Genomic DNA, 56,355 nt, shown 5'->3' with positions numbered 1-56,355 from the left:
TGCGCGAGGCCGTCGGCCTCCTGAAGCAGGCCGGCTACGAGCTGCGCAACGGCCAGATGACGGACGTGAAGAGCGGCGAGCCCCTCACCGTCGAGTTCCTCGAATTCCAGAGCGTGTTCGAGCGGGTGGTGCTGCCCTACGCGGCGCAGCTTAAGCTCATCGGCATCAACAGCAACCTGCGCGTCATCGACCAGGCGCAGTACCAGAACCGCCTGCGGGCCTTCGACTTCGACATCACCACGAGTTCGTGGCCGGAATCCCTCTCGCCGGGCAACGAGCAACGCGAGTACTGGGGCTCGGCCTCGGCCGACAAGGCCGGCTCCCGCAACCTCATCGGCATCAAGGATCCGGCCATCGACGCCCTGATCGAGAAGGTGATCTTCGCCAAGGATCGCCCCGGCGTCCTGGCGGCGACCCACGCCCTCGACCGGGTGCTGCTGGCTCACGACTTCGTCGTGCCGCAATGGGGCTCGAACGTCTCGCGCACCCTGCGCTGGAACCGCTTCGGGCACCCGGAGGTGCTGCCGAAATACGGCAGCTCGGGCTTCCCCGCGACCTGGTGGTACGACGAGGCCCTGGCCGCGAAGACCGGGGCTCCGCGTTGAGTGCCGGCCCGACCCGGCGCGCCGTCGTCGCGGGTGCCGGCGCTGTCGGTGCAACCCTGGTCCTGCCCGCCCCCGCCCGGGCGGCGGCCCGCACCAGCCACGGCCTGTCGAGCTTCGGAGACCTGAAGTACCCACCCGACTTTCCGAACTTCGACTACGTCAATCCGGATGCGCCACGGGGGGGTCGCTTCGCGGCCCAGCTCGCCTCCACCCTGGGCAACCAGGCTTCCGACACCTTCAACACCCTGAACATCTACGTCCTGCGCGGCGACGGCGCCGCCGGCATGAACCTGACCTTCGACTCGCTGATGGTCCGCGCCCTCGACGAGCCGGACGCGCTCTACGGCCTCCTCGCCCGCTCGGTCGAGATTTCCGAGGATGGGCTGTCCTACCGCTTCAGCCTGCGGCCGCAGGCCCGCTTCCACGACGGCTCGCGCCTCACCGCCCACGATGTGGCGGCGTCGATGCGCCTGCTGAAGGAGAAGGGCCACCCCGAGATCTCGCAGGTGATCCGTGACCTCGCCGAGGCGACCGCCGAGGACGACGCCACGGTGACCCTGCGCTTCGCGCCCGGCCGCAGCCGCGACCTGCCCCTCTTCGCGGCGAGCCTGCCGGTGTTCTCGGCCGCCTACTACGCCAAGCGCGAGTTCGAGGCCTCCTCCCTGGAGCCGCCCCTCGGCTCCGGGCCCTACCAGGTCGGGCGCCTGGAAGCGGGCCGCTTCATCGAGCTGGAGCGCGTCAGGGATTACTGGGGCGCCGACCTGCCGGTGAATGTCGGCCAGAACAACTTCGACGCCATCCGGTACGAATATTTCCGTGATCGCCAAGTGGCGTTCGAGGCGTTCAAGGGCGGCGCCTTCACCTTCCGCGAGGAGTTCACCGCCCGGGTCTGGGCCACGGGCTACGACTTCCCCGCCGTGCAGGAGGGCCGCGTCCGCAAGGAGGTCGTGCCCGATGCCCGTCCCTCCGGCATGCAGGGCTGGTGGATGAACACCCGGCGCGAGGCCTTCCGGGATCCCCGGGTGCGCGAGGCGATCGGCCTCTGCTTCGACTTCAACTGGTCGAACGCCAACCTGATGTACGGCGCCTACATCCGCACAGCCTCCTACTTCGAGAATTCGGACCTGAAGGCCACGGGCCGTCCCGCGCCGGAGGAGCTGGCGCTCCTCGACCCCATGCGGGCCGACCTGCCGGCGGAAGTCTTCGGCGAGGCCTGGAGCCCGCCGAGTTCCGACGGCTCGGGCCAGGACCGCGCCCTCCTCAGCCGAGCCGTGGCCCTGCTCCGCGAGGCCGGCTGCACCCGCGACGGCGGCGTCATCCGGCTCCCCTCCGGTAAGCCGCTGGAGATCGAGTTCCTCGACAACGACCCGGTGTTCCAGCCGGTGACGCAGCCCTTCATCCGCAACCTCGGGCTGATCGGCATCCGCGCCAGCATCCGGCTGGTCGATCCCTCGCAGTACCAGGCCCGGGTCAAGGACTTCGACTTCGACCTCACCGCGCGCCGCTTCGCCAACGGACTCACGCCCGGCCCGGAACTCCGCGAGGCGTACGGCTCGCGCGCCGCCGGCACGCCCGGCTCGAACAACTTGGGCGGCATCGCCAGCCCCGCCATCGACGCCCTGATCGACAAGGTGACGGAGGCGACGTCCCGCGCCGACATGCTCCACGCTGCGCGCGCGCTCGACCGGGTGCTGCGGGCCGGCCGCTACTGGGTACCGATGTGGTACAAGGCCGATCACCGGCTGGCCCTCTGGGACGTCTATGGCCGCCCGGCCAAGGGTCCGACCTACGATCTCGGTGTGCCGAACGTCTGGTGGTACGACGCCGCCAAGGCCCGGCGCATCGGCCGAACCTGAGGGACACCCGTGCTCGGCTATATCCTGCGCCGCATCGCGCTCATGGTCCCGACGATCTTCGGGATCATGCTGATCACCTTCGTCATCGTGCAGTTCGCCCCCGGCGGCCCCGTGGAACGGGTGCTGGCGCAGCTTCAGGGCCAGAACGAGGGCAGCCTGTCGCGGGTGACGGGCGGAGCCGGCGACCTCGGCGGCGCCGCCCGCAGCGGAGGCGGCGGGGAGGCCAATGCCCGCTACCGCGGAGCGCAAGGGCTCGACCCCGCCTTCATCAAGAAGCTCGAGCAGCAGTTCGGCTTCGACAAGCCGGCTCCCGAGCGCTTCGCCAAGATGATCTGGGACTACGTCCGGTTCGATTTCGGCAACAGCTACTTCCGCGACGTCTCGGTGCTGCAGCTGATCCGCGAGCGCCTGCCGGTGTCGATCTCGCTCGGCCTTTGGATGACGCTGATCTCCTACGCGATCTCGATCCCGCTGGGCATCCGCAAGGCGGTGCATGACGGCTCTCGTTTCGATCTCTGGACCTCGACCGTGGTCATCATCGGCTACGCGATCCCGAGCTTCCTGTTCGGCATCGCGCTGATCATCCTGTTCGCCGGCGGCTCCTTCGTGCAGATCTTCCCGATCCGGGGCCTGACCAGCGAGAATTTCGAATCCCTGAGCCTTTGGGGCAAGGCGGTCGACTACGCCTGGCACATGACCCTGCCGCTGGCGGCCCTGGTCCTCGGCGCCTTCGCGACCTCGACCCTGCTCACCAAGAACTCCTTCCTCGACGAGATCCGCAAGCAATACGTGCTCACGGCCCGGATGAAGGGCCTCTCCGAGCGCCGGGTGCTCTACGGCCACGTCTTCCGCAACGCCATGCTCATCGTCATCGCGGGCTTTCCGGCGGCCTTCATCTCGGCCTTCTTTACCGGGTCGCTGCTGATCGAGACGATCTTCTCCCTGGACGGGCTCGGGCTCCTGTCCTTCACCTCCATCGTCGGGCGCGACTACCCCGTGGTGTTCGCGACCCTGTACATCTTCTCCCTGCTCGGGCTGGCGGTGAACCTGCTCTCCGACCTGATCTACACCTGGATCGACCCGCGCATCGACTTCTCGGCGCGGGCGACGTGACCGCGCTGCCCCTCGTCATCCGGCACGAGTACGCGGGCGACGGCGAGGCCATCGAGCGGCTCCATGCCCGCGCCTTCGGCCCCGGGCGCTTCGCCCGCACCGCCTACCGCCTGCGCGAGGGTACGGTGCCGGTGGCCGAGCTCTGCTTCACCGCCCTGGTGGCCACCTATCTCGTCGGGTCGGTGCGGGTGGGGCCGGCCGAGGCCGGCGGGCCGCTGCTGGTGCTGGGGCCGCTCACCGTCGATCCGAGCTTCGAGGGCCGCGGCATCGGCGCGGCCCTGATGACGGCCTGCCTCGACGCGGCGGCCGCCGCCGACCACGGCCTCGTCATCCTGATCGGCGACGCGCCGTACTATCGCCGCTTCGGCTTCTCGCCGATTCCCCAGGGCCGCCTCGTGCCGCCCTCCCCGGTCGACCCGGCCCGCTTCCTCTGGCGCGAGCTGAAGAGCGGCGCGGCCGCCACGGTCTCGGGGAACGTCAGGGCACTTCGCGCGGGTCGCTTCTCGCCGCTGCCGGAGTGATCCGCCCCAGCTCCGTTTCCATCGGGCGATCCTTCTCCCCTGTGCAGGAGAAGATGGCCCCCGAAGCGGCTCGGATGAGGGGAGCGCCGTATCCGGATAGGTCGCGCCCTTTTCCCGCCTGCTCCGCAGGCACCCTCCCCCGCAATGGGGGAAGGGTCGCGGGCGCTCACGCCGCCCGGCCGCGCCGCCCCTCGACCAGCCACATCGCCAGCACCGCGCCCGCGAGGGCCGCCAACGCCCACAAGCCCAGCGCCAGCGGGTAGACCTCCACGCCCCGGATATTCGCGCTGTCGCTCGGCCGGAAGCCGATCCAGTCGGCCCCGCTCAGGCGCCCGCCGCGCACGGATTGCAGGCGCGGCACCACGGTTCCGCCGCCGGCCTCGGCGACCCGGCGGATGGAGCCGCCGGTGCCCTCGGCCAGGGCCTTCACGCGCTCGGTGTCGCTGAACACGTCGGCGAGTTCGCGCGGGTTCGGCGGCCCGACGCTGACGAAGGCGACGAGATTGCCCGAGCGCAGGGTGTGCAGGCCGAGTTCGGTGGCCTCGAAGGTCGTGGCGAAGAGGCCCGGCTCGCCCTGCGCCAGGGTCAAGGTGCGCTGGCTGCCGGTGGGACCCGTGACGGTGACGGGCTCCACCGTGTCGGCCATGGTCTGGCGCTCGACCCGCACCTCGCGGCCATGCCCGGTGGTCTGCGCCCGCAGGGCCTCCTCCTCCAGGGCCGGCTCCTTCATGAGCCAGTGCCCGAGCCGGCGCAGCAGGTCGAGATAGGGGCCGCCCTCCTGATATCCGCGCGCCCAGAGCCAGGCATGGTCGGAGGTGAGCAGCGCGACCCGGCCCTTCTCCTCGCGGGACAGGGCCAGGAGCGGCAGGGCGTTCGGCCCCTGCAGGATCGGTTGGATGCCGGGCCGCACTTGCGTCGAGACGATGCGGAGCCAGTCGCCCCAGGCCGGGGGCGAGGCCTCGGAGCCCGGGAGTGCGCGGGTCACCGGATGGCGGTTGCCGATATTGGTGAGCGACGCCTTGTAGGGCTGCTCGACCACCCGCCCATTGGGCTCGCCCGGCAGGATCGCGGCCAGCCGGGTGCGGGACAGGCTCGAGGGCGATGCGAATTCGGGGCCGGCCGCGATCAGCAGGGCGCCGCCCTCGCGGACGTAGCGGACGATGTTGTCGAAATAGGCCGAGGGCAGCACGCTCTGGTTGGCGTAGCGGTCGAAGATGATCAGGTCGAAATCCTTGATCTTCTGGACGAACAGCTCGCGCGTCGGAAAGGCGATCAGGGAGAGTTCGGAGATCGGCGTGCCGTCCTGCTTCTCCGGCGGGCGCAGGATGGTGAAGTGGACGAGGTCGACGTTGGCATCGGACTTCAGGAGGTTGCGCCAGGTCCGCTCGCCCTGGTGCGGCTCGCCCGAGACCAGGAGAACCCGCAGCTTCTCGCGGATCCCCTCGATGGGCAGGACCGCGCGGTTGTTGATGGTGGTGAGTTCGCCCGGCAGGGGCTCGACCTCGATCTCGACCACGTTCGGGCCGCCGTGCTCGATCCGCATCGTCAGGGAGAAGGGCTGCCCTGTCGGGAAGGTCCGGCGCCCGACCTCCTCGCCGTCGCGGCGCACGGTGACGGTGGCGGTGCCCGTGCCGCCCCGCTCCATCACTTCGGCCCGGATGGTGAGGTCGCGCCCGACGATGCCGAAGCGCGGGGCCTCGATGAGCTTGATCTGCCGGTCGCGCTCGTCCGGATGGCCGGTGACCAGGACGTGGAGCGGGCCCTTAAGCCCCAGCGCCGCCACCGAGGCCGGGATGTCGTGGACGACGCCGTCGGTCAGCATGACGACGCCCGCCAGCCGCTCGGCCGGCACGTCGGCCAGCGCCTGCGACAGGGCGGTGAACAGCCGGGTGCCCTCGTCGCCCTCCTTGGCGTCGGGCACGTCGATGAACCGCGGCTCGATGTTGGTCAGGGCTCCGAAGCGGCGCTGCAACTCGGCGCGCACCGCATCGGTCACGGCCGGACGGTCGCCCAGCGCCTGCGAGCCCGAGCGGTCGACCACGATGGCGGCGATGTCCTTCACCGGCTCGCGGTCCTCGCGCACCAGGGACGGATTCGCGATCGCGAGGAGGACCAGGGCCAGGGCGAGCGCCCGCAGGATCGCGGTGCGGCCCCGGGCAAGGATGGCCAGCACGGCGAAGACCGCGACGAGGATCCCGAAGCCGATCAGCACCGGCCAGGGCACGAGGGGGGTGAAGCTGAGGCTCAGCATGGGCGCAGGGCCTCCGGTGCGGGGTACGTCACTGGCCGAGCCGCTCCAACAGCGCCGGAACGTGGACCTGGTCGGCCTTGTAGTTGCCGGTGAGCGTGTAGATCACGAAGTTGATGCCGCCGCGGAAAGCCATCTCGCGCTGGCGCTGGTCGCCGCCGACGATGGGGTAGAGCGGCTCGCCGCGCTTGCCCACGGCCCAGGCCGCGGCGAGGTCGTTGCTGGTGATGACGATGGGCGAGACGCCGTCGCCGGCCCGGGCCGGACGACGCTCGTTGCCTTCGCCGGCCGGCGGCAGGGTCTCGACCCAGGTCTGGCCGGTGGCGTAGCGGCCGGGGAAGTTGTCGACGAGGTAGAAGGCCTTGGTCAGCACGTGGTCCGGCGGCACCGGCTCGAGCTCGGGCACCTCCAGGGTCGCCAGCATCTTGCGAAGATAGGCCCCCTCGGGCGTCGGCGGGCCGCCCGGCCGCGCGGTGAGCGCGTCGCGGGTGTCGAAGATCACGGTGCCGCCGTTGCGCATGAAGGCGTCGATGCGCCGGATCGCGGTCTCGCTCGGCTGCGGCCGCCCCGCGACGATGGGCCAGTAGATCAGCGGATAGAAAGCGAGCTCGTCCTTCGCGGGGTCGATCCCGATCGGGTCGCCGGGCTCCAGGGCGGTGCGGCTCGCCAGCATCTGGGTCAGGCCCGAAAGGCCGGCCCGGCTCGCGGTGTCCGCCGCCTCGTCGCCGGTCACCACGTAGGCGAGCCGGGTCGCAAGGGCCGAGTCGAAGGCGCCCGCACGGGCCGGGGCGGCCGATTGGGCCTGCACCGGCCGGGGCATGCAGACCAGGGGACCGAGGACGAAGCCGGCCAGGAGAATCGCGGCCGGGCGCGAGACGAAGCCCCGCGCACGCCGGAGGAAGCCGCCGAGCCAGAGGCCCGCGAGGGTGTCGAGGATGAGGAGCATCAGGGCCAGGGTGAAGAGGGTGGCGCGCAGGTCGAGGGTCTCGGCACCGGCGAGCGAACCGAGGCGGGCACCCGACAGGGCTGCGAAGTCGAAGGGCTTCAGCCGGTCGGTCACCCCGAGGGCGTTGACGGCGATGCCGCCATCGGCCGGTCCGTAGAAGCCCGGCGGATGCTCCAGGGTCGCGCGGTCGCCGGAATCGGCGGAGACCGCGGTGGCCCCGGCCGGCGGGGCTCCGAGGGCGCCGAACCCGTCCAGGGTGAGACGCGGCGCCAGCACGGCGGTGGGCCGCGCGGCATCGCCCACCGGCAGGGCCTTGGCGCCGGCGAGGTTCACCACCCGGCGCAGCATGTCGATGAACAGGCCCGACAGGGGCAGGTTCGACCAGGTCGTGTCCGCCGTGACGTGGAAGAGCACGACGAGGCCCTGGCCGCGCTTCTGCGCCGTGACGATGGGGGTGCCGTCCTGGAGCGACGCCCAGGTCCGGCCCGGCAGGTCGCCGTCGGGCTCGGCCAGGATCTGCCGGCGCACGCCGATATCGGCCGGCGGCGTCAGGCCGGCGAAGGGGCTCTCGGGTGCGAAGGGGGCCAGGGTCCTGGGGCTGTCCCAGGAAAGCGTGCCGCCCAGGGTGCGGCCGCCGCGGCGCAGGCGCACCGGCACGAGGGGATCGTTGCCGGCGGCAAGGCGCGGCCCCGCGAAGCGCAGCAGGAGGCCGCCCTCGTCGACGAACCGTTCGACGCGGGCGAGGGTCGGCCCGTCGAGGGCGCCGACGTCGGCCAGTACGAGCACGGAGACCTGGTTGTCGAGGAGTTGGGTGATCGAGTCCGCGATGCCCTTGGCTCCGCGCGGCTCCTGCACGTCGGCATAGGGGCTGAGCGCGTGCGAAAGATAGTAGGTGGGCGCCAGCAGGGGCTGCGCCTGATCGCTGGTTCCGCCGAAGATGAGACCGACGCGGCGGCGCTTGCCGCGCTCGTCGACCAGGGTCACGGCACCGGCCGAGCGCTCGGCCGCGACTTCGATCCGGCTGATGCTGTTGCGGAGTTCCACCGGCAGGTCGAAGCCGACCTCGGTCTCGGTGGCGTCGGGCGCGAAGGTGAAGGCGTGCTCCGCCAGCGGCAGGCCCTTCTGGTCGACGGCGCGCACGAGACCGGTGTCGCGACCGTTCGGTGCCGCCCGCAGGACATGCGCGGTGAGCTGGCCGCTGGCCTCCGCGGCCGAGAGCGCGAGCGCCGGAGGCCGGTCGGCCTTCAGGATGGTGAGCGAGGCCCCGGTCCGGCCGACGAGGTCGGCGAGACTCTTGCCGAAGGTGTCCTCGCCCGGGCCCGCGACGCCGTCGCTGATCCAGAGGATCGCCGTGCTCGGGCTGCGCTCGAGAAAGGCGGCGAGCGTCGGCAGGTGCGCGGCGCGGTCGGCGAGATGGGGACGCGGCGCGATCGCCCGCAGGCGCTCCAGGGCCGCGGCCGGAACCTTCGACTCCAGGGCGGCGGTCGGCTCGGCCAGGGCGGTCACCGCCACGGGCCGGCCGTCGCGGGCCGCGCCCTCGATCGCGTCGGTGGCGACCCGCAGGCGGTCGCGCCAGTCGTGGGCGGCGGTGAAGCCGTTGTCGAGCACGACGAGGAGCGGCGTGCGCCCGGTGACGGCGCCGGTCCCGGAGGGATTCCAGACCGGGCCGGACACCGCCAGGATCAGGCAGGCGGCGACGAGAATCCGCAGGATCAGCAGCCAGGGGGGCGTCCGCGCCGGCGTCTCGCGCTTACCCAGGAGGTCGGCCATGATCCGCAGGGGCGGAAAATCGATGCGGCGCGGTCGCGGCGGGGTCACCCGCAGCAGGAACCACAGGGCGGGCAGGGCGACGAGCACGGCGAGAGCCAGAGGCGCGGCGAAGGTGAGGGGCAATCCGAGCATGCGGTGATCCTCAGCCGGTCCCGCGCGCCGCGGCGACGAGGGTCAGCAGGCGCAGCGCCGCCTCGCTCGCCGGCCGATCGGTGCGATGGATCGTCAGGGTCCAGCCCTGGGTCCGGGCGATTTCCGCGAGGCGGTCGCGATGGGCCGCGATTCGCACCCGGTAGGCCTCACCCCAGGCGCCGGCATCGCCGACATTGAGGCTGAGCTTCGACTCGAGATCGTGCAGGACCGCCTGTCCGGAGTACGGAAACGTCTCCTCGACGGGATCGACGATCATCACGAGGTGCCCTCGGGTGCCCCGGCCGGCGAGCCGATCCACCGAGGCCTTCACGGTCTCGGGCGGCGACAGGAAATCGCTGATCAGCACGGCCTCGTCGAACCGGCCCGGGTTCGCGGGCGGCGGGGCGTCGTCGTCCTGCCCCTTGGCATCGGCGACGAGGGCCTGGGCCATGGTCTCGATGATGCGGCGCGAAGCGGTCGCGCGGGTGAGGCCGAGCAGACCGGTGCGCTCGCCGCCCTCCACCAGGGCGTCGGCGAGCGCGAATCCCAGGACGAGGGCGCGCTCCACCTTCGGGGCTTGCGCCAGGTGCGAGGAAAAGCCCATGGAGGCCGAGCGGTCGATCCAGAACCAGATGTTGTGGGTGGCCTCCCACTCGCGTTCGCGCACGTAGAGCCGGTCGTCGCGGGCCGAGCGGCGCCAGTCGATGCGCGCGGCGGCCTCGCCGGCGACGAACGGCCGGAACTGCCAGAAGCTCTCGCCCGGCCCGGCCCGGCGGCGGCCGTGGATGCCGTGGGCCAGCGTCGAGGAAACCCGCCGGGATTCGAGGATCAGCCGCGGCATCCGCTCGGCCAGGGCCAGCGCGCTCTCGGTCTCGCGGCGTCCGGGATTTCGCGCGCGCCGGTCGAGGACCTGGGTGGCGCCGCCGCCGGGCCGGGAAATCGCCATGCCCTAGAGCTTGCCGGCGAGTTGGGCGATGAGGCCCGGGATGGTCTCTCCGTCCGCGCGTGCGGCGAAGCTCAGCGCCATGCGGTGCTTCAGCACGGGCTCGGCCAGGGCCTTCACGTCGGCGACGGAGGGCGCGACGCGGCCCTCGATCAGGGCCCGGGCGCGCACCGCCAGGGTGAGCGCCTGACTGGCGCGGGGGCCCGGCCCCCAGAGGAGCTTGCCCTTGAGCGCGGGGTCGCCGCCCTCGGGACGCGCGGACCGCACGAGGTCGAGAATGGCATCGACCACCGCGTCCCCGACGGGCAGGCGGCGCACGAGGCGCTGGGCCGTGAGCAGCGCCTCGGTGGACATCACCGCTTGCGGCTTGTGCTCGTCGACGCCGGTGGTCTCGATCAAAATGCGGCGCTCGGCGGCGCGGTCGGGATAGCCGACATCGATCTCCAGCAGGAAGCGGTCGAGCTGGGCCTCGGGCAGCGGATAGGTGCCCTCCTGCTCGATCGGGTTCTGGGTGGCCAGCACGTGGAAGGGGCGCGGCAGGTCGTGGCGCTCGCCGGCCACCGAGACGAAGTGTTCCTGCATCGCCTGGAGCAGGGCCGACTGCGTGCGCGGGCTGGCGCGGTTGATCTCGTCGGCCATGAGGAGCTGGGTGAAGACCGGCCCCTTCACGAAGCGGAAGGAGCGGTGCCGGTCGGCATCCTCGTCGAGGATCTCGGTGCCCAGGATGTCCGACGGCATCAGGTCCGGGGTGAACTGCACCCGGCGGGCATCGAGGCCGAGGACGGTGCCGAGGGTCTCGACGAGCTTGGTCTTGGCGAGGCCGGGCAGACCGACGAGGAGGCCGTGGCCGCCGGCCAGGATCGTCACCAGGGCGAGGTCGACGACCTTCTCCTGGCCGAAGATGACCTTGTGGATCGCCTCGCGCGCCTGCCCCACCGACCCGAGACAGGCTTCCGCCGTGGCGACGATGCCGTCATCGAGGGTGGTGGCCGGCTGGGAGCCCTGAATCATGCGTGTCGGTCCTGGCTTCTCCGCGTCGGCCGTCGAGGCTCGCGCGCGGCGGGATTGCGCCGTCGGGGGGCGGGCCTGGCGTCGGCCGTATGCCCGGGAGTGTGGCGCCCTTTGCGGCACGCTGGCAAGGTCGGCGCGACGACGCAGGGTTCGGGCCGCGTTCGGCGATCCGGCGTGCCTCTCTTCTCCCGTGGGTGAAGGGAACCCGTCGCGACGACGAAGACCGAAGCGATCGATCGGCAGCGCACGAGATTTCCGGGGATCCTATCGCGTGATCCGGGCGGTGCCAACAAAACCCTCTAATACTTGTGATAGACTTGTCTATAGAGGCGGAATGCCATCAAATCTTCGGAGGCGTACCGTGATGCGCCCCCCGGCCGTCACAGGCCGCCGCGCGCGAGGTGTTCCGATGTCCATCACGCAACTCGATCGCATCCGTGCCCGGCTCGCCGAGCGGCCGAGACCCGGCGACCCCGCCGCCCGGCGCGAGCGCCTCGACAGTTTGGGCGCGGGTTACGCGCTGGCACCCGACGTGACGGTGGAGCGCGCGGAGGTGCCGGGCGTGCGCGCGGAATGGACATGCACGGCCAATGCGGATGCCACGCGGGTGCTCCTGTTCCTGCATGGGGGCGGCTACATGGCCGGCTCCCTCGCCAGCCACCGCCACGTGGTGGCCGAGGCCGGACGGGAGGCGGGCACGCGGACCCTCGCCCTGGCCTATCGGCTCGCCCCCGAGCATCCGTTCCCGGCCGCCCTCGAAGATGCGCTGGCGGGCTACCGGTTCCTCCTCGAGAGCGGGGTCGCGGCGGAGCGCATCGTCCTGGCCGGAGAGAGCGCGGGCGGCGGCCTCGCCCTCGCGACGGTGATGTCGCTGCGTGCGGCCGGCCTGCCGCTTCCGCGCTGCCTCTGGCTCTCCACGCCCTGGGTCGATCTGGCGCTCACCGGCGCCACCCTCGCCAGCAAGGCCGCGGTCGATCCGCTCCTCAGCCGGGCCTATCTGGCGGAACTCGCCGCCGCGTACCTCGCGGGCTCCGACCCGCGCGCGCCGCTCGTCTCGCCGATCTACGGGGATCTGACGGGTTTTCCGCCGATGCTGATCCAGGTCGGGTCCGCCGAAATCCTGCTCGACGATGCCCTTCGGCTCGCGGGCGCTGCGGCGGCGGCGGACGTGCCGGTGACGCTGGCGGCGTGGCCTCACATGATCCACGCCTGGCACCTCTTCTACCCGGAGGTGGAGGAAGGCCGTTCGGCCCTTCGGGAGGCGGGTTCGTTCCTGCGCGCGCATTTCGACGGAGCCGGGCAGACATGACCGTGGGGATCGCGGGCCGCCGCGACGCCGGTACGCGGGTCTGGTGCCTGCGGCCTCGCCGGCCATAGCCACCCTCGGCCGCCCCGATCCGGCCCTCGGCATCGCTGTTCCCTCGCTGTCCGGATGCGCTATCTGATGATCCCATGACGCAAGCCGATCCTGCCCCGTCCGGCGACCCGACCATCGACCGCCTCGGCGCCGCCCTCGGGGACGTGGCCCGACGCGGCCCGCCGCCGGTGGAGCGCTGGGATCCGCCGTTCTGCGGGGCGATCGACATGCGGATCGCCGCCGACGGGACCTGGCACCACGACGGCACGCCGATCCGCCGCCAGGCCCTCGTCAAGCTGTTCGCCTCGATCCTCAGACGCGAGCCCGATGGCGGCTACGTCCTGGTCACCCCCGTGGAGAGCGTCGGCATCACGGTGGTGGATGCGCCCTTCGTGGCCGTGGAGATGGCGGTGGAGGGCGACGCTCCGGGGCGGCGCATCGCTTTCCGCACCAATGTCGACGACCTCGTGCCGGTGGATGCCGGCCATGCCCTGCGCTTCGAGCAGGATGCGGGCGGCGGCCTGCGCCCCTACGTCCATGTCCGCCGCGACCTCTGGGCGCTGCTGACCCGGGCGCTGACCTACGACCTCCTCGCCCTGGCCGAGGAGCAGGACGGCTGGCTCGGCGTCGCGGCCGGCGGCGCCTTCCACCGCATCGCCCCCGCCGAGAGCGCATGAGGCAGCCCGACGCGCTGGCCGACCTTGTCGCGCGGGCCGGCGCCCGCCTGTCCGCGGAGCCGCCCGGAGACGGCGCTCCCACCGCGAACCCGCGGGGCGACCACGACCTCGACGGGGCCAACGCGGCGGTGGTGCCGGAGCGCCCGCACCGGCGCGCCGCGGTGCTGGTGCCGGTGCTGCCCCGGGCGGACGGCCCCAGCGTGCTGTTCACCGTGCGGGCCGCGCACTTGCGCGACCATTCGGGGCAGATCGCCTTTCCGGGCGGAAAGATCGACCCCGACGATCCGAGCCCGGCCGAAGCCGCCTTGCGCGAGGCGCACGAAGAGGTCGGCCTTCCCGCCGCGGCGATCCGTGTCCTCGGCTATCTCGATCCCTATCTCTCGGCGACCGGCTTCCTGGTGCAGCCCGTACTCGGCCTCGTGGACCCGGAAGCAGGCCTGACCCTGAATCCGGACGAGGTCGCCGCCACCTTCGAGGTTCCCCTGAGCCACCTCCTCGATCCGAGCCAGCGCCGCATCGAGAGCGCAGTCTGGCGCGGGCGGCAGCGGCGCTACTACGCCATCACCTACGGGGAGTTCCGGATCTGGGGCGTCACCGCCGGGATCGTCAACAACCTGCGGGAGCGCCTCTTCCCGTGACGCCGCGCCCGCTCACCCGCCGCCCGAGACAATCATGATTCGCCGCGTCCTCGAAGAAGTCCTGATCTTCCTCTCCCCGTTCCTGCTCTTCGCGGTCTACCTCGCGATCCGCGGGCGTCGGCCGGACCATGGGGCGAACTGGGACGGGCAGGCCTTTCGCCTGACCCTCGCGGGCCTCGTGCTGGTCATCGTGTCCCTGGTGGCGACGGGACTGTTCAGCGAGCACCATCGCGGCGGCTACGTGCCGCCGCATCTGGAGAACGGGCAGGTCGTGCCTGGGCGCTTCCAATGAGCGGGCACGCATTGGACGAAGCGGGTCTGGCGCACCTTCTCGACAGGCCGGAGGTCCGACGCGTCCTCGCCGCCCTGGCAGCCGAGGGCGAAGCGACCCGCCTCGTCGGCGGCTGCGTGCGCGACGCCCTGCTGCGCCGTGCGGGCGACGACATCGACCTGACGACGACGCTGCTGCCGCCGGCCGTGATGGCGAAGGCCGAGGCGGCCGGCCTGCGCGCCATCCCGACCGGAATCGAGCACGGCACCGTCACCCTGCTCGCGGGAGCGGCCGCCTTCGAGGTCACGACCCTGCGGGAGGATGTCGAGACCGATGGCCGTCACGCCGTCGTGCGGTTCGGCCGTGACTTCGTCCTCGATGCGCAACGCCGGGATTTCACCATCAACGCGCTCTCGCTCGCCCCGGACGGCGCACTCCACGACACGACCGGCGGGGTCGAGGATCTTCGGGCCGGGCGCGTGCGCTTCATCGGCGAGGCCCGGACGCGGATTCGCGAGGATGCCCTGCGCATCCTGCGGTTCTTCCGGTTTCACGCCCGCTACGGTGCCGGAGCGCCCGATCCGGCGGGGCTGGCCGCCTGCATCGCCGCCCGCGACGCGCTGGACGGGCTCTCGCGGGAGCGGATCCGCGCCGAATTCCTGAAGCTGCTCATGGCTCCCGGCGTGATCGCTGCCGTGACCATCCTGAGCGAGGCCGGGCTGCTCATGCGGCTGACAGGCGGGCTCGGTGATCGTGGCCGTTTCGAGCGTGCCCTCGCGGAGAACGAAGTGGGATCGGCGATCGCGCGGCTGGCCGTGCTGGCAATCTGGTCCGAGGCGGATGCCGGGCGGCTGGAGGCCGGCCTACGGCTTTCCAAGGGCGAACACGCTGCGCTGGCCGCCTATGGCCGGGCCGTCAGCGCGCTGCATGGACGGGCCGTGATCGACGATTCGGAAATGCGCCGGCTGGCCGCCGACCATGATCGCACCGCGCTGGGTCTGGCGCGTGCGGCGACCCGCGGCGAACCGAATCCGACCCTGTCGCCGGAGGCGGAAGGCCGTCTCGAAGGATTGCAGCAGGGCCGGATCGCTGCGCCGAAGTTTCCCCTCACGGGCGCCGATCTCGTAGCGCGAGGCATTCGGCCCGGTCCGGAGATCGGCCGCCGACTCGCCCGTGCGCGCGCCCTGTGGCTGGATCTCGCCTGCCCGGAGGATGCGGCCGCGCGCGAACTCCTGCTCGAGCGTGCGACCGGGTAGGATCCCGAAAGCTGCCGGGCCTCAGAAGTTGAGGGCGACCTTGGCGTCGCGCAGCTGGACGATCTGGCCGTTCAGTTCGTCCTTCTTGGCGAAGTCCTCGGTGGCGTCGCGCAGCATCTCGACGGCCTCGATGTCCCGATCGAGGGATTCCGGCGAGATCTCTTCGAAGGGGTTCGCACGCTCGGCGATGACCGTCACGGAGGTCGGACCGATATCGGCGAAGCCACCGCGGACCAGGACGCGCTTGCCGGTGTGACCGGCCTCGTTGATCACGATGACGCCGACCTTCAAGGCGGTGAGCACGGGAGCATGGCCGGGAAGAACCGTCATCTCGCCCTCGATGCCGGGCAGTTGCACGGCCTCGATCTGGCCGGAATACAACGTCCGCTCGGGGCCGACGAAATCGAACTGGAAGGTGGCCATGAGGTCGAGGATCCCGGCTCGGGTTGTCTGTGCGGAGTGACGGCGCGCCGTGCCCGTAAGGCGCGCGCCGTCGTGTTCGTCGTCAGGCCCGGCGGCGATCGGCAACGAAGCCGATCCCGAGGCCCAGCACCGCGCCGATGACGGCGAAGATGCCGATATGCTGCATCTGGCCCGTGGTCAGGGAGCCGCCGCGGGTTCCCGCGGGCGTGTCTCCCTGAACCTCGAGGCTGAACGAGCCGATCTTGATCTCGGCGGCCTCGGGCCGGGTGAGATACCCGGCGAGACCGCCGACCACGAGACCGACGAGGAGGAGAACGACCTTGGCGTTCAAGACCTCAGGCCGCCGCGGCGATCTTCTTCGCCTTCTCCTTGGCGTCCTCGATCGTACCGACCATGTAGAACGCCGCCTCCGGCAGGTCGTCGTACTCGCCGTTCACGAGGCCCTTGAAGCCCTTGATCGTGTCGGCCAGCGGGACCTGGATGCCCGGCGAGCCGGTGAAGATCTCGGCCACCGAGAAGGGCTGCGAGAAGAAGCGCTCGATCTTGCGGGCGCGGGCGACGGTGAGCTTGTCCTCTTCCGAGAGCTCGTCCATGCCCAGGATCGCGATGATGTCCTGCAGGGCCTTGTAGCGCTGCAGGGTCTGCTGGACCTTGCGGGCGACGTCGTAGTGCTCCTCGCCGAGGACGGCGGGGTTGAGCATGCGCGAGGTGGAGTCCAGCGGATCCACGGCCGGGTAGATGCCCTTCTCGGCGATCGAGCGCGACAGCACGGTCGTGGCGTCGAGGTGGGCGAACGAGGCGGCGGGCGCCGGGTCGGTCAGATCGTCAGCCGGCACGTAGATGGCCTGCACCGAAGTGATCGAGCCCTTGGTGGTGGTGGTGATGCGCTCCTGGAGGGCGCCCATGTCGGTGGCCAGCGTCGGCTGGTAGCCCACCGCCGACGGGATGCGGCCCAGCAGCGCCGACACTTCCGAGCCGGCCTGGGTGAAGCGGAAGATGTTGTCCACGAAGAACAGCACGTCCTGCCCCTGGTCGCGGAAGTCCTCGGCGATGGTCAGGCCGGTGAGGGCGACGCGGGAGCGGGCGCCGGGGGACTCGTTCATCTGGCCGTAGACCAGGGCGCACTTGGAGCCTTCCGCCGAGCCGTTATGCTCCTTCGGGTCCATGTTCACCTTGGACTCGATCATCTCGTGATAGAGATCGTTGCCCTCGCGGGTGCGCTCACCGACGCCGGCGAACACCGAGTAGCCGGAGTGCACCTTCGCGATGTTGTTGATGAGCTCCATGATCAGCACGGTCTTGCCGACGCCGGCGCCGCCGAACAGGCCGATCTTGCCGCCCTTGGCGTAGGGGGCGAGGAGGTCGACCACCTTGATGCCGGTGACGAGGATCTGCGACTCGGTGGACTGCTCGGAATAGGCGGGCGCCGGCTGGTGGATGGCGCGCAGGGTGTCCGACTGGATCGGGCCGGCCTCGTCGATCGGCTCGCCGATGACGTTCATGATGCGGCCGAGGGTGTTGAAGCCGACCGGGACCTTGATGGCCTCGCCGGTGTCGGTGACTTCCTGGCCGCGGACCAGGCCTTCCGAGGTGTCCATGGCGATGCAGCGCACGGTGCTCTCGCCGAGCTGCATGGCGACTTCGAGAACGAGGCGGCTGCCGTTGTTCTTGGTCTCCAGGGCGTTCAGGATCTCGGGCAGGTGGCCGTCGAAGTGAACGTCGACCACGGGGCCGATGACCTGGGTGATCTTGCCGACCTTGCTCGAGCCGGCGCCGGGGATCGCGGTGTTCGCCATGTTACGGGTCCTTTGGAAATGTTGCGGTCAGGGCGTCGGGTGCGCTTAGAGCGCTTCGGCGCCCGAGATGATCTCGATGAGTTCCTTGGTGATCATGGCCTGACGCGTCCGGTTGTAGATCTGCGTCTGCTTCTTGATCATCTCGCCCGCGTTGCGCGTGGCGGAGTCCATGGCACCGGTGCGGGCACCCTGCTCGGAGGCGGCGTTCTCCAGGAGCGCGCGGAACACCTGGACGGTGAGGTTGCGCGGGAGCAGCGTGTCGAGGATGGCCTCCTCGCTCGGCTCGAACTGGAGGGCGGCGTCGGGGGCCGTCGCGCCGGTCTCCGGAAGCTCGGCCGGGATGAGCTTCTGCGCCGTGGGGATCTGGGAGATCACGGAGCGGAAGCGCGAGTAGAAGAGCGTCGCGACGTCGAACTCGCCGGCATCGAAGCGGGCGATGATGCTGTCGGCGATCTCGGCGGCGAACTCGTAGTCGACCGCCTTGTTGCCGCGCAGATCGCGGTTCTCGATGATCTCGTCGCGGAACTGGCGACGGAGCAGATCGTAGCCCTTCTTGCCGACGGTGATGATCTTCACCGTCTTGCCCTCGGCCGCCAGCTTGCGGGCATGCTCGCGGGCCAGACGCGCGATCGACGAGTTGAAGCCGCCGCACAGGCCGCGATCGGCGGTGCAGACGACGAGCAGGTGCGTCTTCTCGGAGCCGGTGCCGGACAGGAGCCGGGGACCCTGCACGCCGCCGACGAGGTTCGCCGCGAGGTTGCCGAGCACCTGGGACATCTTCTCGGCGTAGGGACGCGCGCTCTCGGCGGCCATCTGGGCGCGCCGCAGCTTGGCGGCAGCGACCATCTGCATGGCCTTGGTGATCTTCTGCGTGCCCTTCACCGAGGTGATGCGGTTCCGCAGATCCTTCAAACTCGCCATGGGGTGACTTCCAGATCCATCCGCTGCCGCTCAAGGCGAGGCGCCCGAACGACCCGAGCGCCTGCTCTCACTGAGGTCCGGCCACCCGGGGGCGGCCGGTCGTGCTGTCGAAGCTTTACGCCAGGGACTTGGCGACGCTCTCGACGACGCCCTTCAGCGTCTTGGCACTGTCGTCGGACAGGTCCTTCGAGTCGCGGATCTTGGTGAGGAGGTCGGCGTGCTTGGTACGCAGGGCCGAGAGCAGGGCGTCCTCGAAGGGACGGACCTTGTTCAGCGGCAGGGTGTCCAGGTAACCGTTCACGCCGGCGTAGATCACGGCGACCTGCTCTTCCATCTTCAGCGGCGAGAACTGCGGCTGCTTCAGGAGCTCGGTCAGGCGCGAGCCGCGGTTCAGGAGCTTCTGGGTCGAGGCGTCGAGGTCCGAGCCGAACTGCGCGAAGGCGGCCATCTCGCGGTACTGCGCCAGCTCGCCCTTGATCTTGCCGGCGACCTTCTTCATCGCCTTCGTCTGGGCCGAGGAGCCCACGCGAGAGACCGAGAGGCCGACGTTCACCGCCGGGCGGATGCCCTGGTAGAACAGATCGGTCTCGAGGAAGATCTGACCGTCGGTGATCGAGATCACGTTGGTGGGGATGTAGGCCGAGACGTCGTTGGCCTGGGTCTCGATGACCGGCAGCGCGGTCAGCGAGCCGTTGCCGGCGGCATCGCCCATCTTGGCGGCGCGCTCGAGCAGGCGCGAGTGCAGGTAGAACACGTCGCCCGGGTAGGCTTCGCGGCCCGGCGGGCGGCGCAGCAGCAGCGACATCTGACGGTAGGCCACGGCCTGCTTGGAGAGATCGTCGTACACGATCACGGCGTGCATGCCGTTGTCGCGGAAGTACTCGCCCATGGCACAGCCGGCGAAGGGCGCGATGAACTGCATCGGCGCGGCGTCCGAGGCGGTGGCGGCGATGACGATCGAGTATTCGAGCGCGCCGTTGTCCTCGAGGGACTTCACGAACTGGGCGACGGTGGAGCGCTTCTGACCGATGGCGACGTAGACGCAATAGAGTTTCGCGTTCTCGTCGATGCCGGCATGGGCCGGCTTCTGGTTCAGGATGGTGTCGAGGGCGATGGCGGTCTTGCCGGTCTGGCGATCGCCGATGATGAGCTCGCGCTGGCCGCGGCCGACGGGGATCAGGGCGTCGATGGCCTTGAGGCCGGTGGCCATCGGCTCGTGCACCGACTTGCGCGGGATGATGCCGGGGGCCTTCACGTCGACGCGGCGGCGCTCGGTGGTGGCGATGGGACCCTTGCCGTCGATGGGGTTGCCGAGGGCGTCGACCACGCGGCCGAGCAGCGCCTTGCCGACCGGCACGTCCACGATGGCGCCGGTGCGCTTGACGGTCTGGCCTTCCTTGATGTCGCGATCGGACCCGAAGATCACGATGCCGACGTTGTCCTGCTCGAGGTTGAGGGCCATGCCGCGCACGCCGGCCTCGAACTCGACCATCTCGCCGGCCTGGACGCTGTCGAGGCCGTAGGCGCGGGCGATGCCGTCACCGACGGACAGGACCTGACCGACCTCGGTGACCTCGGCTTCCTGGCCGAAATTCTTGATCTGATCCTTCAGGATCGCGGAGATCTCGGCGGCGCGGATGTCCATCGTCGGGCCTCTTGTCTTGGATTGAATGAATGGGGTTGGGAACGGGAAGCGGTCGGACCTCGGAGGTCCTTACCGGGCTTCCCGCATCGCGAGGCGAATACCGTTGAGCTTGGTGCGCAGGGAGGCGTCCACCATGCGGCTGCCGATCTTGACCACGAGGCCGCCGATCAGGCTGGGGTCGATCCTGAGGTCGAGGTCGATCTCCGACCGCGTCACGTCGCGCAGGGAGGCCTTGATCTCCTCGACGACGGCGTCGGAAGGACGCTCGGCGACGGTCACCTCGGCACGGACGATGCCCTTCGACTCGCGCACCAGGGTGCGGAAGCCGCGGATCATGTCGGGGAGCGCGAACAGGCGACGGTTGGCGGCGGCGAGGCGGATGAAGTTGCCGCCGAGGCCACCGATGCCGGACTTCTCCAGGAGGGCGACGATGGCGGCCTCCTGCTCGGCGCCCGAGAAGACCGGGCTGCGCACGAAGCGGCGGAGATCCGCGCTCTCCTTCAGCATGGCGTCGAACTGGTCGAGACTCGCCGCGACGCCATCGATGTCGCGCTCGTCACGCGCCAGTTCGAACAAGGCCGACGCGTAACGCGCCGCTACGCCTGCAACCGGGGAACCCGCCTCGGAACCGTTCTGCGCCACGCGCCGCTCTCTCTTCAATCCTGCCTGAGGGCTCCGGCCGTGTCGCACCGTGTTCGGCGCGGGCTTTCGAAACCGTCAGGATTGGGAACGTGCCGGTCTGCGCGGGCCATGAAAAGCCCGCCCTTCCGGCGCGGCGAGGGCCTAGCATGCGTGTCCGGGGGGCGCAAGACGATGGAACCCGCGCCGGAGCTTTGTGCGACGCGAGATGCCGAACCCCGTTCCGATGCGGGCAAACGGTGGCGAAGGTGAGGCCGCGGCCTCAGCAGGCGATCCGGTCGCAGCGGCGGGTCGCGGCCACCATCCGGGCCAGAGCTTTCGGACCGGGATGGCCGAGGAGGCCGGTATTGCCCAGGACGTAGGAAGGTGTCGCGGAGAGGCCGAGATCGGCCGCCATGCGCATCTGCGCCTTGAGCGCGAGACGGACCTCCTCGCTGTCGGCGACGCTCTCGATCTCTGCCGCGGGCACACCGAGCCTGGCGGCGGCCTGGAGCGCCCCGGGCCCATCGATCTTGCCGGGCTTGCCGAGCAGGGTCCGGTAGAGGCTCCAGGCCGCGGCCGAGCCGAGCCTGCGCTGGATCGCCAGGGCGACCTTGGCGGCCTGAGCGGACTGCACCGCCAGGATCGGGTTGTTGATCAGGCCGATTCGCAGCGACGGGTCGCTCTCGCTGAGCGAGACCATGTCGGCCGCCGCCTTCCGGCAATACGGGCAGTTGTAGTCGAAGAACTCGTACAGGGTCGTCTCGGCCTCTGCCGGGCCGACATAGGTCACGCCGCGCAGGGCCGGGATCTCACCGACGATCTCGCCGGGCAGACGCATGTTGGCGACCGGGCGGCCATCGTCGCTGTCGACCTTGAAGGCCTGGCCGTAACCCTGAGCCAGGCTCGTCCCCGCCGATCCGAGGCCGGCGCCGAGGGCAGCGGAGGCGAGGAGGAAGCGCCGGCGGTCGAGGCCCGGTAACGCGAAGCTCATGGGGCGGCCCTGGAAAGGTGGGGACGGGAAGCGTGGGAACGGCCCGGCTTCTAGACCCGCCGGCGCCGGACCGCCAGACGCGCGCATCAGCGCATCGCCCCGGGCCGGTCGCCCGCCGCCCAGGCGAGGGCCTGTTCCAGGCGGTCGTTGCCCCAGAACAATTCGCCGTCGTCCGTGAGGAAGGTCGGCGCGCCGAAGATGCCGCGCGAGCGGGCCTCCTCGCCGTTGACGCGCAGGCGCCCCTTGTTCGTTTCGGACGCGGCCTGCTTCAGGATGATCGTGCCGTCGAGGCCGAGACCGTCCAGGATCGACACCACGGCGGGCGGCTCGGCGATCGACTGTCCGCGGGCGAACTCGGCCTCGTAGACGGCCTTCGAGAACGGAACGAGCCAGTCGTGGTCCATGCCGTAGGTCGCCGCCCGGGTGGCGCTCAGACTGTTCTGCGGGAAGGGATCGGGACGCTTGACCGGCGGCAGCCCGAGGCGGGCGGCCTCGCGCTCGACGTCGCGCCACATGTGGCGGCCCTTGGCGGCGTAGAGGTTGAAGGGTGAGGAATTCCAGCCCTGTGCGGCGAAGATCGGGCCGACCAGAAAGGGGCGCCAGCGGATCTCGACGCCGGAATCCGCCGCCAGGGCCTCGATCCGCATCGCCGAGAGGTAGGAATAGGTCGATGCGAACTCGTACCAGAATTCGAGGGTCGGCCTGCGCGGCATGCGTCGAATCTCCGGGATCGAGAATGGTCGTCAGTGTCGCCCGCCCGGGGGACCGCGACAAGGCGCTCCCCGACAGCGGCCTCGCTGAGCGAACGCGTCCGACGGCACGGCGGTTGCACGGCCCCGCGCTCCGCTGTTAAGCCGCCGCAATCACGCCGCAGATGCGCACGACGCCGACGCGCACGATGCCCGAACCGGAAGCGAGCCCATGACCGACGCGAACCCGAAGCCCGTCAACAAGGTCGTGCTCGCCTATTCCGGCGGCCTCGACACCTCGATCATCCTGAAGTGGCTGCAGACCACCTATGGCTGCGAGGTCATCACCTTCACGGCCGATCTCGGCCAGGGCGAGGAGCTGGAGCCGGCGCGCAAGAAGGCCGAACTCCTCGGCATCAAGCCCGAAAACATCTTCATCGAGGACCTGCGCGAGGAATTCGTGCGGGACTACGTGTTCCCGATGTTCCGCGCCAATGCCCAGTACGAGGGCGTCTATCTCCTCGGCACCTCCATCGCGCGGCCGCTGATCGCCAAGAAGCAGATCGAGATCGCCGAGAAGCTCGGGGCGGACGCCGTCTGCCACGGCGCCACCGGCAAGGGCAACGACCAGGTCCGGTTCGAGCTCGGCTACTATGCCCTGAAGCCCGATGTCACGGTCATCGCGCCCTGGCGCGAGTGGGACCTGAAGAGCCGCGAGCAGCTCATCGCCTTCGCCGAGCAGCACCAGATCCCGATCTCCAAGGACAAGCGCGGCGAGAGCCCGTTCTCGGTGGACGCCAACCTCCTGCACGCTTCGTCGGAAGGCAAGGTTCTGGAGGATCCCGCCGACGAGGTGCCGGATTACGTCTACTCGCGCACCCGCTCGCCCGAGGAGGCGCCGGACACGCCGACCGTGATCAGCATCGGCTTCGAGAAGGGCGATGCGGTCTCCGTCGACGGCGAGCGGCTGTCTCCGGCGAGCCTGCTCGCCAAGCTCAACCAGCTCGGCCACGACAACGGCATCGGGCGCCTCGACCTCGTCGAAAACCGTTTCGTCGGCATGAAGAGCCGCGGCATGTACGAGACGCCCGGCGGCACCATCCTGCTGCCGGCCCACCGCGCCATCGAGTCGATCACGCTGGACCGGGGTGCCGCGCACCTCAAGGACCAGCTGATGCCGCAATACGCGGAGCTGATCTACAACGGCTTCTGGTTCTCGCCCGAGCGCGAGATGCTGCAGGCCCTGATCGACAAGAGCCAGGAGATGGTCACCGGCGAGGTCCGGCTGAAGCTCTACAAGGGCGGCGTCCACGTCATCGGCCGCACCAGCCCGAACTCGCTCTACGACCAGGACCTCGTGACCTTCGAGGAGGGCGCCGTCGCCTACGACCACCGCGATGCGGCCGGCTTCATCAAGCTCAACGCCCTGCGCCTGCGCACGCTCGCCCAGCGCAAGAAGAAGCTCGGGGCCTGAGGGCCACCCGGGTTGGGCGGGCTCCCTCCCCCGGGGGGATCCGGCTACCCGGTCTGTCTTGCGGAGAACGCCCGCAGGATCTGCGGCACCTCGCCCGAGATCTCCCGGGCGAGAAACCCCACCGGCCCGACCGATCCGGCCAGCCGGGCGCCCGCTTCGCCGTGGAGGTAGACGCCCCACAGGGCGGCCGTCAGCGGATCGGCGCCCCGGGCGAGGATGCCGGTGACGAGGCCCGCGAGGACGTCGCCCGAGCCGGATGTGGCCAATCCGACGCCGCCGCCGGCGAAGTGCCAGCGCGCGCCGCCGGGGGCGACGATCCAGCTCTCGGCGCCCTTCATGACCACCACGGCCCGCAGCATCTCGGCGGCGCACAGGGCCGCATCCAGCGGATCGGCCTCGACCGCCTCGCGCTCCCGGCCGAGGAGCTGGGCCATCTCACCCGCATGCGGCGTCAGCACCGGCGGCGACCTGAGGGCGCGGATCGTCTCGGCATGGGCGGCGAGACCACAGATCGCCCCCGCATCGAGGACGCAGGCAATCTCGTCCTGCTCCGCGAGGAGCGTGCGGACCAGGGCCGTGGTGACCTCGCAGGTGTTCATGCCCGGCCCGAGCAGGACCGCGTCGCAGCGCTGGGCCGCCTTGGCGATCCGCTCCGCCGCCGCCTCGGCCTCGATCTCGCCGGCATCGGTTTCCGGGAGACCGATCACCATGGCCTCCGGCACGGCCAGCGCCAGCGCCACCGCGACGGACTCGACCGAGGCGATCTTGAGCTTGCCCGCGCCGGCGCGCAGGGCCGCGACGCCGGCGAGAAAGACGGCGCCCGGCACCTCGGCGCAGCCGCCGAGGACGAGGACGCTGCCGCGATCGTCCTTGCTGCCGGCCTCCGGGGTCGGGAGCGGGCGCTCCCGCAGGCAGGCCGCGTCGAGTTCGGTCCCGGTCATCGCACGTCTTCCGTCAGCGAGGGTTCGGCGGTGACGGGGGCGCCGGCCCGCTGCACCGGAGCGACGAAATTGTAGCGCGCGAGGTGCAGGCGGCCGGTGGACCCCGCCTCGGCACGGAACGCGTATTCGGTGACGGAGCAGTTCAGCACGTCGCCCTCGGCATCGATGCCGAGGATCTCCACCTCGCTGAGGTTCTCGATGAGGTAGCGCAGGCAGAGCACCACCACCTGGTGGGCGACGATCAGGACGCGCTTCTCGCCGTGATGCAGGGAGACGGTATCCATGGCGCTGCGCAGGCGCAGGACCACGTCGCACCAGCTCTCGCCGCAGGTCGGGCGGTAGTAGAACTTGCCCAGGCGCGCCCGCAATTCGGCCTGCTCGGGATGGAGCGCCTCGATGCCCGTCCGGGTGAGGCGGTCGAGGAGGCCGAGCTCCTTCTCGCGAAGCCGCTCGTCGACGTAATCGTCCGGTGCATCCGGCGCCACGCCGCCGGCCCGGCGGATCTCTGCCACGGTCTGCCGAGCCCTGAGGTAGGGCGAAGCCAGCACCACGTTCGGGCGCTCGGCCTCCGGCATCTCGGCGAACCAGCGCCCGAGCGCCGCGGCCTGCTGCCCGCCGCGATCGCTCAAGGGGACGTCGACGTCACGCTCGGCGATGTCGATGCGCTGGAGCCCGGCATCATGAGCGGCGTCGCGCGCGACGTTACCCGCGCTCTCGCCGTGTCGGACGATCCAGATCCGGCTCGGCCAGCGTTGCAGCATCCGTCATGATCCTCGGCTTGTTCCACCTCGGCAACGTTCCTGCGAGCCGACCCGTTCGCTCCCTGCGTCGTTCGAGACGCGACGGGCGCGCGTCAGGCCGGCCGCCAGCCCGCCTCGGTGCGGGTGAAGTCACCCGGACCGAGATCGGCGTAGCGCAGGAAGATCTGGAGCACCGGCTGCATCTCGCGGTGCTCGGCCGGCAGGTCGCTGCCCGGGCCGTAGGGAGCGTCCGTGTCCACGGCCGGCACGTCGCGGGCATCGTCCCAGCGGATCGCCAGGGTCCGGACACGGGCGACCTGCTCGGCCGTCACGTCGAAGGTGACGTGCTCGGGCGTCTCGCCTGTGGCCTCGTCGCGAAAGACGTCGCCGATATCGTCGGAGGCGAGCTTGGCCAGGGTGTTGTGGTAGGCGTAGCGCCCCGGCTTGAGGACCGCGCAGGCGGTGAACACCGCGAGGGCGTCGCCCAGTGCCCGGTGCTCCTCGTCGGCGCCGTCGTCGTCGCCGGTGACGTTGAAGATGTCGCCGTCGCGGTCGGTGCTGCCGTAGGGCGCGTCGGGATGCACGATGGGCGCGCCGACGCCCTCGGGGTTCCAGGCCACCACCATCCGGCGAATCAGCGCGATGCGCTCCAGGGTGAGTTCGAAGGTCGGCTGGGTCATGGTCGGTCTTTCGCCCGTGGGGCCTTGCGGCGGCTCGGCCCCGTCGCCGGGAATTCGGGGTCGCTGGCAGGTCTGAGGCGGCAGGTAACCGATCGGACCGCCCCGGGCTACCGTTTCAGGCAGCCCATCAGGCCTGAGACGCCGTTCATCCGAGCCTGGATGCGGACGGCCTGGGCCCGTACGCCGCGCGACGGCAAAGCGGGATTGCGCAGGATCGGGTTCGGCAGCACGGCGGCGAGCAGGGCCGCCTCGCCGCGGGTCAGGGCGCGCGCGGGCTTGCCGAACCAGCGTTGGGCCGCGGCCTCCGCACCGAACACACCCTCCCCCCACTCGGCGACGTTGAGGTAGATCTCCATGGTGCGCGCCTTGCCCCACAGGGTGTCGGCCGCCAGAGCCAGGGGAATCTCCAGGGCCTTGCGGATCACCGATCGGCCCGGCCACAGGAAGACGTTCTTCACCGTCTGCATCGGGATCGTCGAGGCGCCCCGGCTCGGCCCCTCCTCGTCGTCGACCACGTCGCGCAGAGCGCCCCAGTCCACACCGTTGTGCAGGCAGTAGCGCTGGTCCTCCGAGGCGACGACCGCCTGGACGAGGTAGGGCGAGATCGCGTCGAGGCCGACAGCCTGCCGGTCGACGGACTTCAGCGTCAACCATCGTCCCAGCATCAGGGTTGAGGGCGGGGTCAGCGCACTATAGACGAGCGCGAGCGCCAATAAGAGGACGAGGCCGATGACGGGGAGGAGCAGGATGAGATTGACGATCCGCCGCAAGCGCCCGCTCCGCCGTCGGCCGGATGCCTCCCGCATCGGCATCGGGCGCGTCGAAACCTGCCGCAACGGCCGCTCCGCGCTCTCCTCCCGATCCTGAATTCGAACCTCCCCCCGCCCACGACACGACCACGTCTGACCGAAGGCCCGACCGAACATGACCTCAACGCAAGGATCCCACGCTTCGGTCAAGGCGGATGCCCCGGTCGATGCGTTTTCCCACAGGCTTGCCACGGTCGCGGATACGGTGGAGGCCTATCTCGCCGAGCGCCTCACCCCGGAGACGCAAGCCGGCGAGATCACGCGGCCCGTGCGCCTGATGGAGGCGATGCGCCACGCCGTCCTCGGCGGCGGGAAGCGCCTGCGCCCGTTCCTCGCGATCGAGACCGCCCGGATGCTCGGCGGCTCGGAGACCGGAGCCCTCGCGGCCGGCTCGGCCATCGAGCTGGTGCACTGCTACTCTCTCGTCCACGACGACATGCCGGCCATGGACGACGACGACATGCGCCGCGGCAAACCCACCGTGCACAAGGCCTATGACGAGGCCACCGCGATCCTGGTGGGCGACGCCCTCCAGACCCTGGCCTTCGAGATCCTGGCCGATTCCGCTTGGCAGCCCGACCCGTCCGTGCGCGCCGACCTCGTGCTCGGCCTCGCCAAGGCCTCGGGCCTCGGCGGCATGGTCGGCGGACAACTCCTCGACCTCGGCGCCGAGGGCCGTTTCGGGGCCGTGTCGCTCGGCGTCGACGACACCCTGCAGATGCAGGCGATGAAGACCGGCGCGATCCTGGCCTTCTCGGTGGAGGCTGGCGCGATCGTCGGCGGTGCCACGCCGGACCAGCGCAGGGTGCTGCTGCGCTACGGCCATGCCCTGGGCCAGGCCTTCCAGATCGCCGACGACATCCTCGACCGAGAGGCCTCGGCCGAGACCATGGGCAAGGCCACCGGCAAGGACAAGGATGCCGGCAAGGCGACCCTCGTCGACCGCCTCGGCCTCGACGGGGCGCGGGCCGAATGCGACCGCCTCGTCGGCGTCTGCGAGGAGGCCGTGGCGTCCTGGGGTGACAAGGCCGAGACCCTGCGGCAGGCGGCGCGGTTCACGGTGGCGCGCAAGGTCTGACGCCGGATCCGACGGCGGGCCGACCGCTTCCGTCCTACGAACACCCTTCGCGAGTTGATCCCATGACCTCCTACAAGCTCCTCCTCCTCCCCGGCGACGGCATCGGCCCCGAGGTAATGGCCGAAGTCGAGAAGGTGATCGGCGCCCTGGACGCGTTGGGTCTCGCCCGTTTCGAGATCGAGCGCGACCTCGTCGGGGGCAGCGCCATCGATGCCCACGGCGAGCCCCTGACCGACGAGGCCCTGGCCCGGGCCGATGCCGCCGACGCCATCCTGCTCGGCGCCGTGGGCGGCCCGAAATGGGCGGATGTCGCCTACGAGATCCGGCCCGAGGCCGGCCTCCTACGCCTGCGCAAGGATCTCGGCCTCTTCGCCAACCTGCGTCCGGCCATCTGCTACCCGGCCCTCGCCGACGCTTCGGCCCTGAAGCGCGAGCTGGTCGAGGGCCTCGACATCATGATCGTGCGCGAGCTCACCGGCGGCGTCTATTTCGGCGAGCCGAAGGAGATCACCACTCTGCCCGACGGCTCGAAGCGCGCCGTCGACACGCAGGTCTACACCACGGCCGAGATCGAGCGGATCGCCCACGTGGCCTTCGATCTCGCGCGCAAGCGCTCGGGCCGGGTCGCCTCGGCCGAGAAGCACAACGTGATGAAGTCGGGCGTCCTCTGGAAGGAGGTCGTGACCCGGGTCCATGCCGAATACGGCGACGTCAGCCTCGAGCACGTGCTGGCCGACAACTGTGCCATGCAGCTGGTCCGCCGCCCGAAGCAGTACGATGTGCTCGTCACCGACAACCTGTTCGGCGACGTGCTCTCGGACGTGGCGGCGATGCTCACCGGCTCGCTCGGCATGCTGCCCTCCGCATCGCTCGGCGCGGTCGATGCCAAGGGTAGCCGCAAGGCCCTCTACGAGCCCGTCCACGGTTCGGCGCCGGACATCGCCGGCAAGGGCTACGCGAACCCGATCGCCATGATCGGCTCGCTCGCCATGTGCCTGCGCTACTCGTTCGGCCTCGGCGAGGCGGCGGACCTGCTGGACGCGGCCGTCACCCGCACCCTCGCCTCCGGCGCCCGCACCCGCGACATCGCCACCGAGGGCGTCACCCCCATCAGCACGGCCGAGATGGGCGATGCGATCATCCGCGAGCTGAAGCACGCCGTCGGCTGACCGCGGCCCGCGAAATCCAAAGACGCGACACGGCAAACGAAAACGGGCCCCTTCGCGGGGCCCGTCGCATGTCCGGCCTGAGGGCTGGACTCAGTAGGGGTTGCCGGAGCGCGAAACGTAGGAGGTCGGGTCGATCGCGTCGACGGCCGAGAAGTCCACGTTGCGGATCGCGCTGGAGCGGGCGCCGATGAAGGGGCCATTGGTGATCGGATCGGACAGGATACCGCCGCCGAAGCGATCGTTGCGGCCGTAGGGCGGCGAGTTCAGGTAGCTGGCCGTGATGAACTGCGGGTTGGTCGCCGGGTTGCTGACCGAGCCGTTATTCGCCTCCACGACGTTGCCGGCATCGAGCCAGCTGCGCGGACGGATGCGGATCGGCAGCGGCTGGCTGACGCGGTAGCCGGCCGGCGCGTAGCGCCCCTGGGCCTCGGCGGCGGTGTTCGCGCCGACGGCTGCGAGCGTGAGGGCACCCATCAGGGCAATCGAGACAGAGCGCATGACGCACCTTCGTTGAAGCTGTGGGACTGTAGGCCGGGCTTCCTTAAGAAACTGAGGCCTTCGTATGTGGGGAAGACGTGCCAATGCGGCCGAGGTTCCCGGATTATGGCCGCGCTTCGCGGGATCGCCGCAGTTTGGCCTCATTTTTTCGTGTGCCCCGATCCGGGATCGATCCCGTCTCGGTCCCGACCTCGCGCGCGGGGACCCGCGCCCCCTGCGGCGTGCATCGCGGATCGCGCCGCGCCTCGAACCTCGCAAAGGCGGCCTCGATCTCCGGAGAAGCTTGACCGTTCAGCGCGACCTTGTCGAGGAGACAGGCGATGGCACGGGATTCGGGCGCCTGCCCCAGGGGGGCACAGAGCCAGCCGTCGAGGCGGAGCGCCACGGCCCCCAGACTGGCGAAACCGGTGCAGATCCGCTTGCCTTCGCCGCCGAGGGTCACCTCCAGGGTTTCCATCGGGCCGAACTTCGTCTCGAGCGTACCCCGCTCGCCGGTGCGGATCACCGCGAGGGCCTGACCGTCCGCGGCCCGGCGGGCCAGGGTGACGAACAGGCCGAGGCCCGGATCGCTCTCGGAGGACTCGGACAGGACAAGGCGCAGGTAGGGGGCCTCGATCGTGTCGAAGCCTCCCTGGACCAGGACATCCTCCCGCCGGCCGCTCATCGGATTGCGGCGCGCGGCCTCCGCGCGGGGCGGCTCGATCGCCTCGGGATCGTCGAGGCGGAAGCGGGGGGCCGATAGGGCGAGCGGCATCGCCGGCCGGATGGCTTGAGCGGCGGCGGGCACGAAGCCGGATCCGCTCTGGGCCTCCGGCGGGGCCGCGACGGGGTGAGATCGTTCCTGCAACCCGACGAAGCTCAAGACTGCGATCACGGCGCTCGCCGCGACGACCTGTGCCGCGCGGCGCACCCACTGGAACGGACGCCGCCTCTCCGCCGTGGCCATCACGACCTGTCCGACGCCGTTCTGCTCGAAAACCGTTCGCATCGCGTTCCGGGGTTGTCCAGCGGCCGCGCACCGCCCGCGCCGATCCTGCCGCGCACCTCGACAAGTCCGGGTTTCCGGAGATGCGGCGGATGCCGGCTTTCGGGCGACAGGGTGAATCCTTGGTATCGACCCATGCGGGCGGCACATGCCGGCCCCGGCTTGCAGCGCGACGTACCCGTCGCGATCTGAGGAGCAGGGGCCGTAGCTTGAGACACAGATTAAGGAATCCATGATCCCCCTTTCCGTCCTCGACCTCGCCTTCGTGCCCGAGGGCGCGACGCCCGCGGATGCCCTGCGCAACAGCGTGGACCTCGCCCGGCATGCGGAGACCTACGACTACCGTCGCTTCTGGCTCGCCGAGCACCACAACATGATCGGCGTCGCCAGCGCGGCGACCGCCGTCGTGATCGGGCACGTCGCGGCGGGCACCCGCACGATTCGCGTCGGCGCGGGCGGTATCATGCTGCCGAACCACGCGCCTCTCGTGATCGCCGAGCAGTTCGGCACCCTGGAGACCCTGTTCCCCGGGCGGATCGACCTCGGGCTCGGGCGTGCCCCCGGCACCGACCCGCGCACCACCCGGGCCTTGCGGCGTTCGCCCGACGCCGCCGACACCTTCCCGCAGGACGTGCTGGAGTTGCAGGCGCTCCTCGGCGATCCGCAGCCCGGGCAGGCGGTCCAGGCCGTTCCGGGAACCGGCCTGAAGGTGCCGCTGTGGATTCTCGGTTCGAGCACCTACGGCGCACAGCTCGCCGCGATGCTGGGGCTTCCCTATGCCTTCGCCTCGCACTTCGCGCCCGAGCAGCTTTTGCCCGCGCTCGCCGTCTATCGCGACCGCTTCCAGCCCTCGGCCCAGCTGAGCCGGCCGCATGCGATGATCGGCGTCAACGTGGTGGCGGCCGAGACCGACGCCGAGGCGCGCAGGCTGTTCACCTCGGCCCAGCAGCAATTCACCAACCTGGTGCGCGGCACACGCGGCCTCCTGCGTCCGCCCATCGACGACATCGAGACCTATTGGACTCCCCACGAAAAGGCACAGGCCTCACGGATGCTGGCGCGTGCGCTCGTCGGCTCGCGCGAGACCGTACGGCAGGGGCTCGCCGACCTGATCCGGGAGACCGGCGCCGACGAGATCATGGTCGCCGCGGCGATCCACGAGCCGGCGGCGCGGCGGCGCTCCTACGCGATCCTCGCGGAGGCGCGAAACGCCCTCGGCTCCGCCCCGGCCGCCCTGGTGGCGTGATCGGGGCGCCCGACCCTTGACAGCGGCGGGAGCGAGGCGTCTTGCTCCCGCGCTTGGCGACTCATGCTGCGATGCGGCGGGCGTCAGACGGAGCGGACCGGGATCGGGCCGCGAAAACCTTCGCGGCCGGAGGGCCGCCGGCCATGGCAGGTGGCTCGGCGCACGGCAGGGAGGCTTGAGAACGGCGCCGGACCCGGACGCTGCGGCTCGCCAGACAGGCGGGCGCCGCCCCGGCCCTCGGCGCCCGCGCAGAGCGGAGTGATGAGCAATGGGTTACAAGGTCGCCGTCGTGGGTGCCACGGGCAATGTGGGCCGCGAGATGCTAGACATCCTGTCCGAGCGCGCCTTTCCGGCGGACGAGGTGGTGGCGATCGCCTCGCGCCGCTCGGCCGGCCAGGACGTGTCCTTCGGCGACAAGATCCTGAAGGTGAAGGCGCTCGATTCCTACGACTTCTCCGACACCGACATCTGCCTGATGTCGGCCGGCGGCGAGACCTCGAAGGAATGGTCGCCCCGCATCGGCCAGTCCGGCTGCGTCGTGATCGATAACTCGTCGGCGTTCCGCTACCATCAGGACGTGCCGCTGATCGTTCCGGAAGTGAACCCGGACGCCATCCATGGCTTCTCGAAGCTCAACATCATCGCCAACCCGAACTGCTCCACGGCGCAGCTCGTGGTCGCGCTGAAGCCCCTGCACGACGCGGCCACCATCAAGCGCGTGGTGGTGGCGACCTACCAGTCGGTCTCCGGCGCCGGCAAGGACGCGATGGACGAACTCTTCCAGCAGACCCGCTCGGTCTTCACCGCCGGCGAGATCAAGGCCGAGAAGTTCCCCAAGCGCATCGCCTTCAACGTCATCCCGCACATCGACGTGTTCATGGAGGACGGTTACACGAAGGAAGAGTGGAAGATGGTCGCCGAGACCAAGAAGATGCTCGACCCCAAGATCAAGCTCACGGCCACCGCCGTGCGCGTGCCGGTCTTCATCGGCCATGCCGAGGCGGTGAACGTCGAGTTCGAGCGCCCGATCACAGCCGAGCAGGCCACCGCGATCCTGCGCTCGGCCCCCGGTCTCATGGTCGTCGATAAGCGTGAGCCCGGGGGCTACATGACTCCCCACGAGGCCGCGGGCGAGGACGCCACCTACGTCTCCCGCATCCGCGAGGACGCCACGGTGGAGAACGGCCTGAATTTCTGGTGCGTGGCCGACAACCTGCGCAAGGGCGCCGCGCTCAACACGGTGCAGATCGCCGAGATGCTGGTGAACCGGAAGCTTTTGAAGCGGCAGCAGGCGGCCTGAGCTGCGTAACGACCCTTGGTCCCCGATCCCGGGGACCGGACTTCCTCGAACGCCGTCCCGCTCGCGGGGCGGCGTTTCGCGTTGGAACTGGCCATCTCCGCCCACACCTGGACCACGGGGAAGCGGGCGAATCATCGTGCGTCCGCGCGACGATGCGGCGGGGGCCGTCCGCCGAGCCGTGAGGGAGCCGATGGACGGGCCCGCCTGACCGCGCCCGGACTTAAGACAAAGTTCCTTGAATATTTTCCTATAATCGCTTATCCGTTCATGGAACATACCATGAACGAAGGCGATCGCGATGACAGAGGTTCAACGGCGTACCGTCCTCGGGACCGCCACCGAAGCGCGTAACCTGCGCCTCCTCCTCGCGGTGCTGCGGACAGAGACCGAGCTGGTCCGCCTTCGCCGGGCTTTGAGCCGGAAGTACAGCCCGGATCAGGCGCGGGCGCCCGCGGGCCAGAGCGACGGCGGGCGCTGGGTGTCGGACGGCGGCGCCGGCAGAGATGCTACCGACCGGTCGCGGAGCGGGCGCTGGGCGTCCCTCGATGCGACCGATCCGGATTCAGAGGCGCCGCAACGCACCCTGCTGGACGGCGGCGGGGAGGTGCTGACCCTGCGGATCCGATCCGGGCGAGGCGACTGGGAGGAGCAGCACACCGTCGTCACCCCGGCCGGCGAGACCCGGATCTTCGAGAATGCGGGCGAGACCCAGGCGATCCGCGACGGGCAGTCGGGCGCCGTGCTGTCGCGGACGACGTTCTCGCCCTCCGGCATCGAAGCGGAAGCGACGGCACAGTCAGCCTTCCTGCCGGTTGTGCCTTTCGTCGTTGGGCCGGCGGTCGCGGCGACGATGGAAGCCGCAGCCCTTCTGTTCGTCGTCCTGCGTGGCCGCAAGGATGGCTTCGGAACCGCCATGGGATTGACGGCGCGAGGTTACGAGTTCGATCCGAAGGACAGGATCAGCCTACCGACACCCTGGGTTGGCCAACTGGATAAGAGCGCCCTTTCGAGGGCTTGCCCACGCAGTGGTGAAGTACAGGAAAAGACAGACGAGGTGGCTCGGGATATCGAGGCCCGGCTCCCAAATCTGACAGCCCAGCAATTCGGAAACGCTCTCCACAGCAGGCTAGCCGGATATTATCAGAAGCTGGAGGATCCCGACATGAGAGCTGAGCTATCCCTTGACGGCACGGAAACCGAAGCTCGCTATGGTACAGCAGGAACCTTACGGCTAGATCTTTACGAAAAAACCCCCAACAATATGGTCTGTATCTATGACTATAAGACTGGTGGCGCCGAAATGACGGCATCACGAGCCCTGCAACTCGCTCACGTCGCCAGATTGTTCTATCCCTATGCGAAGGGGATCGTCATCGTTCAAGTTAAGCCACGTCTCCCAGAGAAGAAAGGATGGGTGCGCCATTGAGCACGGCCGCAAAGATCAAGCGCCTCGTCAAGCCGCTCTTGAAGCGCAATCCAGATCTCGTTCTGGTTGGCAAGGATACGCTATGGCTGCACCCCATTCATAAATTCGGCCGCCACATCCATTTCCGTAGAGGGAAAAGCCAATATTTCACTTTAAGCTGGCACTTATCGGCATTGTTTACACCCGCACTCTGGATAGCTCCACACCCGGGATGTTTCGACGATGGAATCGGGCGGTCGAGCCTGAGACCATCGATCTATCCCCCCCTCCGTCGTGGGCCTGAAATCTACAGAACCCACACAATATACTTGTCGAGCGGGACAGGAATTTGGGAATATGGGGACAACAAACTCCAGGATGACCTGATCCTGCAAGTCGAGAAGTCGCTCCGCCTCATGAGATCGCTGGATACGCTGGAGACATGCCTGGCTTTCCTGCGCTCCTACAGCATCACTCGTATGGGTCAGATCGAGCACTGGCCGATGATCCTGGATCTGACGGCGGGCGATCTCGATGCCGCCAGGGAAACCTGGCTCAGTGCCCGCAAGGGACACCGTCCAAGTGCCCGGGAGGAACCGATGGGGTTCTTCGAACGAATTGAACATCGCTGGTCTGAACTCGACGCGCCTCTGATGGAGAAGGACAGGGCAGGCCTTGGCGCCCTGCTGAACCGTTGGGAGTCGGAAAATGTTCGCTCCATTGGCATCGAGAACCTCTGGACGCCGACATCATTTCCATTTGAAATTGAGAAATAACCTGGAGGCGCATGCCTTTTTTTAAAGCTCGGTAATCATTTATTAGATAGAGGCCATAACGACATGCGTCCGAGGGAGCACCTCAATCTCTTAATAAGACCGTTGCTTGATCGAAATGCGGATCTCATCTTCATCGACGACGTGCTTTGGATTCGACCCGTTCATCACTTTGGCCGATGCATTTTGATCCATGCAGACGCGGATCATTGCTTCAGATTGGAATGGAAGATTCCCTGCCTCTTCGTTCCGTTCGCCCATCCGATCCAATATCCGGATTGGATCAGCCATTTGATCGAACGATCAAGTGTCGTCCGCTGGGTCGATTATCATCCGAAACACGAGGCCCTCACCCGTAAAGGTGATCATGCATATATGAATTGGGGTCGAACGTATTGGAATTACGAAGACCCAAGCATCACTGAAGATTTCGTACACCAGATCGAAGCGTCCCTGCGGCTGCTGCGATCCTTGGACACAATGGAAAAATGCGTCGCTTTTCTACACATGAACTTTTTGCGTGTCTCGCAGAGCGTGCAGGACTGGACGATGTTCGCTTATCTCGGCCTCGGGCATATCGGTCCAGCGCGAGCTCACTGGATCAGTGTGCGGGAGGAATACGCCCAAGGCTTGGTGGACCGCCCGACAACACCACTGCAGCTTCGCACCAGCCGCCTCTGGAGGCTTGACGAGCCCCTGATCAACGGCGACCGCCATGCCCTCGCGAAACTTCTGGAAGAATGGGAGTTCGAAAACGTCACGACTCTCAAGCTCGACAAGATCTGGGAACGCAGTGCATTCCCCATGGACGATGGAATTTAAAAGTCTGCCCTCCGATTCCTTGTCGACATCCTCGCTCACTTCAGATCGGTGACATCGGCATATCCCCTGTCGCATCGATGGGACGGTTGCCGTGGCTGCCGATCGATGCCGCCTCCGCCTCCAAAGCCCTCACATCGCCCCCGCTGATCGCCGGCAGACACCGCGTGATCCGCGCGATGTCCCAATCCCACCATGCGACGGCCTGAAGCCGGGCGGCGGCCTCCGGCGGCATGCGCATCCGCACGAGAGTGGCCGGGTTGCCGGCGACGATGGCGTAGGGGGACACGTCGCGGGTGACCACCGAATTCGCCGCCACCACGACGCCATCGCCGATGGCGACGCCCGGCAGGATCGTCGCGTCGTGGCCGAGCCAGACGTCGTTCCCGATCACCGTGTCGCCCCGGTTCGGGAAGGCCGTCTCTCCGGGGAAGCGTCCGGCCCAGGCGCCGCCGAAGATCGCGAACGGGTAGGTGGACGGTGCGTCCAGGCGATGGTTGCCGCCGTTCATGAGGAAGCGCGTGCCGGTCGCCACAGCGCAGAAGCGGCCGATGCGCAGGCGGTCGCCCAGGAAGGCGAAGTGGTAGAGGATGTTGTCGAGGAAGGCCTGCGGCCCGGCGGGGTCGTCGTAATAAGTATAGGCGCCGATCTCGACGTTCGGCGGCAGGGCGAGGTTGCGCAGGAAGGTGACGCGCGGCTGGCCCGGCAGAGGGTGAAGCGCGTCCGGGTCGGGGCCGAGGCGGGGATCGTGGGGCATGGTCGGGACTCCGAGGTGTTCGGTTTCGCGGACAATCGCACGACCCGCCCGTTCCTGCGCCTCAACGCTCTTCCATGACGCGGGACATGTCGACACGCCCGACTTTCGTCGGAGGTCTCAATGTCATTCCGGGGCGCCGAAGGCGAGCCCGGATCCGAAGGGGCACGCCAGCGGCGTGCGGTCCAGATCCGCCGACGGTGTCGGGCCTTGCACCACCTGCGATCCTGGATTCCGGGCTCCGCTGCGCGACCCCGGAATGACGGGGTGGCATGTCCGTCGTCGTGCGAAGCCACGCCGGACCCGAGTGCACAATGAACTTGAAAACCGACCCGAACCGGCGTACTTACAAGGCATCAGTTCTGGTTGCAGTTGTGAGACTGCGGTTCGGGAGTGGGCCCCACCGGGTCCGCTCTTTTTTATTGCCGCAATGCCTCCCGCGCCGGATCGCCTCGGACAAGGCCGGACTTCAAGCGCAGCATGGCGGACAACCACAACAGCGAGCTCACCGAGAAGCGCCTCATCACCGAGACCGGTGTGGCCGCGCGCGTGGTGCAGGTCATCGAGGGCTCGATCCAGGGCCTGGGCTACCGGGTGGTCCGGGTGAAGGTGTCGAGCGCCAATGGCTGCACGGTGCAGATCATGGCCGAGCGGCCGGACGGCACCATGACGGTGGACGATTGCGAAGCGGTGAGCCGGGCGATCTCGCCACTCCTCGACCTCGATGACCCGATCGGCAAGCCCTACTACCTCGAGATCTCCTCGCCGGGGATCGACCGGCCGCTGGTGCGGGCCGTCGATTTCGCGCGCTGGGCCGGCTACGAGGCCAAGATCGAGCTCGCCGTGCCGATGGACGGCCGCAAGCGCTTCCGCGGCATCATCGGCGCACCGAACCCCGACGGACTCACCGTTCCGATCGACCTGCCCGATGTGAAGGAAGGCCTGCCGAGCCGCATCGACCTGCCGCTGCGCGACCTCGGCGACGCCTATCTGGTGCTCACCGACGAATTGGTCCGCGAGTCCCTGCGCCGCGGCGGTCCGCCGGTCCTCGACGACGAGGCAGACGAGGACGAGGCGGAAATCGAAACCGAACCGGCGCCCACCCCGCTCAAGAAGAAGATTTCCCGTCCCCTGAAGCCCAAAGCCTCGCAGCGGCCGAAGCCCGTGAAGGTCGAGACCGAAGAGAGTCTCGCCATCAAGGCCCGGAACAAGGCGAAGCCCGTCCGCACCAAGGCGGTGCGGGTGAAGGAAGACGGCAAGCTCCACTAAGTCGCCCGAATCCCCACCACGCCAAGCGGCGAAGGGGATCGTGCCGGAACACGACGAAGAGAAGGACGAAAACCGATGGCTGTCGTCAGCGCCAACAGGCTCGAACTCCTGCAGATCGCCGAAGCGGTCGCCCGCGAGAAGGTGATCGACCGCTCCATCGTCATCGACGCGATGGAAGAGGCCATCGCCAAGGCCGCACGCTCCCGCTACGGCGCCGAGACGGACGTGCACGCCGAGATCGACCCGAAGACCGGTGCTCTTCGGTTGTCGCGCCACCTCGTGGTGGTCGATCAGGTCGAGAACGACGCCCGCGAGGTCACCCTGGAGCAGGCCCGCCGCTACAACCCCGGCGCCCTCGTGGGCGACGTCATCTCAGACACCCTGCCGCCCTTCGACTTCGGCCGTGTCGCCGCCCAGTCGGCCAAGCAGGTCATCGTCCAGAAGGTCCGCGACGCCGAGCGTGACCGCCAGTTCGACGAGTACAAGGATCGTATCGGCGAGGTCGTGAACGGTCTGGTCAAGCGGGTCGAATACGGCAACGTCATCGTGGACCTCGGACGCGGCGAGGGCATCGTCCGCCGCGACGAGATGATTCCGCGCGAGACCTTCCGGCCGGGCGACCGCATCCGCTCCTACCTGTTCGACGTGCGCCGCGAGGTGCGCGGGCCGCAGATCTTCCTCTCACGCTCGCACCCGCAATTCATGGCCAAGCTCTTCGGACAGGAAGTTCCGGAGATCTACGACGGCATCGTCGAGGTGAAGGCGGTGGCCCGCGATCCGGGCTCCCGCGCCAAGATCGCTGTGATCTCGCGCGATGGTTCGATCGATCCGGTCGGCGCCTGCGTGGGCATGCGCGGCTCCCGCGTCCAGGCGGTCGTCGGCGAGCTTCAGGGCGAGAAGATCGACATCATTCCATGGTCCGAGGACCAGGCCACCTTCATCGTCAACGCGCTGCAGCCGGCGGAAGTCGTGAAGGTGGTGCTCGACGAGGAGGCCGACCGCATCGAGGTGGTGGTGCCCGACGACCAGCTTTCCCTGGCCATCGGCCGCCGCGGACAGAACGTGCGCCTCGCCTCGCAGCTCACCGGCTGGGACATCGACATCCTGACCGAGGCCGAGGAATCCGAGCGCCGGCAGAAGGAGTTCGCCGAGCGCACCGCGACCTTCATGGAAGCCCTCGACGTCGACGAGACCGTGGGTCAGCTCCTGGCGGCGGAAGGTTTCCGCAACGTCGAGGAGATCGCCTATGTCGAGCCGGGCGAACTCGCCAACATCCAGGGCCTCGACGAGGAAAGCGGCACCGAGATCCAGGCGCGCGCCCAGGATCACCTGGCTCGCGTCGAATCGGAATTCGATGCCAAGCGCCAGGAACTTGGCGTGCAGGACGAGTTGCGTGAGATCGACGGCATCACCACGCCGATGCTGGTGGCCCTGGGCGAGAACGATGTGAAGACGATCGAGGACCTGGCCGGCTGCGCCACCGACGATCTCGTCGGCTACACCGAGGGGCGCGGCCCCGAGGCCAAGCGCCACGCCGGTTACCTCGACGGCTTCGAGATCTCGCGGGCCGAGGCCGAGGCCATGGTCATGGCCGCTCGCGTCCATGCCGGTTGGATCGAGGCCCCGGCAGAGCCCGAAGCGACCGAGGCCACGGACGAGGAGCCGGCCTCGGCCTGAGGCGGCGAATCGACGATCTCCGCGGTCATGGATCGCGGGGACGTGTTCCTGTTGAAGAGAGAATTCGACGCCGCATGACGGGCGAAGCCGCAGATGTGACCGACGCCGCCACCGATCCCGATCCGAGCACGCTGCTCGATGCGGGGCTGGGGCGGGGTCGCGCCAATGCTCTGCGCACATGCCTCGTCACCCGGGTGACTCAGGCGCCGGCGGGGCTGATCCGCTTCGTTCTCGGGCCTGACGGCACCGTGGTGCCGGACCTGCGGGCACGCTTGCCCGGCCGCGGTGCCTGGCTCACGCCGACCCGCGCCGTGGTCAACGAAGCGGTGAAGCGGCGCGTCTTCCAGCGAGCCTTCAAGACCAAGGATGCGGTCGCGACCGACCTCGCCGACAGGATCGCGGAGGGCCTTCGGGCCGACCTGCGCCAGTCGCTGTCGCTGGCCAACAAGGCCGGCTGCGTCGTGGCGGGCTTCGCCAAGGTCGAGTCCGCCATCGGGGACAAAACGGGCGTGGCGGCGGTGATCCAGGCTTCCGACGGCAGTGCGGACGGACGGCGCAAGATCGTCGCGGCATTGCACCGGCGGCATGGCAGTGCCATATCGTGCGTACCCGTCATCGATGACCTGTCCAACGAAGAATTGGACATGGCCTTGGGTCGGGATCATGTGATACATGCGGCTCTCGTCGCAGGAGTCGGAGCTTCCGGCTGCCTTGCGCGTTGGCGTCGGCTCCGCTCCTTCGAGGGTTTGGCGACGACGGCTGAGGATGCCGGCTCCGCCCGCAATGGGCAGGCCGTTTCCGATCTGCACGACGATTGAAGTGACGGATCTACCCGGCGCACAGCAGTTTGCCGGTTCACGGGACGATGGAAACCCTCAGGGTTTGGACTGAATGAGCGATACGAACAATCCGGGCGACAAGACGCAGGCGAGACCCCCTTCGAAGCCGCTGTCCTTGAAGCGTCCGATCGAGCAGGGAACGGTGCGTCAGAGCTTCTCCCATGGCCGCACCAAGCAGGTCGTGGTCGAGACGGTGAAGCGCCGTGTCATCGGCGCGGCTCCGGCCGCTCCGGCGCGTGAGACGACGCCGGTTGCCCCTGCGACGCGGGTGGCCCCGCCCCCGCCGCCGGCCGCGCCGCGTCAGGCCCAACGGTCGGCCAATGGTGTCGTGCTGCGCACCCTGAGCGAGCAGGAGAGCAACGCCCGCGCGGCCGCCCTCGCCGACGCCAAGCGCCGTGAGGCCGAGGCGCAGCAGCGTGCCGAGGCGGAAGCCGCCGCCGAGCGGGAGCGCTTGGCCGCCGTTCAGCGCGAGCGCGAGGCCGCCGAGGCGAAGAAGCGGGAGGAAGAGGCCCGCCGCCGCAAGGAGGAAGAAGAGCGCCGCATCGCCGAGGAGGCGCGACGCGCCGCCGAGGCCGCTGCGCAGGATGCTGCGAAGGCCGAGACCGCACCGGCTGCTGCTCCGACCGTGTCGAAGACCGCCCCGATGCCGGCGGCTCCGACCATCGTGCGCTCGGCGCCTCCCACCGCTGCAGAGCCCGCCGCGGAGCGTCCGGCTCCGGCCGCCGCACCAGCCCGGCCCGCCGTTCCCGCGGCACCGGCCCGTCCGGCTGCGCGTCCGCCGCTGACGGCACGGCCCGCCACGGCCGAGCCGCGCAAGACCATCACGGCGGACGTGCGCAAGCCGCGCGACCTGAACTTCATGGCCCGCCCCGCCCCGGCACCGGAGCCCGAGCCCACCGCACCGACCGCAGCGACCGCCGCGCGCCCGGCCGGAGGCGCCGCGCCGGCCCGCACCGCCGGGCGGCCGCAGGCTGCCGAGGAGGAGAGCGAGCAGAAGCGCGTCATCCGCCGTCCTGGCATGCCGCTCAAGATCATCACGCCGCCCAAGACCCCGAAGCAGCCGGGCGGCGACCGCAACCGTGGGCGTCTCACGATCGCCACCGCCACCTCGGGCGAGGACGAGCGCACCCGCTCCGTCGCCTCGTTCCGCCGCCGCCAGCAGCGTATGAGCGGCAACCGGCAGGTGGAGCAGAAGGAGAAGCTCTCCCGCGAGGTCACGATCCCGGAGACGATCACGATCCAGGAGCTCGCCAACCGCATGTCGGAGCGGGCGGTGGACGTGATCCGTCTGCTGATGAAGCAGGGCCAGATCCACAAGATCACCGACGTGATCGATTCGGATTCGGCGCAGATCATCGCCGAGGAACTCGGCCACACCGTGCGCCGCGTGGCGGAGTCGGACGTGGAAGAGGGTCTGTTCTCGGACGAGCCGGAGCTGGAGGAGGATCTCGATCCGCGTCCCCCGGTGGTCACCATCATGGGCCACGTCGATCACGGCAAGACCTCGCTCCTCGACGCCATCCGCAAGACCACCGTGGTCTCGGGCGAGGCCGGCGGCATCACGCAGCATATCGGTGCCTATCAGGTCGCGTCGCCTTCCGGCGAGATGGTCACCTTCATCGACACCCCCGGCCACGCGGCCTTCACCTCCATGCGCGCCCGTGGCGCCAAGGTGACGGATATCGTCGTACTCGTGGTGGCGGCCGATGACGGCGTCATGCCCCAGACGGTGGAGGCGATCTCGCACGCCAAGGCGGCGGGCGTGCCGCTCATCCTGGCGATCAACAAGATCGACAAGCCCGAGGCGAACCCGCAGCGGGTCCGCACCGAGCTGCTCCAGCACGACATCCAGGTGGAGTCGATGGGCGGTGAGACTCTCGAATTCGAGGTGTCCGCCAAGACCGGCGACGGTCTCGCGGACCTTCTCGAGGGCCTGCAGCTACAGTCCGAGATCATGAACCTGCGCGCCAACGAGCAGCGCGACGGCGAGGGCACGGTCATCGAGGCCAAGCTCGATCGCGGTCGCGGCCCGGTGGCCACGGTCCTGGTGCAGCGTGGCACCCTGTTCACCGGCGACATCGTGGTGGCCGGCGCCGAGTGGGGCCGCGTCCGCGCCCTCATCGACGACAAGGGCGAGAACGTCCCCTATGCGGGGCCTTCGGTTCCCGTGGAGGTGCTCGGATTCAACGGCACGCCGGACGCGGGCGACCGCGTCGTGGTCGTTCCGAACGAGGCCCGTGCCCGTGAGGTCACGGAGTATCGTGCCCGTCAGAAGCGCGAGCGCATCGCCGCCCGCACCGGCGGCGCGAATCGTTCGCTGGTCGACATGATGCGCGACCTCAAGGAAGGCGCCGGCCGCAAGGAACTGGCGATCATCGTCAAGGGCGACGTGCAGGGTTCGGTGGAAGCCATCACCGGCGCCCTGGAGAAGCTCGGCAACGATGAGGTGTCGGCGCGTATCCTGCTCGCGGGCGTCGGCGGCATCACGGAATCGGATGTCACCCTGGCCGAGGCCTCCAAGGCCGTGGTCATCGGCTTCAACGTGCGAGCCCACAAGGAAGCGCGCGAATCGGCCGAGAACAAGGGCGTCGAGATCCGCTACTACAACATCATCTACGACCTCGTGGATGACATCAAAGCGACCCTGTCGGGCATGCTGCCGCCGACGCTGCGCGAGGAGCGTCTCGGCGAAGCCCAGATCCTGCAGATCTTCGACGTCTCGAAGGTCGGCAAGATCGCCGGCTGCCGCATCACGGACGGTGTGGTCCAGCGCGGTGCGCATGTCCGCCTGATTCGCGAGAGCGTGGTCATCCACGAGGGCAAGCTGTCTCAGCTGAAGCGCCTGAAGGACGACGCGAAGGAAGTCACCGCCGGCTACGAGTGCGGTATGTCCTTCGAGAACTTCCAGGACATGCGGGCCGGCGACACCATCGAGTGCTACCGGGTCGAGGAGATCCGCCGGACGCTCTGAGCGGGTGATTCGGTTCGGAATACCAGCGGGGTCGCGACGAGGTCGCGGCCCCGCTCCCGTTTCGGTGCCGTGCTGACACAGCGACGATCGCCGATCCCACAGGGAGTCCGGAGGATGACGCAGGCGCTCCCCTCGCGCAGACGGGCGCTCACCCTCGGCGTCGGCGCAGCACTGGCGACCGCGCTGCCGTGCCGCGGCGACACGCGCGAGCGCCCGCCGGCCATCGGGACGAAATTCGATTCGGACGGTCGGGTCCGGCCCTGGCCCGGCAACACGATCATCGGCTTCACGCGAACGGAGCCCGATCTCCGGCACGCCCTGGCCCACCTTCGGGACGCGGCGCGGGCCGAGCCGGTGATGCGGGCGTTCGCCCTTCTGCCGGAACCGAACCTCCACATGACGCTGCTCGCCGGCCTCGACGCGGATCACCGTCGTCCACCATACTGGCCGGCCTCGCTGGACGCCGACCTGCCGCTCGCGCAGGCGAACGCCTGGTGTCGCGACCGCCTGACCGGATTCCACACGGGCGGGGGCCGGTTCCGCATGCGCCCGGCGCCCCCCGCGACGGGCGCCCCCGTGACGGATTTCAGCCTGCCCCTGTCACCGGCGGATGCGGGAGAGGCCGAGCGCCTTCGGGATCTGCGCGTGCGGTTGTGCGACCGCCTGGACATCCAGCCCCCCAATCGCGACGCCTATCGCTTCCACATCACCCTCGGTTACCTGCTCCACTGGCTCACGCCCGACGAAACCGCCGCGGTCGGCCGGCTGTCCCGCGCCTGGCTGGCGCGATTCGCGGACGCGCTGCCGGAATTCCTCATCGGACCGCCCGTCCTCTGCCGCTTCGAGGACATGGCGTCCTTCACTCCCATGCTGACCTTGACGGACTGAGCCGCCCTGCGGTCTCGACGGCCGAGCGATGCCCGGATCAGCCAGACCGGGAGGGATCCAACGGGTTCGGCAGGATCCGGTCGGGATTCCGCTCGACCCGGCCCGCCGGGGCGAGCGCGCGCATCCCGACGCGGAAACCTGCGCCACAGGCCTATGTCCCGGAGGGCGATCTGCGCTAAGAGGGTCGCCTTCGACGTCCGCTTCGTTCCCGCCGGCCCGGCGTCTCGCGTGCGGCGGACCCTCGATGTTCCAACTCAGCGACGTCTCGTCCGCGGCTCCGGCGCGCGGGTGTCGAACCGCTTCGCCGACAAGACGATCAGAATTCTTCATGGCCCAGAAACAGACCTCCACCGGACCTTCGCAGCGCCAGCAGCGCGTCGCCGAGCTGATCCGCCACGCCATCGCCGAGGTTCTCCAGCGCGGAGACATCCAGGACGCGGTGCTGAGCGCGCACGTCATCACGGTGCCCGAGGTGCGGATGTCGCCGGACCTGAAGCTCGCCACCGCCTACATCATGCCGCTCGGCGGCCTCGACGAGGCGCCGGTCCTCGCGGCGCTGGCGCGCAACAAGAAGGCGCTGCGCCAGGAGGTCGCCCGACGGGTGAACCTGAAATACGCGCCCGATCTGCGCTTCCTGCGCGACGAGACCTTCGACGAGGCCGACCGGATCGACGCCCTGCTGCGGACTGATAAGGTGCGCCGTGATCTCGAATCACCGGCCGCGGAGAAAGAGGACGGCGCGTCGGACCCCGACGCGTCCTGACGCCCACCGCTTGGTGAGCGGCGCAGCATCTCCGGCCCGAGGCGGCGGAGACATCGAACAGCGTATCCCGAAGGGGACGGAGGACGGCGCCGAGCGTGCCGCCCGGCCCCTATGATCATCGACCGAGGACCCCCATGATCAACGAACCGACCGTCGAGCGCACCGAGGGCTCAGCGCCGCCGAACCCGGCGGACCGGCCCATGGCCGCCGAGGGCCGTCGTCCGCCGCGGGGCGCGCCGCGCCCGGACCGGCCGAAGCGCCGCGACGTCAACGGCTGGGTGATCCTCGACAAGGGCGTCGGCATGACCTCGACCCACGCGGTCGCGGTGGTGAAGCGCGCCTTCAACGCCAAGAAGGCCGGCCATGCCGGCACCCTCGACCCGCTGGCCTCCGGCATCCTGCCGATCGCGCTCGGCGAGGCGACCAAGACGGTTCCCTTCGTGATGGACGGGCGCAAGGCCTACGTCTTCACGGTGACCTGGGGCATCGAGACGGACACCGACGACGCCGAGGGCCGGCCGGTGGCCACCAGCGAGGCGCGCCCGACCCGGGAGGCCGTGGAGGCGGCGCTGCCGACCTTCATCGGCGCCATCGAGCAGGTGCCGCCCCGCTACTCGGCGATCAAGATCGCGGGCGAGCGCGCCTACGATCTCGCCCGCGACGGCGAGGAGGTCGTGCTGGTGGCGCGCCCGGTGCAGATCGACCATCTCGCGGTGGTCGAGCACAGCCCCGAGCGCACCGTGATCGAGGCCGCCTGCGGCAAGGGCACCTATGTCCGCGCCATCGCCCGCGACCTCGGCCGCCTGCTCGGCTGCTACGGCCACGTCTCGGCCCTGCGCCGCACCCGCGTCGGTCCCTTCACGGAGGCCGATTCCTGCCGGGTCGCCGCCCTCGAGGAAGCCGGGCCGGACGGTAATGCCGGCCATCTCCACCCCGTGGAGACCGCCCTCGATGCGGTCCCCGCGGTGCCGGTGTCGCGGGACATGGCCCTGCGCCTGATGCGCGGCCAGCCGGTGATCCTGCGCGGGCGCGACGCGCCGGTGGAGGGCAAGGCCTTCGCCACCTGCGGCGGCATCCTGGTGGCGGTGGGCGACGTCGAGCGCGGCGAACTGGTGCCGCACCGGGTCTTCCATCTGGGCGGGACGGCCAACCGCCCGGCCTGATTTCCCAAATGTCTTAGGTTATAAATCGTCGGTCCCGGGATTTGCGGCCTTCGAACCTCGATACGGCCAAGCAACCGAAGCGGATGATCTCGGATCCGCTTCGGTTGTTGTTCCGTTTGGATCCAGCATCTTCTGAGGTCTCATCTTAAGCGTTTCGTAAATTTTCGACGCCACAGGTCGTGGCATGCTTCAGCCCACGACTCGTTCGAGCTGCAACATCTTCCGACGCTTCCGCGATGACCGAAACGGTGTCGTCGCGCTGATCTTCGCCCTCGCTTCGATCCCGCTGCTGATGTTGGCCGGCACCGTGATCGACTTCGGCGTGAAGTCGATGAACCGTCAGGCGGCGCAGGACGTCACCGACGCCACGGTCCTCTCCCTCGCCAAGCTGCCGACGACATCGACCGACGCGGAGCTGGCGAGCAAGGCCGATGCGCAGGTGCGGGCCGCCCTGAAGAAGACCCCCATCGACGACCTCCTGGTCCGAGCGCGGCGCAACGGGGACGACATCACCGTCACGGCCACCGGCACATCGCCGACGAGCCTGACCCGGATGGTCGGGCTCACCGGCATGCCCATCTCGGTGAGCAGCACCGGGCGCCGCGCCTCGGGCAATCTGGAGATCGCCCTCGTCCTCGACAACACGGGCTCGATGGAAGGCGCGAAGCTCACGAACCTCAAGGCGGCGGCCAAGGACCTCGTCTCGACCCTGTTCAAGGAGGTGGATCCGGCAAAGCCGAACTCCCTGCGGATCGGCATCGTCCCGTTCTCGATGACCGTGAATGTCGGCCCGGGCAACGCGGGCGCCGCCTGGATCGACAAGGACGCCCGGTCCTCGGTCCATTCGCAGATCTTCGTCTCGGCGGCCAACCGGCTGACCCTGTTCCAGCAGATGGGCGTCGCCTGGGGCGGCTGCGTCGAGGGCCGGCCGATGCCCTACGACGTGCAGGAGACGCCGCCGAGCGCGAGCACGCCCGACACGCTCTTCGTGCCCTACTTCGCCCCGGACGAGGCCGACACGGAATCGTCCCGGACGCCGATGTGGAACAACTACACGGCGGACGGCGTGAGCTTGGGCACCCTGCGCAACCGTCAGGGCCAGGTGTCCAAGTACCGGACCTACGGGATCCAACGGACGGGCCGGATCGACAAGGACAGCGACAACTATCTCTACGGTCCGAATTCCGGCTGCGAGCTGCAGCCGATCACCCGCCTGACGACGTCCCAGTCCAGCCTCAACAGCGCGATCGACGCCATGACGGTGCGGGGCGACACCAACATCCCGATCGGGCTGGTCTGGGGCTGGCACATCCTCTCGCCCGGCGGTCCCTTCGCGGAAGGGGCGGCCTACACCGACCGGACCACCCGCAAGTTCGTGGTGCTGATGACCGATGGGCAGAACCAGTCGGCGACTCGTTCCTACAGCTCGAACACCTCGTACTACTCGGGCATCGGCTACATCTGGCAGAACAGGATCGGCACGACCTCGGACGATTCCACCGCGCGGCGCAACGCGATCGACGGCCGGCTCACGACGCTCTGCACCAACATGAAGAACGCCGGCGTCGCGATCTTCACCGTCCGCGTCGAGGTCTCGGAGGGCACCAGCGACATCCTGAAGAACTGCGCCTCGGGCAGCGACAAGTTCTACGACGTCCAGAACGCCTCCGACCTGACCGACGCCTTCAAGGCCATCGCCGCCCAGATCAGCGAATTGCGGATCGCGCGATGAGGCCGGGCGCGGAACGCCGCTTCGCGACGCCGCGCCGGCTCGGGACGCTGCGGCGGCTCGGGATGCTGCGGCGGCTCGGGCGGGACACGCGCGGGGTCGCGGCGGTGGAGTTCGGCCTCGTGGCGGTGCCCTTCATGCTGCTCCTCGGCGCGATCATCGAGGCCGCCCTGCTGATCCTGGCCCAGCAGCTCCTCGACGATGCCCTCGACCGGGGCGGCCGCGCGGTCTTCACCGGCGTGTACCAGGACGGGGCCGGCACGAAGCCGCCCGCCGCCCGGCTGGTGGCGGAGATGTGCAACGGCCCGGTGCTGTTCGACTGCACGAAGCTCAAGGTCGAGATGACCACCGCCGCGACCTTCAGCGCGAATTCCGCCGCCGCGCCCTACGACCCGAAGACCGGCGCGGCCTCGCCGACCTTCGGCACGCGCTTCGCCTGCCCGCAGGGCAGCGACATCGTCACCATCCGCGCCGCGGTGGTGATCCCCCGCTTCTTCGGCTTCACGGGGGTCGCGGCGGCGCCGATCTCGGCGAGCGAGCAGATGATCACCGCGACCACGGTGTTCCGGGCGGAGCCCTATCCGGCGGGGACATGCTGAGGCTGCGCCGGACCCTGCGCGCCTTCGCGCGCGACCGCCGCGGCGTCAGCGCCGTGGAATTCGCCCTGGTGGCGCCGATCATGATCGTCATCTTCATGGGTACGATCGAGCTGCCGCGGGCCTACGCGACGAAGCAGCGCCTCGTCCGCGCGACCCGCGCCATGGCCGACCTGATCTCGCGGGGCAGCCTGACCAGCGTCGACGACATCTACGCGGCGGGGCGGGCGGTGATGTACCCGACGGATGCGAGCGGGTCCGGCATCGTCCTCACGGCGGCGGGCGTCTACCAGCTCTCCAACAAGGCCTATCAGGCGCGCGTCTGCTCCAGCACCGCCGACAAGGCGACCAAGCGCGCGGTCAATTCGATCCTCGGCGACCCGCCCCCCTCGGAGGCCGCGGTCAACGCGCGCTACATGATGGCGGAGATGACCGTGCGCTACGTGCCGGTCTTCAACCTGTTCCCGGCCCTGACCAACCTGACCCTGTCCCAGACCACGACCTGGCCGGTCCGCTCGGTGACCGGCGCAGCGGTGGTCCTGCCCGGCGGCGCGGCCTGCCCGTGAGGCGCGGGCGAGCCTAGTCGCGGATCGGCAGCCCGGTCTCGATCACCCGCGCCCAGAGGGAGGCCCCGTAGGGCGCGGCGGCGTCGTTGAAGTCGTAGTCCGGGTGGTGCAGGCCGGCGCTGTCGCCGTTGCCGAGGAAGATGTAGGCGCCGGGGCGGTGGGCGAGCATGTAGGAGAAATCCTCGGCCGCCATCAGGGGCGCCACGGCCCGGTCGATGCCGGCCTCGCCGACGAGTTCCGCCGCCACGTCGGCGATGAAGTCCGTCTCCGCCGGATGATTCTCGGTGACCGGGTAGCCGCTGTTGAAGTCGATGGTGCCCGTGGCGCCGAAGCCCTGCGGGACATGGGTGACGATCGCGGAGATCCGGTCCTGGATCAGGCTCCGCACCGGCTTCGAGAGCGCCCGCATGGTGCCCCGCAGGACCACGCATTGCGGCAGCACGTTGAAGGCCTCCCCCGCCTCCAGGGCGCAGACCGAGACCACCGCGCTCTCCAGGGGATCGACGTTGCGCGACACCACCGATTGCAGCGCCGTGATCACGTGGCTCGCCACCAGCACGCTGTCGACGGCGTTGTGCGGCTGGGCGGCGTGCCCGCCCCGGCCCGCGATGGTGATGGTGAAGCGGTCGGTGGAGGCCATGATCGGGCCCGGCCGGATGGCGAAGGTCCCGAGGGCCTGGCCCGGGATGTTGTGCATGCCGTAGACGGTCTCGACGCCGAAGCGCTCCATCAGCCCGTCCCGGACCATGGCCTCGCCGCCGCCGCCGCCCTCCTCCGCCGGCTGGAAGATCAGCACCGCGGTGCCGTCGAAGTCGCGGGTCTCGGCGAGGTACTTCGCGGCGCCCAGCAGCATCGCCGTGTGCCCGTCATGCCCGCAGGCATGCATCTTCCCCGGCACCGTCGAGCGATAGGGCAGGTCGCGCGCCTCTTGGATCGGCAGGGCGTCCATGTCGGCGCGCAGGCCGATGGCCCGGTTCGACCCGTGGGCGCGCCCCCGGATCACCCCGACGACGCCGGTGCGGCCGATGCCGGTGGCGACCGTGTCGCAGCCGAAGGCCCGCAGCTTGTCGGCGACGAAGCCGGCGGTGCGGTGGACGTCGTATTGCAGTTCCGGGTGCGCGTGGAGATCGTGGCGCCAGGCGGCGATCTCGTCCGCGAAGGCGGCGATCCGGTCGAGGACGGGCATGGACAGCGACTTTCGAGAGGCGACGGCTCTCAAGGGGACGCGCCGGGGTTGCGACGCCGCTCGCGCAGCAAACAAGAGGCCAGGGATGCGGTCAACGCTCGCCGCGCCGCGAAGGCGACGCTTCGGGATCGCGCTCCCCATGCCGCGGTGTCGCGGCGGGCATGTCCTGGCGACCGGATGGCGCGCCGGGCGCGCTCTGTTGGCCGGATGGCGCGCCGGGCGCGCTCTGTTGGCCGGATGGCGCGCCGGGCGCGCTCTGGGGACCGGCGGCGAGGTCGTCGAGGATCGGGCAGTCGGGCCGGGCATCGCCGCCGCAATGGGCGGCGAGATCCTCCAGGGTGCGCGCCATGCCTTCCAGCGCGTCGATCCGGCGGCGCAGGTCCGCCACGTGGCCGAGGGCGAGGCGCCGCACCTGGGCGCTCGCCCGCCCGCGGTCGTGCCAGAGGGCGAGCAGCGTTCGGATGTCCTCCATCGTGAAGCCGAGGTCGCGGGCGCGGCGCACGAAGCGCAGGGCATGCAGGTCGGCCGCGGCGTAGAGCCGATAGCCGCCCGCGGTCCGCTCGGCCGGCGCCAGCAGGCCGGTCTCCTCGTAGTAGCGGATCATCTTGGCCGAGACGCCGGTGGCGCGGGCGGCCTCGCCGATGGTGACGGCGGCGCCCGCGCTCATGTCGCTGCCGGCCCCGCGCCGCCGGCCCGGCGCAGGCGCAGGGCGTTGGCGAGGACGAAGACGCTCGACAGCGCCATGGCGCCGGCCGCGAGCACGGGCGAGAGCAGCGGCCCGCCCAAGGCATGGAGCAGACCCGCCGCCACCGGGATCAGCGCCACGTTGTAGGCGAAGGCCCAGAACAGGTTCTGGCGGATGTTGCGCATCACCGCCCGCGAGAGCCGGATGGCGGTGACGATGCCCGAGAGCGCCCCCGACATCAGCACCACGTCGGCCGAGTCCACCGCGATGTCGGTTCCGGTGCCGATGGCGAGGCCGACATCCGCCTCGGCGAGGGCGGGGGCGTCGTTGATGCCGTCGCCGACGAAGGCCACCGGGCCGTGGCGGGCGCGCAGGGCCTGCACGGCCGCGACCTTGCCGCCGGGCAGGATCTCGGCGGACACGGTCGCGATGCCCAGGCTCCGCGCCACCGCCTCGGCCGCCGCGCGGCCGTCGCCGGTGACCATGGCCACCACGAGGCCGCGGGCCTGCAGGGCCGCCACGGCCTCGGCCGCCCCGGGCTTGACCGGATCCGCCACCGCGGCCAGGGCGGCGAGGCGCCCGTCGACGGCGATGCAGAGCGGCGTGCGGCCCTCCGCGCCGAGGCGGGCCGCCTCGGCGTCGAGCGCGCCGACGGGGATTCCGAGGCGGTCGAGGAAGCGGCGCGCTCCGACGACGACGCTGCGGCCGTCGACGGTGCCGGCGATGCCGTAGCCGGGCTCGGCTTCGAAGCCCGTCACGGCCCCGGGCGCCAGGCCCCTGTCCGCGGCCGCCGCCACGAGGCTGCGGGCGACGGGGTGCTCGGAGCGCGATTCGAGGCTCGCGGCGAGGCGCAGGGCCTCGTCCGCCGCGAAGCCCGGCGCGGCGACGAGGTCGGTCAGGGTCGGGCGGCCCAGGGTCAGCGTGCCCGTCTTGTCGAGGGCGACGACGCGCACCGCGCGCAGGCGCTGGAGCGCGCCGCCGTTGCGGAACAGCACGCCGAGCTCGGCCGCGCGGCCGGTGCCGACCATGATCGAGGTCGGGGTGGCGAGGCCCATGGCGCAGGGACAGGCGATGATCAGCACCGCGATGGCGTTGACCAGGGCGAGGCCGAGGGACGGGCTCGGGCCGAAGGCGAGCCAGCCCGCGAAGGTCGCCGCCGCCGCCGCGATGACGGCGGGGACGAACCAGCCCGTCACCCGGTCGACCAGGGCCTGGATCGGCAGCTTGGCGCCCTGGGCCGCCTCGACCATGCGGACGATCCGGGCCAGCACCGTGTCGGCCCCGACGGAATCCACCCGCAGGTCGAAGCTGCCATGGGTGTTCAGGGTGCCGCCCACCACCGCGGCGCCGGCCGCCTTGGCCACCGGGACCGGCTCGCCGGTGACCATGCTCTCGTCGACCCAACTCGACCCGGAGACCAGGATTCCGTCGGCGGCGATGCGCTCGCCCGGGCGCACCCGGACCACGTCTCCGATCTTCAGGCCGGCCTGCGCCACCTCCGTCTCGGCGCCGTCGCGGATCACCCGCGCGGTGGCGGGGGCGAGACCGATCAGGCGCGCGATGGCCGCGCCGGTGCGTCCCCTGGCGCGGGCCTCCAGGGTGCGGCCGAGGAGGATCAGCGTGACGATGAGAACCGCCGCCTCGAAATAGAGATGCGCCGTGCCGGGCGGGAGCCGATCCGGCGCCAGGACGGAAACGAGGGAGTAGAGGTAGGCGGCCCCCGACCCGAGGGCCACGAGGGCGTTCATGTCCGGATGGAGGCGGACCAGGGCGGGCAGGCCCCGGCGGAAGAAGCGGGCTCCGGGTCCGGCGAGCACCAGGGTGGCGAGCCCGGCCTGGAGCCATCCGGCCCCGGCCCCGAGCGCATCGTGGACCGCATGCGCGAAGGCCGGCACGAGGTGGCCGCCCATGTCGAGGACGACGACCGGCGCCGACAGGACGGCCGCCGCGACGAGATCGCGCCGCAGGGCCCGCCCCTCCCGCGTCTGGCGGGTCGCGCCGGCCGCGACCGGCGCTTCGGTCGGGACCCGCACCGCGTAACCGGCCTTCGCGACGGCCGCTTCCAGGTCCGCGCGTGCGACCAGCCCCTCGGGATGACGCAGCTCGGCCCGGCCGGTGGCGAGGTTGACCGTGGCCGTCGTCACGTCCGGGACGGCCGCGAAGGCGCGCTCGACCCGGCCGACGCAGGAGGCGCAGGACAATCCGTCGATCTCGAGGGTGGTGACCGCCTCCGGCACGGCGTAGCCCGCCCGCGCCACGGCCTCGACCGCCGCTCCGCCCGGTCCGGGAAGGCGCAGCTCGGCCCGCCCGGTGGCGAGGTTGACCGAGACCTCCGTAGCGCCGGGCAGCGCCCGGAGTGCGCGCTCGACCCGCCCGACGCAGGAGGCGCAGGTCAGACCCGCCACCGGAAAGCCGAGGCGGCGGCCGGGTGCGGGGATCGTGGTCTCGAGGGTCGGGCGCTTGTCCATGTCCCCCATGTGGGGCTTCCCATGGTGGGAAGGTCAAGGGGCCGAGCGATGCCGCTCGGCCCGGTTCGGCGGTTCGGCACGGGCGGCGTCCCCGGGGCCGGGGGAACGCTCGAGGACCCGGCGGATGCCCGTCGGCGGATCGCGAAGCCTACCGCCGCCGGCCCCAGATGCCGGCGCGCTCGGAGCGGGCCTGCTCCTCGGCGGCCAGGAGGTCGGCCGGCGCGTCCTCGGCGGCGCGGGCGCCGCCGGCGGTGAGGATCAGGGAGGCGAGGTCGTCGCCGTCGATCTGGCAGCGGAGTTGCTCGGCGGCGGTATCGGCCCCGGCCGGCGGCGCACAGGTCACCTCGCGGCGGCGCAGGTAGCGGGCGAGCTGCCGGGCCAGCGCCCCGCCCTCCCCCTCCACCCCGAGGAGGCGGATCGTGCGGCCCCGGAAGGCCAGGGTGCCGGTATCGACCACCTCCGGAACGCCGCGCAGGCCGGGGGCCGCGGCGTTGGTGGCGACCTCGCGGGCGGGCGCCGGCTCGGCCCGGGCCGCGGACGGGCGCTTGCGGCCCTTGGCCAGCTGCACCGTCGCCCGCTGGACGAAGTCGTGGAAGATGCTCGCCGGAATGTCGCCGCCGCCGACCCGGTTCATGGACGCGTTGTCGTCGTTGCCGACCCAGATTCCGACGATGAGGTCCGGCGTCATGCCGATGAACCAGGCATCGCGATAATCCTGGGTGGTCCCGGTCTTGCCGCCCACCGGCAGGCCGGCGACCCGCGCGCCCTTGCCGGTGCCGCCATCCACCACGGCCTGGAGGGAATCGAGCATCATCGCGCGGCTCTCGGTGGGAATCGCGGTGCCGCCCTTCGTCTCGGCGCGCAGATAGAGCGGCTGCGGCTGGGCGCCCCGGATGGCGTGGACGCTGTGCGTGTCCACCGGCGCGGCGCCGGCCAGCACCCCCGCATAGGCGCGGGTCATCTCCAGGAGCGTCACCTCGGCCGAGCCCAGGGCCAGGCTCGGCACGTTGGGCAGATCCGAGGTCACGCCCATCCGACGGGCGGTGGCGATCACGGCCGGGATGCCGACCTCGTCGGCGAGTTGCGCCGCGACGGTGTTGACCGATTGCGCGAAGGCGCTGCGCAGGGGCATCGCGCCCTTGAAGCGGCCCGTGGAATTCTGCGGCTCCCAGTCGCCGATCTGGATCGGCCGGTCGACCAGCACCGAGTCGGGGTTGAAGCCGTTCTCGTAGGCGGTGAGATAAACGAACAGCTTGAACAGGGAGCCGGCCTGACGCTTGGCCTGGGTGGCGCGGTTGAACTGGCTGTCCTCGTAGTCGCGCCCGCCCACCATGGCGAGGATCGCGCCCTCCTTGTTGAGCACCACCATGGCGCCCTGCCCCGCCTTCTTCTTCGCGCCCTCGGCATCGAGGCGGCGGGCGACGACACCCTCGGCGAGGCTCTGCAGGTCGAGGTTGAGGGTGGTGCGCACGGTGACGTCGCCCGGCGCGTCGGCGAGCTTCTTCGACTCCGCCGAGACCATGTCGAGGAAGTAGTTGGTGCCCGGCGGGGTCTCGGGGGGCGTGCGCAGCGTGATGGTCTGGGCGCGGGCCTTGTCGGCCTCGGCCGCCGTGATGGCGCCGGTCTCCACCATGGTCTGCAGCACCACGTCGGCGCGCTCCTTGGCGCCGCCGAAGTTGCGGGTCGGGGCGAGTTGCGAGGGCGCGCGCACCAGGCCGGCCAGCATCGCGGCCTCGGGCAGGGTCAGGGCCTTCGCGCCCTTGCCGAAATAGCGCCGGGCGGCGGCGTCGACGCCGTAGGCGCCGGCCCCGAAATAGGCGGTGTTCAGGTAGCCGAGCAGGATCTCGTCCTTCGACATCGTTGCCTCGACGCGCAGGGCCAGGAACGCTTCCTGGATCTTGCGGCGCAGCGACTTCTCCTGGTTCAGGGAGACGAGCCGGGCATATTGCTGGGTGATCGTGGAGCCGCCCTCGCGCACGCCCCCGCCGACGGCGTTGCGGTAGACGGCGCGCAGGAGGCCGCGCGGGTCGATGCCCCAATGCGCGCGGAAGCGCCGGTCCTCGATGGCGATGATGGCCTGCCCGAGATGGGGCGGCATCTCCGCCGCCGTCAGCTTCTGGCCCTGGAACGCCCCGCGGGTCGCGAAGACCCGGCCGTCATCGGCCTCGACGGTCAGCGCGCGCTGGCCCGCCTCCGGCGCCACGCCGCCCAGCGGCGGCAGGGTGGCGAAGCTGTAGAGGACGAGCCCGGCCAGGAGCAGCGCCGGCAGGACGACGGCCGCCAGGGCGGCGGCCAGCCAGGGATGGCGGCGCAGGCGCGCCGGCAGGCCGGCGGCGCGCGGCGCCGGTCCCGCTTCGATCCCGGCGGCGGGCATCGGTCCCTCCGCCGACATGGCGGGCGCAGGCGCGTCGGTCGGCGCGCTGGGTCGCATGCGGGCGGCCAAGCCCTGCCAGG

At 70.0% G+C, this 56,355-nt stretch carries 49 protein-coding genes and 1 pseudogene (1 of these 50 only partly in view); 27 read left to right on the top strand and 23 right to left on the bottom strand.

Going from position 1 to position 56,355, the window contains the following annotated elements; all coding sequences use genetic code 11:
* The 4 genes in view from ACLBWX_RS17885 to ACLBWX_RS17870 are tightly spaced (at most 9 nt apart) and all read left to right on the top strand, a layout consistent with a single transcriptional unit that may run on beyond the window.
* Positions 1-605, top strand: partial view of an extracellular solute-binding protein gene (locus tag ACLBWX_RS17885; RefSeq protein ID WP_447678351.1) — the 3' end only. The gene continues 1,279 nt to the left of window position 1, outside the view; the window shows 605 of its 1,884 coding nt (coding positions 1,280-1,884); its start codon lies beyond the left edge, outside the window; the stop codon is at positions 603-605.
* Positions 602-2,461, top strand: a complete 1,860-nt coding sequence (locus tag ACLBWX_RS17880; RefSeq protein ID WP_447678350.1) for an extracellular solute-binding protein — start codon at positions 602-604, stop codon at positions 2,459-2,461. Before ACLBWX_RS17885 ends, ACLBWX_RS17880 begins: the two co-directional genes overlap by 4 nt.
* Positions 2,462-2,470: 9 nt before the next feature.
* Positions 2,471-3,574: a microcin C ABC transporter permease YejB gene (locus tag ACLBWX_RS17875; protein ID WP_447678349.1), complete on the top strand. Its 1,104-nt coding sequence runs from the start codon at positions 2,471-2,473 to the stop codon at positions 3,572-3,574.
* Complete coding sequence (locus ACLBWX_RS17870; protein ID WP_447678348.1) at positions 3,571-4,095, top strand: GNAT family N-acetyltransferase; 525 nt, start codon at positions 3,571-3,573, stop codon at positions 4,093-4,095. The genes ACLBWX_RS17875 and ACLBWX_RS17870 overlap by 4 nt, the downstream gene beginning before the upstream one ends.
* 166 nt (positions 4,096-4,261) lie before the next feature.
* Here the strand turns inward: ACLBWX_RS17870 and ACLBWX_RS17865 are convergent, their stop codons facing one another.
* The 4 genes from ACLBWX_RS17865 to ACLBWX_RS17850 are packed head-to-tail and all read right to left on the bottom strand — an operon-like array spanning position 4,262 to position 11,145.
* Positions 4,262-6,346 (bottom strand): hypothetical protein, encoded by a 2,085-nt coding sequence (locus tag ACLBWX_RS17865; protein WP_447678347.1) that lies wholly within the window; start codon positions 6,344-6,346, stop codon positions 4,262-4,264.
* Positions 6,347-6,374: 28 nt separating this feature from the next.
* Positions 6,375-9,191 (bottom strand): DUF4159 domain-containing protein, encoded by a 2,817-nt coding sequence (locus tag ACLBWX_RS17860; RefSeq protein WP_447678346.1) that lies wholly within the window; start codon positions 9,189-9,191, stop codon positions 6,375-6,377.
* A gap of 10 nt (positions 9,192-9,201) precedes the next feature.
* A complete protein-coding gene (locus tag ACLBWX_RS17855) occupies positions 9,202-10,137 on the bottom strand; it encodes a DUF58 domain-containing protein (protein ID WP_447678345.1) in 936 nt (311 codons plus the stop codon).
* A gap of 3 nt (positions 10,138-10,140) precedes the next feature.
* The gene (locus ACLBWX_RS17850) at positions 10,141-11,145 is read right to left on the bottom strand and encodes an AAA family ATPase (RefSeq protein ID WP_447678344.1); all 1,005 of its coding nucleotides are present in this window, start codon (positions 11,143-11,145) and stop codon (positions 10,141-10,143) included.
* A gap of 409 nt (positions 11,146-11,554) precedes the next feature.
* Between ACLBWX_RS17850 and ACLBWX_RS17845 the strand changes: the two genes are divergently transcribed.
* The 5 genes from ACLBWX_RS17845 to ACLBWX_RS17825 all read left to right on the top strand — a co-directional run bounded on the left by ACLBWX_RS17845 (position 11,555) and on the right by ACLBWX_RS17825 (position 15,344).
* On the top strand, positions 11,555-12,454 hold the full coding sequence (locus ACLBWX_RS17845; protein ID WP_447678343.1) for an alpha/beta hydrolase: 900 nt from the start codon (positions 11,555-11,557) through the stop codon (positions 12,452-12,454).
* A gap of 143 nt (positions 12,455-12,597) precedes the next feature.
* Positions 12,598-13,179 carry a DUF1285 domain-containing protein gene (locus ACLBWX_RS17840; protein WP_447678342.1) on the top strand — a complete coding sequence of 194 codons (582 nt, stop codon included), beginning with the start codon at positions 12,598-12,600 and terminating at the stop codon, positions 13,177-13,179.
* Positions 13,176-13,817 (top strand): CoA pyrophosphatase, encoded by a 642-nt coding sequence (locus ACLBWX_RS17835; RefSeq protein WP_447678341.1) that lies wholly within the window; start codon positions 13,176-13,178, stop codon positions 13,815-13,817. Before ACLBWX_RS17840 ends, ACLBWX_RS17835 begins: the two co-directional genes overlap by 4 nt.
* 34 nt (positions 13,818-13,851) lie before the next feature.
* Positions 13,852-14,109, top strand: coding sequence for a DUF6111 family protein (locus ACLBWX_RS17830; RefSeq protein WP_447678340.1), 258 nt, complete (start codon positions 13,852-13,854; stop codon positions 14,107-14,109).
* The gene (locus ACLBWX_RS17825; RefSeq protein WP_447678339.1) at positions 14,106-15,344 is read left to right on the top strand and encodes a CCA tRNA nucleotidyltransferase; all 1,239 of its coding nucleotides are present in this window, start codon (positions 14,106-14,108) and stop codon (positions 15,342-15,344) included. Before ACLBWX_RS17830 ends, ACLBWX_RS17825 begins: the two co-directional genes overlap by 4 nt.
* Positions 15,345-15,365: 21 nt before the next feature.
* On the opposite strand, the gene atpC is transcribed toward ACLBWX_RS17825, so the two are convergent.
* The 8 genes from atpC to ACLBWX_RS17785 form a co-directional block, all read right to left on the bottom strand.
* Positions 15,366-15,767, bottom strand: a complete 402-nt coding sequence (atpC, locus tag ACLBWX_RS17820; protein ID WP_447678338.1) for an ATP synthase F1 subunit epsilon — start codon at positions 15,765-15,767, stop codon at positions 15,366-15,368.
* Between the two features lie 82 nt (positions 15,768-15,849).
* A complete protein-coding gene (locus tag ACLBWX_RS17815) occupies positions 15,850-16,098 on the bottom strand; it encodes a hypothetical protein (RefSeq protein ID WP_447678337.1) in 249 nt (82 codons plus the stop codon).
* A gap of 4 nt (positions 16,099-16,102) precedes the next feature.
* The gene (gene atpD / locus ACLBWX_RS17810) at positions 16,103-17,563 is read right to left on the bottom strand and encodes a F0F1 ATP synthase subunit beta (protein WP_447678336.1); all 1,461 of its coding nucleotides are present in this window, start codon (positions 17,561-17,563) and stop codon (positions 16,103-16,105) included.
* 45 nt (positions 17,564-17,608) lie between these two features.
* Entirely contained in the window at positions 17,609-18,484 is an 876-nt protein-coding gene (locus tag ACLBWX_RS17805; RefSeq protein WP_447678335.1) for a F0F1 ATP synthase subunit gamma, read from the bottom strand.
* Between the two features lie 115 nt (positions 18,485-18,599).
* Positions 18,600-20,129 (bottom strand): F0F1 ATP synthase subunit alpha, encoded by a 1,530-nt coding sequence (gene atpA, locus ACLBWX_RS17800; RefSeq protein WP_447678334.1) that lies wholly within the window; start codon positions 20,127-20,129, stop codon positions 18,600-18,602.
* A 69-nt stretch (positions 20,130-20,198) separates the two neighbouring features.
* Positions 20,199-20,771, bottom strand: a complete 573-nt coding sequence (locus tag ACLBWX_RS17795; protein WP_447678333.1) for a F0F1 ATP synthase subunit delta — start codon at positions 20,769-20,771, stop codon at positions 20,199-20,201.
* A 259-nt stretch (positions 20,772-21,030) separates the two neighbouring features.
* Positions 21,031-21,741, bottom strand: a complete 711-nt coding sequence (locus tag ACLBWX_RS17790; protein WP_447678332.1) for a DsbA family protein — start codon at positions 21,739-21,741, stop codon at positions 21,031-21,033.
* Between the two features lie 86 nt (positions 21,742-21,827).
* Positions 21,828-22,454, bottom strand: a complete 627-nt coding sequence (locus tag ACLBWX_RS17785) for a DsbA family protein (RefSeq protein WP_447678331.1) — start codon at positions 22,452-22,454, stop codon at positions 21,828-21,830.
* Between the two features lie 208 nt (positions 22,455-22,662).
* Here ACLBWX_RS17785 and ACLBWX_RS17780 point away from each other — a divergent pair, with 208 nt between their 5' ends.
* Positions 22,663-23,904 carry an argininosuccinate synthase gene (locus tag ACLBWX_RS17780; protein ID WP_447678330.1) on the top strand — a complete coding sequence of 414 codons (1,242 nt, stop codon included), beginning with the start codon at positions 22,663-22,665 and terminating at the stop codon, positions 23,902-23,904.
* A gap of 44 nt (positions 23,905-23,948) precedes the next feature.
* On the opposite strand, the gene ACLBWX_RS17775 is transcribed toward ACLBWX_RS17780, so the two are convergent.
* From ACLBWX_RS17775 to mtgA, 4 genes are all read right to left on the bottom strand, one after another.
* Positions 23,949-24,845, bottom strand: a complete 897-nt coding sequence (locus ACLBWX_RS17775) for an NAD(P)H-hydrate dehydratase (RefSeq protein ID WP_447678329.1) — start codon at positions 24,843-24,845, stop codon at positions 23,949-23,951.
* On the bottom strand, positions 24,842-25,606 hold the full coding sequence (locus ACLBWX_RS17770) for a histidine phosphatase family protein (protein ID WP_447678328.1): 765 nt from the start codon (positions 25,604-25,606) through the stop codon (positions 24,842-24,844). The genes ACLBWX_RS17775 and ACLBWX_RS17770 overlap by 4 nt, the downstream gene beginning before the upstream one ends.
* Positions 25,607-25,698: 92 nt before the next feature.
* On the bottom strand, positions 25,699-26,265 hold the full coding sequence (locus tag ACLBWX_RS17765; protein ID WP_447678327.1) for a hypothetical protein: 567 nt from the start codon (positions 26,263-26,265) through the stop codon (positions 25,699-25,701).
* Positions 26,266-26,372: 107 nt separating this feature from the next.
* Complete coding sequence (mtgA, locus tag ACLBWX_RS17760) at positions 26,373-27,071, bottom strand: monofunctional biosynthetic peptidoglycan transglycosylase (RefSeq protein ID WP_447678326.1); 699 nt, start codon at positions 27,069-27,071, stop codon at positions 26,373-26,375.
* 118 nt (positions 27,072-27,189) lie between these two features.
* On the opposite strand from mtgA, the gene ACLBWX_RS17755 reads away from it, so the two are divergent.
* A complete protein-coding gene (locus ACLBWX_RS17755) occupies positions 27,190-28,152 on the top strand; it encodes a polyprenyl synthetase family protein (RefSeq protein WP_447678325.1) in 963 nt (320 codons plus the stop codon).
* 62 nt (positions 28,153-28,214) lie between these two features.
* A complete protein-coding gene (gene leuB, locus ACLBWX_RS17750) occupies positions 28,215-29,321 on the top strand; it encodes a 3-isopropylmalate dehydrogenase (RefSeq protein WP_447678324.1) in 1,107 nt (368 codons plus the stop codon).
* 90 nt (positions 29,322-29,411) lie between these two features.
* Here leuB and ACLBWX_RS17745 read toward each other — a convergent pair whose 3' ends face one another.
* On the bottom strand, positions 29,412-29,819 hold the full coding sequence (locus tag ACLBWX_RS17745; RefSeq protein WP_447678323.1) for a hypothetical protein: 408 nt from the start codon (positions 29,817-29,819) through the stop codon (positions 29,412-29,414).
* Positions 29,820-29,922: 103 nt separating this feature from the next.
* Positions 29,923-30,807, bottom strand: a complete 885-nt coding sequence (locus tag ACLBWX_RS17740; RefSeq protein ID WP_447678322.1) for a hypothetical protein — start codon at positions 30,805-30,807, stop codon at positions 29,923-29,925.
* Between the two features lie 229 nt (positions 30,808-31,036).
* Between ACLBWX_RS17740 and ACLBWX_RS17735 the strand changes: the two genes are divergently transcribed.
* The 5 genes from ACLBWX_RS17735 to ACLBWX_RS17715 all read left to right on the top strand — a co-directional run bounded on the left by ACLBWX_RS17735 (position 31,037) and on the right by ACLBWX_RS17715 (position 36,350).
* Entirely contained in the window at positions 31,037-32,050 is a 1,014-nt protein-coding gene (locus tag ACLBWX_RS17735) for an LLM class flavin-dependent oxidoreductase (protein WP_447678321.1), read from the top strand.
* A gap of 268 nt (positions 32,051-32,318) precedes the next feature.
* Positions 32,319-33,350 carry an aspartate-semialdehyde dehydrogenase gene (locus ACLBWX_RS17730; protein WP_447678320.1) on the top strand — a complete coding sequence of 344 codons (1,032 nt, stop codon included), beginning with the start codon at positions 32,319-32,321 and terminating at the stop codon, positions 33,348-33,350.
* A 298-nt stretch (positions 33,351-33,648) separates the two neighbouring features.
* Positions 33,649-34,776, top strand: a complete 1,128-nt coding sequence (locus tag ACLBWX_RS17725; protein ID WP_447678319.1) for a hypothetical protein — start codon at positions 33,649-33,651, stop codon at positions 34,774-34,776.
* Entirely contained in the window at positions 34,761-35,531 is a 771-nt protein-coding gene (locus ACLBWX_RS17720; protein WP_447678318.1) for a hypothetical protein, read from the top strand. Before ACLBWX_RS17725 ends, ACLBWX_RS17720 begins: the two co-directional genes overlap by 16 nt.
* A 216-nt stretch (positions 35,532-35,747) precedes the next feature.
* On the top strand, positions 35,748-36,350 hold the full coding sequence (locus tag ACLBWX_RS17715) for a hypothetical protein (protein WP_447678317.1): 603 nt from the start codon (positions 35,748-35,750) through the stop codon (positions 36,348-36,350).
* A 40-nt stretch (positions 36,351-36,390) separates the two neighbouring features.
* On the opposite strand, the gene ACLBWX_RS17710 is transcribed toward ACLBWX_RS17715, so the two are convergent.
* Positions 36,391-37,104, bottom strand: a complete 714-nt coding sequence (locus ACLBWX_RS17710; RefSeq protein ID WP_447678316.1) for a CatB-related O-acetyltransferase — start codon at positions 37,102-37,104, stop codon at positions 36,391-36,393.
* A 477-nt stretch (positions 37,105-37,581) separates the two neighbouring features.
* On the opposite strand from ACLBWX_RS17710, the gene rimP reads away from it, so the two are divergent.
* From rimP to ACLBWX_RS17660, 10 genes are all read left to right on the top strand, one after another.
* A complete protein-coding gene (rimP, locus tag ACLBWX_RS17705) occupies positions 37,582-38,370 on the top strand; it encodes a ribosome maturation factor RimP (RefSeq protein WP_447678315.1) in 789 nt (262 codons plus the stop codon).
* 75 nt (positions 38,371-38,445) lie between these two features.
* Positions 38,446-40,047 (top strand): transcription termination factor NusA, encoded by a 1,602-nt coding sequence (gene nusA / locus ACLBWX_RS17700; RefSeq protein WP_447678314.1) that lies wholly within the window; start codon positions 38,446-38,448, stop codon positions 40,045-40,047.
* 74 nt (positions 40,048-40,121) lie between these two features.
* On the top strand, positions 40,122-40,865 hold the full coding sequence (locus ACLBWX_RS17695) for an RNA-binding protein (protein ID WP_447678313.1): 744 nt from the start codon (positions 40,122-40,124) through the stop codon (positions 40,863-40,865).
* Positions 40,866-40,938: 73 nt separating this feature from the next.
* Positions 40,939-43,857, top strand: coding sequence for a translation initiation factor IF-2 (infB, locus tag ACLBWX_RS17690; RefSeq protein ID WP_447678312.1), 2,919 nt, complete (start codon positions 40,939-40,941; stop codon positions 43,855-43,857).
* 114 nt (positions 43,858-43,971) lie between these two features.
* Positions 43,972-44,745, top strand: coding sequence for a DUF1868 domain-containing protein (locus ACLBWX_RS17685; protein WP_447678311.1), 774 nt, complete (start codon positions 43,972-43,974; stop codon positions 44,743-44,745).
* Positions 44,746-45,073: 328 nt separating this feature from the next.
* Positions 45,074-45,508 (top strand): 30S ribosome-binding factor RbfA, encoded by a 435-nt coding sequence (rbfA, locus tag ACLBWX_RS17680; protein WP_447678310.1) that lies wholly within the window; start codon positions 45,074-45,076, stop codon positions 45,506-45,508.
* Between the two features lie 134 nt (positions 45,509-45,642).
* The gene (truB, locus tag ACLBWX_RS17675; protein WP_447678309.1) at positions 45,643-46,671 is read left to right on the top strand and encodes a tRNA pseudouridine(55) synthase TruB; all 1,029 of its coding nucleotides are present in this window, start codon (positions 45,643-45,645) and stop codon (positions 46,669-46,671) included.
* A 184-nt stretch (positions 46,672-46,855) separates the two neighbouring features.
* Positions 46,856-48,403, top strand: coding sequence for a pilus assembly protein TadG-related protein (locus ACLBWX_RS17670; RefSeq protein WP_447678308.1), 1,548 nt, complete (start codon positions 46,856-46,858; stop codon positions 48,401-48,403).
* Positions 48,400-48,999 (top strand): TadE/TadG family type IV pilus assembly protein, encoded by a 600-nt coding sequence (locus tag ACLBWX_RS17665; protein ID WP_447678307.1) that lies wholly within the window; start codon positions 48,400-48,402, stop codon positions 48,997-48,999. The genes ACLBWX_RS17670 and ACLBWX_RS17665 overlap by 4 nt, the downstream gene beginning before the upstream one ends.
* Positions 48,993-49,562 carry a TadE/TadG family type IV pilus assembly protein gene (locus ACLBWX_RS17660; RefSeq protein ID WP_447678306.1) on the top strand — a complete coding sequence of 190 codons (570 nt, stop codon included), beginning with the start codon at positions 48,993-48,995 and terminating at the stop codon, positions 49,560-49,562. The genes ACLBWX_RS17665 and ACLBWX_RS17660 overlap by 7 nt, the downstream gene beginning before the upstream one ends.
* 13 nt (positions 49,563-49,575) lie before the next feature.
* On the opposite strand, the gene ACLBWX_RS17655 is transcribed toward ACLBWX_RS17660, so the two are convergent.
* From ACLBWX_RS17655 to ACLBWX_RS17640, 4 genes and pseudogenes are all read right to left on the bottom strand, one after another.
* Positions 49,576-50,748 carry a M20 aminoacylase family protein gene (locus ACLBWX_RS17655; protein WP_447678305.1) on the bottom strand — a complete coding sequence of 391 codons (1,173 nt, stop codon included), beginning with the start codon at positions 50,746-50,748 and terminating at the stop codon, positions 49,576-49,578.
* 202 nt (positions 50,749-50,950) lie between these two features.
* Positions 50,951-51,415 (bottom strand): annotated as a pseudogene (gene cueR / locus ACLBWX_RS17650) (Cu(I)-responsive transcriptional regulator); the annotation flags it as partial.
* Positions 51,412-53,901: a heavy metal translocating P-type ATPase gene (locus tag ACLBWX_RS17645; protein ID WP_447678367.1), complete on the bottom strand. Its 2,490-nt coding sequence runs from the start codon at positions 53,899-53,901 to the stop codon at positions 51,412-51,414. The gene ACLBWX_RS17645 and the pseudogene cueR, both read right to left, overlap by 4 nt.
* A 148-nt stretch (positions 53,902-54,049) precedes the next feature.
* Entirely contained in the window at positions 54,050-56,344 is a 2,295-nt protein-coding gene (locus tag ACLBWX_RS17640) for a PBP1A family penicillin-binding protein (protein ID WP_447678366.1), read from the bottom strand.
* Positions 56,345-56,355 lie beyond the last annotated feature (11 nt).

The sequence above is a fragment of the Methylobacterium sp. M6A4_1b genome, from assembly GCF_053345175.1.
This window is presented reverse-complemented; position numbering and strand designations above follow the sequence as displayed.

What these genes read in the sequence shown, in the direction of transcription:
- ACLBWX_RS17865 (WP_447678347.1), bottom strand. Translation starts at nt 6,346, where the DNA reads ATGCTGAGCCTCAGCTTCACCCCCCTCGTGCCCTGGCCGGTGCTGATC.
- ACLBWX_RS17860 (WP_447678346.1), bottom strand. Translation starts at nt 9,191, where the DNA reads ATGCTCGGATTGCCCCTCACCTTCGCCGCGCCTCTGGCTCTCGCCGTG.
- ACLBWX_RS17855 (WP_447678345.1), bottom strand. Translation starts at nt 10,137, where the DNA reads ATGGCGATTTCCCGGCCCGGCGGCGGCGCCACCCAGGTCCTCGACCGG.
- ACLBWX_RS17850 (WP_447678344.1), bottom strand. Translation starts at nt 11,145, where the DNA reads ATGATTCAGGGCTCCCAGCCGGCCACCACCCTCGATGACGGCATCGTC.
- ACLBWX_RS17845 (WP_447678343.1), top strand. Translation starts at nt 11,555, where the DNA reads ATGTCCATCACGCAACTCGATCGCATCCGTGCCCGGCTCGCCGAGCGG.
- ACLBWX_RS17840 (WP_447678342.1), top strand. Translation starts at nt 12,598, where the DNA reads ATGACGCAAGCCGATCCTGCCCCGTCCGGCGACCCGACCATCGACCGC.
- ACLBWX_RS17835 (WP_447678341.1), top strand. Translation starts at nt 13,176, where the DNA reads ATGAGGCAGCCCGACGCGCTGGCCGACCTTGTCGCGCGGGCCGGCGCC.
- ACLBWX_RS17830 (WP_447678340.1), top strand. Translation starts at nt 13,852, where the DNA reads ATGATTCGCCGCGTCCTCGAAGAAGTCCTGATCTTCCTCTCCCCGTTC.
- ACLBWX_RS17825 (WP_447678339.1), top strand. Translation starts at nt 14,106, where the DNA reads ATGAGCGGGCACGCATTGGACGAAGCGGGTCTGGCGCACCTTCTCGAC.
- atpC (WP_447678338.1), bottom strand. Translation starts at nt 15,767, where the DNA reads ATGGCCACCTTCCAGTTCGATTTCGTCGGCCCCGAGCGGACGTTGTAT.
- atpD (WP_447678336.1), bottom strand. Translation starts at nt 17,563, where the DNA reads ATGGCGAACACCGCGATCCCCGGCGCCGGCTCGAGCAAGGTCGGCAAG.
- ACLBWX_RS17805 (WP_447678335.1), bottom strand. Translation starts at nt 18,484, where the DNA reads ATGGCGAGTTTGAAGGATCTGCGGAACCGCATCACCTCGGTGAAGGGC.
- atpA (WP_447678334.1), bottom strand. Translation starts at nt 20,129, where the DNA reads ATGGACATCCGCGCCGCCGAGATCTCCGCGATCCTGAAGGATCAGATC.
- ACLBWX_RS17790 (WP_447678332.1), bottom strand. Translation starts at nt 21,741, where the DNA reads ATGAGCTTCGCGTTACCGGGCCTCGACCGCCGGCGCTTCCTCCTCGCC.
- ACLBWX_RS17785 (WP_447678331.1), bottom strand. Translation starts at nt 22,454, where the DNA reads ATGCCGCGCAGGCCGACCCTCGAATTCTGGTACGAGTTCGCATCGACC.
- ACLBWX_RS17780 (WP_447678330.1), top strand. Translation starts at nt 22,663, where the DNA reads ATGACCGACGCGAACCCGAAGCCCGTCAACAAGGTCGTGCTCGCCTAT.
- ACLBWX_RS17775 (WP_447678329.1), bottom strand. Translation starts at nt 24,845, where the DNA reads ATGACCGGGACCGAACTCGACGCGGCCTGCCTGCGGGAGCGCCCGCTC.
- ACLBWX_RS17770 (WP_447678328.1), bottom strand. Translation starts at nt 25,606, where the DNA reads ATGCTGCAACGCTGGCCGAGCCGGATCTGGATCGTCCGACACGGCGAG.
- ACLBWX_RS17765 (WP_447678327.1), bottom strand. Translation starts at nt 26,265, where the DNA reads ATGACCCAGCCGACCTTCGAACTCACCCTGGAGCGCATCGCGCTGATT.
- mtgA (WP_447678326.1), bottom strand. Translation starts at nt 27,071, where the DNA reads ATGCGGGAGGCATCCGGCCGACGGCGGAGCGGGCGCTTGCGGCGGATC.
- ACLBWX_RS17755 (WP_447678325.1), top strand. Translation starts at nt 27,190, where the DNA reads ATGACCTCAACGCAAGGATCCCACGCTTCGGTCAAGGCGGATGCCCCG.
- leuB (WP_447678324.1), top strand. Translation starts at nt 28,215, where the DNA reads ATGACCTCCTACAAGCTCCTCCTCCTCCCCGGCGACGGCATCGGCCCC.
- ACLBWX_RS17745 (WP_447678323.1), bottom strand. Translation starts at nt 29,819, where the DNA reads ATGCGCTCTGTCTCGATTGCCCTGATGGGTGCCCTCACGCTCGCAGCC.
- ACLBWX_RS17740 (WP_447678322.1), bottom strand. Translation starts at nt 30,807, where the DNA reads ATGCGAACGGTTTTCGAGCAGAACGGCGTCGGACAGGTCGTGATGGCC.
- ACLBWX_RS17735 (WP_447678321.1), top strand. Translation starts at nt 31,037, where the DNA reads ATGATCCCCCTTTCCGTCCTCGACCTCGCCTTCGTGCCCGAGGGCGCG.
- ACLBWX_RS17730 (WP_447678320.1), top strand. Translation starts at nt 32,319, where the DNA reads ATGGGTTACAAGGTCGCCGTCGTGGGTGCCACGGGCAATGTGGGCCGC.
- ACLBWX_RS17725 (WP_447678319.1), top strand. Translation starts at nt 33,649, where the DNA reads ATGACAGAGGTTCAACGGCGTACCGTCCTCGGGACCGCCACCGAAGCG.
- ACLBWX_RS17720 (WP_447678318.1), top strand. Translation starts at nt 34,761, where the DNA reads ATGGGTGCGCCATTGAGCACGGCCGCAAAGATCAAGCGCCTCGTCAAG.
- ACLBWX_RS17710 (WP_447678316.1), bottom strand. Translation starts at nt 37,104, where the DNA reads ATGCCCCACGATCCCCGCCTCGGCCCCGACCCGGACGCGCTTCACCCT.
- rimP (WP_447678315.1), top strand. Translation starts at nt 37,582, where the DNA reads ATGGCGGACAACCACAACAGCGAGCTCACCGAGAAGCGCCTCATCACC.
- nusA (WP_447678314.1), top strand. Translation starts at nt 38,446, where the DNA reads ATGGCTGTCGTCAGCGCCAACAGGCTCGAACTCCTGCAGATCGCCGAA.
- ACLBWX_RS17695 (WP_447678313.1), top strand. Translation starts at nt 40,122, where the DNA reads ATGACGGGCGAAGCCGCAGATGTGACCGACGCCGCCACCGATCCCGAT.
- infB (WP_447678312.1), top strand. Translation starts at nt 40,939, where the DNA reads ATGAGCGATACGAACAATCCGGGCGACAAGACGCAGGCGAGACCCCCT.
- ACLBWX_RS17685 (WP_447678311.1), top strand. Translation starts at nt 43,972, where the DNA reads ATGACGCAGGCGCTCCCCTCGCGCAGACGGGCGCTCACCCTCGGCGTC.
- rbfA (WP_447678310.1), top strand. Translation starts at nt 45,074, where the DNA reads ATGGCCCAGAAACAGACCTCCACCGGACCTTCGCAGCGCCAGCAGCGC.
- truB (WP_447678309.1), top strand. Translation starts at nt 45,643, where the DNA reads ATGATCAACGAACCGACCGTCGAGCGCACCGAGGGCTCAGCGCCGCCG.
- ACLBWX_RS17670 (WP_447678308.1), top strand. Translation starts at nt 46,856, where the DNA reads ATGCTTCAGCCCACGACTCGTTCGAGCTGCAACATCTTCCGACGCTTC.
- ACLBWX_RS17665 (WP_447678307.1), top strand. Translation starts at nt 48,400, where the DNA reads ATGAGGCCGGGCGCGGAACGCCGCTTCGCGACGCCGCGCCGGCTCGGG.
- ACLBWX_RS17660 (WP_447678306.1), top strand. Translation starts at nt 48,993, where the DNA reads ATGCTGAGGCTGCGCCGGACCCTGCGCGCCTTCGCGCGCGACCGCCGC.
- ACLBWX_RS17655 (WP_447678305.1), bottom strand. Translation starts at nt 50,748, where the DNA reads ATGCCCGTCCTCGACCGGATCGCCGCCTTCGCGGACGAGATCGCCGCC.
- ACLBWX_RS17645 (WP_447678367.1), bottom strand. Translation starts at nt 53,901, where the DNA reads ATGGACAAGCGCCCGACCCTCGAGACCACGATCCCCGCACCCGGCCGC.